Origin of the sequence: Kitasatospora indigofera, from assembly GCF_014655955.1 — a bacterium.
GTDB lineage: Bacteria > Actinomycetota > Actinomycetes > Streptomycetales > Streptomycetaceae > Kitasatospora > Kitasatospora indigofera.
Genome location: NZ_BNBO01000064.1, coordinates 1 through 50,290, shown reverse-complemented (window position 1 = coordinate 50,290; position 50,290 = coordinate 1). Strand labels below are relative to the sequence as shown.

The following is a 50,290-nucleotide window of genomic DNA, read 5'->3' as shown; positions in this document are numbered from 1 at the left end:
GCCGCACCCAACGCGACACCCGCACCCGCCCAACCGATCACCGCACGACGGCTGACGGAGGCCTGGCCGCCCGGTTCGGCGCCGGTCATGGGCGTCGTCCCGTCCTGCTGCTGGTTCTCGGCGTCCTCGGGGGCGTCGGCGGACGGGCGGCGGGACGGCATCGGGGCTCCAGGCGACGGAAGGACAGGATCTAGCCACCGCCGGGCAGACCCGTACAGTTAGCTTAGGCGTACCTTAATGAAAGAAGACCCGAACGTCTACAGGGTCGTAGTCGTCACCCCCGGACGACCGGCGCGGGACACGACGGGCCATCACGAACGGAGCGGCGTAGATGTCCGAGGCGAGCGACCCCAGGCGGCCGCACGGCGAACTCGTGGCCGACGTGCTCGCCGTGCTCTGGGCGGCACCGGGACCCCTCACGCCGGGTCAGGTCAGGGACGCCCTCGGCGGGCGGCTCGCCCGGACCACCGTGACGACCATCCTCACCCGGCTGCACGAGAAGGGGACGCTGGCGCGCGAACGCGGCGGACGCGGCTTCGTCTACTCCCCCGTGCACGACGCACCCGGCCTGACCGCCAGCCGGATGCACCGCGAACTGCACCGCGACCCGCACCGGGACCTCGTGCTGGAACGGTTCGTCTCCGCCCTCTCCCCCGACGACGAGGACGTGCTGCGCCGCCTGCTGCGCACCGCCGAGGAGGGCCGGCAGTGAGCGTGCTGGTGGCCGTGCTGCTGGCGCTGGCCCTGGTCTGGCCCTGGGCGGCCGTCCCCGCCGCCCGGCGGCTGGCCGACCTGCTGCCGCCGAAGGCCGCCGCCCTCACCCTGGCCGGCTCGGCCGTGGCACTGGCCGGCAGCACGGTGTGGGCCCTCGGCGGCCTCGTCGCCGGCGGACTGCTCCACCTGATGCTGCTCGCGGAGGACGGCGGCGGCCCCGCCGGTCCGTCCGCCGCCGTCCCGCTCGCCGTGGCCGGCGGGGCCGCGCTGCTGGTCGTCGCCGGCCTGGCCGCGCGCCTGTGGCACCGGCAGCGGCAGCTGCTCGTGCGGACCTGGCGGAGCGTGGCCGGGCACCCGGACAGCGGCGAACTCCTGGTCGTCCCGGACGAGTCCGCGGACGCCTTCGCGCTGCCCGGCCACCGCGGCCGGCCCGGCCGGATCGTGGTGACCGCCGCGATGCTGCGCACCCTGGACCTCGACGGGCGGGACGTGCTGTTCGCCCATGAGCGGGCCCACCTCGCCGGGCGCCACCACCTGCTGGCCCGGACCGTCCAGCTCGCCTCGGCCGCGCACCCGGCCGTCCGCGGGCTGGCCGCGGCGACCTCCTTCCAGCTGGAGCGGTGGGCGGACGAGGAGGCCGCCGCCACGGTCGGGGACCGCCGGCTGGCGGCCGCGGCCGTCGCCCGGGCCGCCCTGGCCTCCGCCGCCTCCGGCCGGCACCCCAGCCTGCTGCCGGCCATCGGCACCGGGCCCGTCCCCCGCCGGGTCGGCGCCCTGCTCGACGCCCCGCCGGCGCCCCCGCGCGGACGGGCCCCGCGGACGGCGGCCGTCGCCCTGCTCGCCGTCGTCGCCCTCTCGCTCACCCTGAGCCTCGGCTCCGCCTTCGGCCTGCACGAGTACATCGAGCTGGTGCAGGAACAGGCGCAGCAGGTCGTCCAGCCGTAGCCGCGGCCGTACCCGCCGCCTCCGGCGCACCCGCCCCGGCCCGCCGGAGCGGGCGGCCCCGGCCACCCCCGGCCGCACGGCGGAACGCGCTCCCCGCCCCCGCACGCCCGGAGTCCGACCGGCCCTGCCCGCCGCCGCCCCGCTCGTCTACACTTCGGTAGACGGTGCGCACAGCTGTGCCCCTGCGCGGCCTCCCGCCCGACGGGCGCACGGCGCACCTCGACCACGGCGGCGGGACGGACGGCACGGCGGTCCGGCCGCACCCTGGCGAGGCGAACCCCGGGGCAGCCCCCGGTGCGGATGGAGCGCAGATGTACGACGGCCGCAAGGGCTCACCGAGCCCGCTCCAGCAGGCCATCCACCTGTTGCCGCTGGCCGGCCGGGCGGCCGAACTGCGCCTGACCCAACGGCTCGCGGAGCGCGGCATGACCCGCGCGCACCTGGCGATGCTGGCCGCGCTCGCCGAGCACGGGCCGCACGCGAAGCCCGATCTGGCCGCCCGGAGCGGCCTGGCCCTCGCCGACGCGCTGCCGATCGTGGCGGACCTGCTGGCCACCCGGCTCGTCGAGGTCTTCCCCGTCCACATCGACCGCCGCCACGAGGTGGTGATGGTGAACGCCGCCGGCCGGGAGCGGCTGGAACTGCTGCACACCGAGGCCGCCGCAGCCCAGGACGACCTGCTGCGCCCGCTCACCAGGGGCGAGCGGGCCCAGCTGAACGCCCTGCTGCGCCGGGTCTGCGCGGCGGCGGAGCGGCCCGGGCCCGGTACGCCCCGGGCCGCCGCCGCGCCGCAGGGCTGACCGGCGGGCGACCGCCTCACCCGGCCCGGCCGGCACATCCGGCGCCGGCGGTCCGGGGTGGGCGAGGACGCCCGGCCGGACCGCCGGCCGGGGCCGGCCCGCTCCCGGCGGCCGGTGCGGTCCGGCCGCCGGTCACGAGCCGGCCCGGCGGTGCGTCAGGAGATGACGGAGACCTGGTCCACCGTCCAGAACGCGCTGTTGGTGCCGGTGTAGCGGAACTGGAGCTGCGCCGTGGTGGCGCCGACCGGGACGCTGACCGTGAGCTTCTCGAAGGAGTTGAGGTCGCTCCGGTAGGACTTCACCAGCTGCGGGGTGCCGGTGCCGAAGACGACGTACAGGTCGCCGGTCTGCGGGCCGTCCACCTTGTAGTTGTTGGCGAAGGAGATGGTGGCCTGGGTGCCGCTGACCGGGAAGGCGGGGCTGACCAGCGTCGAGTCGAACTGGCCGGTGCCGTGCGTCTTGTCGTCCCACTCGTCGGAGTCGGCGACCGCGAAGACGTTGCGGGCGCGGACGTTGGTCTCCCGCGACTGGCCGAGCTGGGCGGCGGTCCAGAACTCGTCGGTGGCGAAGGCCCAGCCGCGCCACTCGGTGACGCCGCCGCTCGGCATCCGGGAGTTGTCGATGCTCCAGCCGGCCGGCGGGGTGTGGGTGAAGCCCTTGGTGGCGGCGGGGATGCCGGTCTCGTCCACCCGGGTCTGCAGGCTCGGGCGGAGCGCGTCGAAGGCGTCGGGGACGATCTCGTCGATCGGCTTCCCGTCGAGCTGCCACGCCGGGTTGACGGTCACGCCCTCGTGCTTGAGCACGGTGGGGGCGATGTCGACCGGCTTGACGTCGTAGCGGACCGAACCGGCCGTGTACCCGGCCCCGTTGACGACCTGGAAGGTCTGCCGCTCCACGGCGCTGTTCCCGCCGTGGCCGCCCGCGTCGGTGTGCCCGTGGTCGGTGGTGACGATGATCAGCCAGTCCTCGGCGGCGTAGGTCGGACGGTTGCGCACCGCCTGGACGACCTGCCCGACCAGCGCGTCCACCGAGTGGATCGCGGCGGCGTACTGGGTGCTGGTGCCGCCGTAGCTGTGGCCCGCCTCGTCGACCTCGTCGAAGTGCAGCATGGTCGTGTCGGGGTTGCCGTTGGTGAGGTAGTCGACGGCGTCCGAGGCGGTCTTGGTGTCGTTCTCGCTCTCGTCGATCCGCAGGTCCGGCGTCCCGTGGAAGACGGTGTCGGCGATCGGGTTCCAGGAGGCGGCGACCAGGGTGGAGGCGCTCGGCGCCGCCGTCTCCAGCCGGGTGGCGAAGTCCGGGTAGAGGGTGAACTGCGAACCGGCGAAGGTGTTGTCCTTCACGCCGTGCTTGTCGGGCCAGACGCCGGTGGCGATGGTCGACCAGCCGGGGCCGGAGAGCGTCGGGGCCAGCGGGTTGGCGTAGAGGTTGCTGGGGGCGGTCAGGCCCGAGGCCATCAGCGCCTTGATGTTCGGCGCGTCGGCGGTCAGCAGCTTGTCGTAGCGGGTGCCGTCGACACCGATCACCAGCGTCTTGGCCGTCTTGGTGCCGTTCGGCAGGCCCTTGTACGGACCGGTGGCGGCCGAGGCCTGGACACCGGTGAGGGGCAGCAGCGCCGCGGTCAGCGTGGCGGTGGCGAGGATGGCCCGAACGGGACGGGACATGCGCACAGGAGCTCCCAGGGGAGACGGAAGGAGGTGCAGGACGGGCGGCCCGGGACGAGGCACGATCCCGTCGGCTGCCGCTGACGAGCTTGGAGCCGCACGGCGCTCCCCCGGTTTCCCTGAAGGCACGGTTGTATGAACAACTCCCGAACTTAGGTTCAGACACGTTACCTGTATGTGATCGTTCGAGGGCCGCTGATCGGCCGCCGACCGACCGCTCGTCGGCTTCCGACCAGCCGCCGATCAGCTGCGGAACATCGCCGGCCACCCCGGGCCGTGGCGCGGCCCCGGAGCCGCTCCCGCCGCCCCGGAAAAGCCGTCCGCCCGCCCGCCGGAACGGCGCGGACAGGCGGACGGGCGGAAGAGGACCGGGCACCGGGACCACGCCCGGGCCGGGCGCGCGAGCCGGGGGCGGGCCCGGCGCAGGCCGGGCGAGGGCCGCGTTCCAGCCGCCCCGGGGCCGGATTCAGGCCGTCTTCAGGCCGACTTCAGGTCCGTCCGGGAGCCGGCCATGACGGCGTCCTGGCGGGCGCCGTCAGCCAGGCCCCCGCTGACCGCGTCGAGGTACTCGGCGACCGAATCCCGGTTCCGGATCAAGCAGTTGATGCGCTCGGTCATCCGGTCGCGTTCGAGCGTGAGGGTGGCGAGCATCTCAGGCGTGGCGTCCGGGAAGTGGATGGTTCGGGGCTTGTCGAGGCAGGGAAGGATCTGTTTGATGATCCTGGTCGGGAGTCCGGCGTCGAGCAGCCCGCGGATCTGCATCACCCGGTCCACGAACCGCTCGTCGTACTCCCGGTAGCCGTTCGGCGAGCGGGTGGAGACGATCAGCTGCTGCTCCTCGTAGTAGCGGAGCAGGCGGCGGGACGTGTCGGTGCGTTCCGACAGCTCTCCGATGCGCATGTGACTCACCTCACACTCGGTCCGGTTGACCCTCACATATATGTGAGGGTTCAAACATAGCCGCCATGAGCACACAGTTGCCAGTGGACATCCAGGCCGAACCCGATGACAACAAGCAAGCGGAGAACGAGAAACTCCCCGTCCTGGCGCTGCTGGCGCTGGCCACGGCCGTCTTCATCACCTGCCTGACCGAGACGCTCCCGGCGGGCGTGCTGCCCGCGATGAGCGCCGACCTCGGCGTCAGCGAGTCGGCCATGGGGCAGTCGGTGACGATCTACGCGATCGGGACCGCGCTCACGGCGATCCCGCTGACCGTGGCCACCGCCGCCTGGCGGCGCAAGCGCCTGCTGCTGACCGCGATGGCGGCCTTCGCCGTCGCCAACACGGTCACGGCGCTGTCGACCAACTACCCGCTGACCATGGCGGGCCGCTTCGTCGCCGGGGTGGCCGCCGGACTGGCCTGGGCGCTGCTGGCCGGGTACGCCCGCCGGCTGGCGCCGGTCCACCTCCAGGGCAAGGCGATCGCCATCGTCATGACCGGCATCCCGGTCGCGCTGTCGCTCGGCGTCCCCGCCGGCACCTACCTGGGCAAGGTGTTCGGCTGGGGGGTCGCGTTCCTGGTGATGTCGGGGCTGGCCCTGGTCGTGATCGGGTGGATCACCGCGACCGTGCCGGACCACCCGGGGCAGCGCCCCGAGGGCCGGACCCGCGTCCTCGGGGCGCTCTCCGTCCCGGGCGTGACGCCGGTGCTGTTCGTGACGCTGGTCTTCGTGCTGGCCCACACCGTCCTGTACGCCTACATCGCGACCTTCCTCGACCACCTCGGCATGGGCCGCTCCACCGACCTGGTGCTGCTGGTCTTCGGCATCGCCTCGATGGTGAGCATCTGGATCGTGGGCGCCCAGATCCAGCACCGGCTGCGGGCCCTGACGATCGGCAGCTCGCTGCTGGTCGCGGTGGCGGCGGCCGGCCTGGGCCTGCTGTCCGACAGCCACGCGCTGGTCTACGTGGCGGCGGCGCTCTGGGGTCTCGGCTGGGGCGGCGTCCCGACCCTGCTGCAGACCGCGGTGGGCGACGCGGGCGGCGAACAGGCCGACGCCGCCCAGGCGATGCTGGTCACCCTCTGGAACGTGGCGATGGCCGCCGGCGGGATCATCGGCGGCGTGCTGCTGAGCGTGCTCGGCGCCGAGTCCTTCCCGTGGAGCGTGCTGGTCCTGATGGCCCCGGTGGTGGCCGTGGTGTTCGCCGCCCGCCGGCACGGGTTCCCCCTCCGGCGCGGGTGAGCGCCGCCCGCTGAACGGACGAGCAGGAACCGGGGCACCGGGCGACTCCCGCGCCCCCGCGGGCCGGTGCCCCGCCCGGTGCGGGGCCCCGGCCGCCGCACCGGGGGCCGACGAACGACACGTCACGAAGGAGGAGGCGGGTGGCCGCCGAGATCGACGCACGTACCGCCAGGGCGCTGGAGTTCCGGACCGCGCACTACGTCACGGCCGTCGCCGAGCAGCTGATGGCCGACGGCGTCCCCGTGACCTCGGTGTACAGCTGCGGCCCCTACTCCGGCCCGGAGGACTCCTTCGAGGACGTCGAGGGCGGCATCGACTTCACCCATCGCTTCGGCCGGCAGATCTCCCCGGACTCCGAAGGGGGCCTGCACTGGACCGGCACCTCGGGCTGGTGCTACCTGCGGAGCACCGGCCCGGTCCGTGACTTCCTGGCCGGCGCCGGGTGGATGGAGGAGGGGCTGCTGCCCGAACCGCACCGGGTGGCGGCCTTCCTGGACACCGTACGGCTGACCCCCGCCGCGGCGGGCAGCCGCGAGCGCCCCCGCTACCGGGCCACCGGCCGCGGGGTCCCCGAGCTGCTCGACCGCCTGGCCGGGTACGTGCCCGGCCCGCCGGCCCAGCACGCGCCGCAGCCGAGGTTCGCCGAACTCCGGGCCCGGGCGTACCACGAGCGGGTCCGGACGGCACTGGCGCCGCAGGGGCCCGATCCCGTACTCGAACTGCCGCTCCGGGCCAGCGAGTTCCAGGCGGTGCTGCACCTGCTCGAATACGCCGAGGTGGCCTCCTCCTCCTTCGGCCCCGGCGTGCTGGCCGGGCGGCTGTCCGAGGCGCTGCAGGCCCGGCGCGGGCCCGCGCCGAAGCCGCCCGCGGCCGGCCCGCCCGCCGCAGCGCCCACCGCCCCCGGCGCCGCCGGCCCACCCGCCGCCGCCAGCGGCCCCCGCACGCCGCCCTCCCGCACCGGCGGGCCGCGCCGGGCGGTGGCGGGCCTGGGCTGTTCCGAGCGGATCGCCGCCGACCTGTACCAGATATTCCGCTGACCCCGCTGTCTCAGGAGACCGTCTGCCGTGCCCGTGAAACAGATCCATCTCGCCGCTCAACTCCCCAGTGTCCAGCACACGGTGATCTGGTCGGACCCGCATGCGGGCAGCCAGATCGCCTTCGACTCGTTCGCCCGGCTCGCCCGGACCGCCGAGCGCGGCAAGTTCGACTTCTTCTTCCTCTCCGAGGGCCTGCGGCTGCGCGAGCACAAGGGACGCGTGCACGACCTCGACGTGGCGGGCCGGCCCGAGGCGCTGACCGTGCTCGGCGCGCTCTCCGCCGTCACCACGCACATCGGGCTGGCCGCGACGGTCAACTCCACCTTCAACGAGCCCTACGACGTCGCCCGGCGGGTGGCCACCCTGGACCACCTGAGCGGGGGCCGGGCCGCCTGGAACGTGGTGACCAGCTACGACGCGTTCACCGGCGAGAACTTCCGGCGGGGCGGCTTCCTCGACGAGGCCGACCGCTACACCCGGGCGGCCGAGTTCCTGCACACCGCCCAGGAACTGTGGGACAGCTGGCGGCCGGGCGACTTCCGGGCGGACGCCGCCTCCGGCGAGTTCATCCGGGCCGGGGCCGGCCGGTTCGCCCACCGGGGACAGCACTTCGACATATCCGGCCGGTTCAGCACGCCGCCCGGCCCGCAGGGGCGCCCGGTGATCATCCAGGCGGGGGACTCCGCCGAGGGCCGCGAGTTCGCGGCCGCGGACGCCGACGTCATCTTCAGCCGGCACAGCGACCTGGCGAGCGGCCGGGCCGCCTACCGGGACGTCAAGGCGCGGCTCGCCAAGTACGGCCGCGCCCCGGAGGACCTGAAGATCATCCCGTCGGTCAGCTACGTCCTGGGCGACACGCCCGCGGAGGCCGCCGAACGCGCGGAGGAGGTCGCCCGCGCCCAGGTCGGCCCGGAGACCGCGCTGATGCTGATGGAGGCGGCCTGGGGCCGCGACCTGTCCGGCTACGACCCGGACGGCCCGCTGCCGGACGTCGACCCGGTCCCGGAGAGCGTCGTCACCAAGGGGCACAACCTGTACCGCAGCCGGGGCCGCGACGAGACCGTCCGGCACTGGCGGAAGATCGCGGAGGAGGGCGGGCTGAGCATCCGGGAGCTGATCACCGAGGTCACCGCGCGGCCCACCTTCGTCGGCACGCCGCGCCAGGTCGCCGACGCCATGAACGAGTTCGTGCAGAGCGACGCCGCCGACGGCTTCGTGTTCTCCCCGAACGTGGTGCCCGGCGGACTGGACGAGCTCGTCGACCGGGTGGTGCCGCTCCTCCAGGAGATGGGCGTCCACCGTGCCGAGTACACCGGCGGCACGCTCCGCGACCACCTCGGGCTGCGCCCGGCCCGGCACCACCACTCCGAGGAGACCCCGTGACCCACCTCCACCTCGCGGTCGCCCTGGACGGCGCCGGCTGGCACCCCGCGGCCTGGCGGGAGCCGGACGCCCGGCCCGCCGAGATCCTGACCGCCCGCTACTGGGCCGACCTGGTCACCGAGGCCGAACGCGGCCTGCTCGACTTCGTCACCTTCGAGGACACCCTCGGCCTGCAGACCTCCGCCTTCCACCTGCCGGACGACCGGACCGACCACGTCAGGGGCCGGCTGGACGCCGTCCTGCTGTCGGCCGCGCTGGCCCCGCTGACCTCGCACATCGGGCTGGTCCCGACCACCAACGTCACCCACACCGAGCCGTTCCACCTCGCCATCGGCATCGCCTCGCTGGACCACGCCAGCCTGGGGCGGGCCGGCTGGCGCCCGCAGATCACCTCCCGGGCCGCCGACGCCGCCCACTTCGGCCGGCGCACCACCCCGCAGCTGACCGACGAGGACGTCCGGGACTCGGAGCTGATCGCCGCCCGGCTGCGCGAACTGTTCGACGAGGCCCACGAGGTGGTGGAGGTCGTCCGCCGGCTCTGGGACAGCTGGGAGGACGACGCGGAGATCCGGGACGCCCAGACCGGGCGCTACCTCGACCGCGACAAGGTGCACCACATCGACTTCGTGGGTGCGCACTTCAGCGTCCGCGGCCCCTCGATCACCCCGCGCCCGCCGCAGGGCCAGCCGGTGGTGGCCGTCCTGGCGCACGCCGGCACGCCGTACGAACTGGCCGCCGCCGGGGCCGACGTGGTGTTCGTCACGCCGCAGTCCCGCGCGGACGCCGTGACCAGGCTCGGCGAGTTCGAGCAGGCGCGGCAGCGGTCCGGCCGGCCCGCCGGCGACCCGATCCGGGCCTTCGCCGACCTGGTGGTCTTCCTGGACGACGAGCCGGGCCGGGCCGCCGGACGCAAGCACCGGCTGGACGAGCTGGACGGCAGCGTGTTCGGTTCGGACGCGGCGGTCTTCACCGGCACCCCGGGCGAGTTGGCCGACCTGCTGCTGGAGTGGCAGGGGACGGGACTGGACGGGTTCCGGCTGCGGCCGGGCACGCTGCCGCACGACCTCGCCGCCATCACCGGGGGCCTGGTGCCCGAGCTCCAGCGGCGCGGGGCGTTCCGCACCGCCTACGGGGCCGACACCCTGCGCGGGCTGCTCGGCCTGCCCCGGCCCGCCAACCGCCATGCGCGGGCCGGTGCCGCGGGAGCCGTACGGTGATCCGCCCGGTCCGCGGGGCGGGCGGGCGGCCCGCGCCGGCGCCGTCCTCGCCCGCCGCCGGGCCGGTCCCGTCGGCGCCGGAGTTTGCGTGGGTGATCCCCGGGGCCTGAAACATTTCTGGCAAGAAAATTTGATGAATGATTCCGGGCGCGGCCCGCCGAACAATGACTGTCCGCGACTTCATTTCGGTCGACCCTGTACGCACCGTGAGGAGTTGCGGCGCGCCGTTGACCGCCGGGATCGTGGCGCGGCCTCCTGACGACCCCGGGTCCCAAACCCTCGGTCTTCGGGGGGCCGCGCCTGCCTCCGTTTCCTCGGTGTGAAATCCAAAGCCGGATGGGCAGGCTGAATCGGTATCAATTCGGACAGATTCCCTGGAGAACCGGCCCGGGAGCGCGGTGCGGCGCCGGGCATTGCTTGCCCTTGTAGGCGCCGGGTGTCAGGATATGGGCGGATCGCACGCGGTTCGAACGAAAATTCCCCGTGCATCCCGGGGCGCCGCACCTCCACCCGGGCCGGGCGCCGAAACCCCTTCGAGTCCCTAGGGAAGCAGGGCCGATGCAGAGCCGCCGTGACCGAGCAGCCATGCTCTTCGCGCGATGTAGCGACGGCCGGTGACCTGACTCCGGGACGGTGCCGGGGCCGGGCGGAGCGCCGTGCCCACCGCCGGAGGGCGGCGTGCCGCCCCGCTCCCCCGGCACCCGTGGCCTGCCCCGCCCCGGCCCGCCCCGCCGTCCACCACCCGGGGGCCGGCCTCCTGTCACCCGCCCGCCGTCACCCACCGGCCGTCCGGTCGTCCCCGCCGGGACGGGCGGGGACCCTCCGCGCCGTTTTCACCTTCAGGCCCGCGTGATCACCGGGACGTTGTAACGCCCCTGTTTATGGAGGAGACGAGGGAACATGGTACGCGTGCTGTTAGTCGGAGAACATTCTGCCGTGGCCGAGTCAATGCTCTACAGCCTTCTGCGACAAGGGTACGAGGCCAAGAGCGCCGACACCGGCAGAGAGGCACTGGAAATGTACCGCGACGTCGACCTGGTACTGCTCGATCTCGACCTTCCCGATATCGACGGACTGGAAGTCTGCCGGACGATGAGAGCCGCCGGCAGCACACCCATCATTTCCTTCGCGGGCCGCGACACCGAGTCGGACCGGGTCCACGCCCTGCAGGCCGGTTCGGACGACTGCGTGGTGAAATCCTGCGGGCCGCGCGAAGTCGTCGCCCGCATAGAAGCGGTGATGCGCCGGACCCAGGCCACCACCCCCTCCTCGAAGGACATCTCGCTCCGCCCGCTGCACATCAACGGCCGGACCCGCGAGGTGCGGCTGGACGGCCGCGTCGTCAACGTCACCGCCAAGGAGTTCGAACTGCTCTACGTCCTGGCCTCCAACCCCGAATCGGTGGTCTCCCGCAAGGAACTCATGGCGAAGGTCTGGGAGTGCGACTGGATGGAGTCCAGCCGCACCCTCGACACGCACGTCAGCAGCCTGCGCAGCAAGCTCGGCGCCAGCAAGTGGATCATCACCGTCCGGGGCGTCGGCTACCGGATCGGGAGCGGCTGAACCCGGTGGCCCCGGACCGGCGCCGGCGGGCCGGGCGGCGTCACCGGGCGATGCTCAGGCCGGGCCGGCCCGCCGCGCCAGCCGTCGCAGCAGCGGGTGCTCGCCGATGCCGCCTCGCCGCGTGCCCGCCGCGCGCAGCGCCCACCAGACGCTGGCGAGGTTCGAGCTCAGCAGCACCCGGTCCGGGTGTCCGCCCAGCTCGGCCAAGGCGTCCAGGGTGAACATCCCGGTGCCGGTGAAGAGCAGCGCCGCGTCCTCGGGCACGTCCTGCTGCCGGAGTTGGGCGAGCAGCCCCTCGGTGGTCACGGCGTACGGATCGAACACGCCGTCGGCCGACACCTGCACCACCCGGTCGACGGTGATCCCGGCCTGCTCCCAGTACGTGCGGGAGAGGTCCGTCAGCCACGGCTCGTAGGGCGAGACCAGGGTGAGCCGGGTCAGCCCGAGGGCCTCGCAGGCGTCCAGGGTGGCCAGCGCCGAGGACCGGACCGGGAAGCCGGTGCGGGCCGAGAGCTCCGCGCAGAACTTCCGGTCGCCGTCGGGCGCGTGCAGGTAGTGCGAGGCGCTGCAGGCCACCACGGCCGCGTCGAGCGGCAGCCGGCCGAAGCCGGCCAGGACGTCCGGCAGGACTTCGTTGTAGGTGTCCAGCATTTCCCGCAGGCCACTGTCCGGGGTGGTCGGGAAGCGGGTCGTGTGGAATGCCGCACCGAGGCCGAGGAGATGGCCGTACTCCGGCTCGGCGGTCGGGTTTTCCGGAGGGACGACCAGCCCTATTCGCGGCACGGAGGGAATTCCCATGGCGGTCTCACCCGTCGGTCGGAGACATTTCCCCCACGCTATCCCCGGCCGAAGTCCGCGACACTACGGGAAACCGTAGTCCCGGCCGTCCCCGAACTTTCCGGCGGCCCGTCCGCCGCGTCCCGGTGCCGGCTCAGTGCCGGGGCCAGCTGGGCCCGTCGCCGGATGGACAGTTTGAGGTAGATGCGGGTGATCTGGAGTTCCACCGCGCGGGTGGAGACCGACAGGGCCTCGGCGATTCCCCGGTTCGTCATGCCGTCCACCGCCATCGCCGCGACGCGCTCCTCGTGCGGGGTCAGTTCGCAGGCGCGGGGGCCGCGGCGCGGGCCGGGCGGGCGGGCGGCCGGGGGTGCGGACCCGGCCGGCGCCGCGAGCCTGCCCACCGGGTCCCAGGCGCGGACCTGGATCCGGGCCACCGCGCGGGAGCGCAGGTAGGGGTCCTGGTCGAGGATGCGCAGCATGGCCGCCCGGTCCGGCGCCCGGCAGAGCAGCAACTCCCCGGAGCCGTCCTGCCAGGGGCCGCTGTCGATCAGCACGCCGTCCCTGGCCCGGCCGTCCCAGTAGGCGCGGTGCTCCCGCAGTCCTTGCAGGTGGCTCCCGGGTTCCGCGCGGAAGGCCAGCTCGACAACGAAGATCATTCGATTCCCCCATTCCTGCGGCCGGGCGACCGGGCCGTCGGACTCCGAGCACCCTAGACCAGAATCCCGGCACCCGCAGTAAGTGTTGTGGACGAATTGACGGACCGCACGGCCGGTCCTGCCCGTCCTTCCCGGTCTGACATTCGCCTGACATCGGCATGATGAAGCTTGACAAAGCTCTGACACGGAAGATCTTGACCCTCGCTCAAGTACGGGTGAGGCTGGTGATCAGCTTCCACCGCACCTCGCCGCCCTGATTCCGTACGATCTGCGACTGTCGGGCTGATCAGTTCCCCAACGGGTTCTGAAATAAGGAGTGAATGCAATGGCAACGCCAGCGAACGGCGAAATTCCCCCCGAAGAACTGCCCCGAATATCCGATGCCACCCTGCGCGACTCCGCGCACATGGCCGGCGTCGAGTTCGACGCCAAGGACGCCGCGGTCATCGCCGAACTGTTGGTGAAGACCGGCGTGGAGCTGGTCGAGGTGGGCATGGTCTCCGGCCCGGACTCGGCCGACGCGGACCTGGTCCTGGCCACGCACGAGGCGGTCGGCCCCGAACGCAGCCTGACCCTGGTGGTCGTGAGGGACCGTCAGCAGGTGGCGAAGGCGCTCGACGAGGCGCTGCGGCTGGGCGTCCGGTCCGTGATGTTCTCGATCCCGACCTCGGAGGAGCACGCCCGGCTGAAGCTGGCCTCGCCGAGCACGAAGTACCTGATCTCGGTGGCGCGCACGGCCATCGAACTGGCCAAGGACCGCGGCTTCCACGTCACCTTCAGCGGTGAGGACGGGGCCCGTACCCCCAGGGAGCGACTGGTCCCCTACGTCACGGCCGGCTTCGAGGCGGGGGCCGACCGGTTCCGGCTGGCGGAGACCGTCGCCTGCCTGTCGCCCTGGCAGATGGAGACGGTGATCGGGGAGATCGCCGCGATCGACGGCGCCGAGATCGAGATCCACTCGCACAACATGCTGGGCATGGCGGTCGCCAACTCGCTGGCCGCCTACCGGGCCGGGGCGCGCTGGATCTCCGCCACCGCCGGCGGCATCGGCGAACGCGGCGGCAACGCGCCGCTCGCCGAACTGCTCACCTCGCTGCGCGTCGTCCACGGCGACACCCGCTTCGACCTCAGTCACCTCACCGAGCTCACCAACACCGCGCTGCGGGGCGCCCGGCTCGGCCACGCCTTCCAGTCCGGCCCGACGGCCCCGCACGCCTTCGCCTACGAGCTGCCCGGCCAGCTGACCCACCCGGAGGCGTACGAGACCCTCCCGCCGGAGGTGGTGGGCAACTCCCGCGAGCTGCGGGTGCGCACCCGGCTGACCACCCCGCTCGTCCGCTGGGCGCTCGGCGAGCTGGCCGACTCGCTCGACGTGGGCGTCTTCACCTCCTGGCTCGCCGAGCGCCAGGCGCACGGCGAGGACCTGCTCGACCGGGACGCGATCCGCGCGGCGGCCGTCCAGTACCGGTCCGCCTGACCCGGCCGGCCCGGCCCACGCACCGCACCCACGCCACACATACCTCCACCCACCTGCACCCACCTGCACCCACCGACCCGATACGACCGCGGAGAAGACCATGTCTGTAGGAACGCTCACCGGACTCTGCCCCGAGTGCGAGACCGACCTCACCACACCACCGCTGGTGCAGGGCGAGACCATCGCCTGCCCCGAGTGCATGCTGACGCTGCGGGTCGAGGACGTCGCGGAGGGCCGTCTGAGCCTCCAGATGGTCGAGGTGCAACTGCGCGATTGGGGCCAGTGAGCCGATGAGCCGTACTGTCGCCATCGTCGCCGACCGGGTCGGCTGGGAAGAGCGCCGGCTGATCGACACCGCCGCGGGCCTCGGCCTGCGCATCGAGTGGGTGAACGACGAGTCGCTCGCCCTGGGTGACCAGGACGCCGCCTCGCTCGGCGGTTACGCCGCCGTCCTCGTCCGCAGCCGCAGCTACACCCGGGGCGGCCTGATCGCCACCCTCGCGGAGGCGGCCCGGATCCCCACCCTGAACACCGCCCCGGCCATCCACGCCTGCGAGAACAAGCTGACGCTCCGCGCCCAGCTCCGGGCGGCCGGGGTGCCGGTGCCCGACTTCCGCCTGGTGCTGTCCCGGCGGGACTTCGAGCGGGCGCTGACCGAACTGCCCCCGCCCGTGGTGCTGAAGCCGGTCTTCGGCGGCATGGGCAAGCGGGTCACCCTGCTGCGCGACGCCGACTCCGCGCAGTCGGTCTACGACTACGTGGAGGACCTCGGCCACGGGTTCGAGCAGGCCTCGCTGGTCGAGCCCTACCTGGCGGGCGGCGCCTCGCTGCGCTGCTTCACGGTCGGCCGCGAACTGGTCGCCGTCGCCGAGTTCCGCAGCGCCGGCACGGACTGGCGCAGCAACGCGGCCCTCGGCAACCGCAACCGGGCAATCGACCTGGACCCCGAGGTGCAGAAGATCGTCGACGGCGTCCTGGACGTGCTCGGCGCCGGCATCTTCGGCATCGACCTCTTCAGCACCCCCGACGGCTACGTCGTCAACGAGGTCAACCACGCCCCCGCCTTCCGGGCCGTGGCCTCGGCGACCGGGGTGGACATCGCCGACGCGATCGCCCGCTACGTACAGGAGGAGACCGGATGATCCGGGTCGGCATTCTCGGGGCCTCCGGGCTCGCCGGCGGCGAACTGATCAGGCTGGTGCTCCAGCACCCCGACCTGGAACTGACCTTCCTCGGGGGCTCCTCCAGCGCCGGCCGGCGCCCGGCCGAGCTCCACCCGGGCCTGCGGCTGGACCTCGGGCTGACCATCGAGACGCTGCCCGACAGCCTGGCCGACCGCTGCGATGTGGTCTTCCTGGCCACGCCCGCACCGGTCTCGGCCGAACTCGCGGCGGAGCTCGCCGACCAGGTCCCCTGCGTCATCGACCTCAGCGGCGCGTTCCGCATCCGCACCCCCGACCTGCACGACCGCTGGTACCCCAAGGTCCGCCGGGCGGAGGGGCTGGCCGACCGCTTCGTCTACGGCGTCCCGGAGCTGATCGGGGACCAGCTGGCCGGGGCCGCGCTGATCTCCCTGCCGGGCTGCTTCGCCACCGCGATCACCATCGGGCTCGCCCCGCTGGTGCTCTCGCTCGGACTCAACCTGCGGACCGTGGTGGTGGACGGCAAGACCGGCTCCAGCGGCGGCGGCCTCGAACTGCGCACCGCCAACCTGCACCCGCTGCGCAACGGCGCCATCGCGCCGTACTCCCCGGCCGGCCACCGGCACGGGGCGGAGGTCAAGGACTTCCTGGACCGCAGCAAGCCGGGCGGCGTCGAGTCGCTCAGCATGTCGGCGTACGGGGTGTCGCACGTCCGCGGGCTGATGGCCAGCAGTTACGTGTTCACCGACGACGAGGTGGACGCGCGCTCCCTGCAGCGGGCCTACCTGCGCTTCTACAAGGAGCACCCGTTCGTACGGGTGCGCCGGCACAACGAGACGCTGATCCCGGTGCCCGACCCGCAGGCCGTGCTGGGCTCCAACTACTGCGACGTGACCGCCCTGCACGACGAGGAGGGCGGGCGGATCGTCGTCCTGGCGGCCCTGGACAACATGGTCAAGGGCGCGGCGGGCCAGGCGCTCCAGGCCCTCAACATCCGCTTCGGCCTCCCCGTGGAGACCGGCCTGACCATGCAGCCGGTGATGCCCGCATGAGCGGTACGACACCTTCGAACACCCCCACCGTGGTCAAGCTCGGCGGCAGCACCGTCGACGACCTGGCCGACTCCTGGTGGGACGACCTGGCCGGGTTCGGGCAGCAGCGGCCGCTGGTCCTGGTGCACGGCTGGTCCAAGCCGCTGAAGAACCTCGGCGCGCGCTACCGCGACCCGTCCGCGATCCTGCGCGACCGGTACGGCAACCAGAGCCGCTGGACCACACCGGAGGTCATCGAGGACATCAAGACCGTCAGTGCCGAGCTGGCCGAGGACGTCATCGCCCGCCTGGCGCGGCGCGGCATCACCTCGGAGCGGCTGCTCGGCAGCGACGGCCTGGTGACCGCCGGCGAGGGCGAGCGGTGGTGGTGGAAGGAGAAGCAGCTGGTCGAGCTGGAGAACCTGGTCGGCCCGATCACCGGCGTGGACCCGGCCCCGCTGAAGAACCTGCAGCCCGGCCACGCCTACCTGGTCACCCCGCTGGCCCGGAACGGGGCCGGCCAGGAGGTCAACACCGACGCCGACCGGGCGGCCGCCGCCGTCGCCGGGGGCATCGGGGCCGAGCAGCTGATCCTCGTCACCGACGTCGCCCACCTGCTGATCGACGACCGGCCGGTCCCCCGGATCACGGCGGAAGCCGCCGCGAAGTTCCGGGACAAGGGCGCCACCGGCGGCATGCGCAAGAAGTTGCGGGCCGCCGGCGAGGCCCTGGACCGGGGCGTGGACCGGGTGGTCATCGGCAGCGCACCCGTCACCGAGCTGGTCGCCGGACGGACCGGAACCGTCATCACCCGAACGTGAGGAGCACAGCACGTGGCGAAATCCCGAGTGCTGGTCGTCAACAACGGAACGCTGTCCCTGAAACAGCTCCGCAGCCGCTTCGAGGAACTCGGCTCGGAGACCGAGGTGACCACCGCCGCGTCCGTACCCGCCCGGCTGGACGGCCGCTACCAGGCAATCGTGCTCAGCGGTACCAAGGTACGGGCCTATGACGGCGAGTTCTACAAGCCGCTGATCGACCTCGTCACGGAGGCCGACGTCCCCGTCTTCGGGATCTGCGGGGGCATGCAGATCATCGCCGTCGCCGCCGGCGGCCGGCTCGCCGAGGGGCCGCAGCGGGTCGGCGGCTACCAGGTGGAGGTCGACAAGGAGGAGCCGCTCTTCACCCATGTGAAGCCGGTGGTGACGGTCTTCCACCGGCACACCCTCTACCTCCAGGAAGCCCCCGGGGGCTTCCGCTCGATCGGCCGCTCCGAGCACGCACCCGTGGAGTTCATCCGCTCCGAGGACGGCCGGATCTTCGGCGCCCAGGCCCACCTGGAGTTCCGCAGCGACGGCCTGGAGATCCTGCGCGGCTTCGCCCAGCTCTACCAGTGACGGCCCGCCACGCGCGGACGGCGGCGCCACCCGGCGCCGCCGTCCGCGGGTGTGGTGCGCCCCCACCCTCCCGAACGACCCATGGACCAGAGGACTCCGCAATGACTTCGAACGAAACTCAGGCGCCCGCCTTCACCACGCACCTCAACGGCAGCGGCGGCGACATCAGGGGCTGGGTGGTGGTCGACTCCCTCGTCGACGGCCTGGCCATGGGCGGCACCCGGATGACCACCGGGGTCACCGAGGAGGAAGTCGCCGGACTGGCCCGCGACATGACCGAGAAGTTCACCCTGGCCGGGCTGCGGATCGGCGGCGCCAAGGCCGGCATCGTCTCCGACGGCGGCAACCGCGAGGAGACCTTCCGCACCTTCGGCCGTACCGTCAAGCCGCTGCTGCACGGCGGCATCCACCTCGGCATCGACATGGGCGTCACCCCGGCCGACCGGGCGGTGTTCTTCGCCGAGGCCGGCTACGACCCGCGCTTCCGGCTCGGCGCCCCGGACATGCCGATCGACTGGCGCACCTACTACGAGCCGCTGATCGACTGCACCGGCCACGGCGTCGGGGTGGCCGCGGTCACCGCCCTGGAGGCGAACGGCCGCACCGGGCCGGCCCGGGTCGTGGTGCAGGGCTTCGGCGCGGTCGGCCGCGCGGTCGCCCGGTTCCTGGAGGACCGCGGGCACCTGGTGGTCGGCGTGGCCGACATCGAGGGCACCATCAGCGCGGACCGGCTTCCGGTGGCCGACCTGGTCGCCATCACCGACGAGTTCGGCCGGATCGACCGCTCCCGGCTGCCGCAGGACGTCACCCTCTCCGGCGAACCGGACGCCTGGCTCGACCTGGACGCCGACCTGCTGATCCTGGCCGCGCAGAAGTACGCGCTCAACGCCGAGAACACCCACCGCCTGCGGGCCCGCCTGGTGGTCGAGGGCGGCAACCTGGCCTCCAGCGCCGAGGCCAAGGAGAAGGCGGCGGCCGCGGGCGCCGTCCTCGTCCCGGGCGTGATCGCCAACATCGGCGGCGCCGCCTCGGCCGCCCTGGCGGTCACCCGGGTGGTCCCGTTCGAGCTGCCGGCCGAGGCCCGCAAGCAGTGGGTGTTCGACTGGGTCGGCGACCGGGTCAGGAAGAACACCCGGGACCTGCTGGAGATCGCCGCCGGGCGCGCCGGCAACCCGCTGCCCGAGCTGCTGGACGTCCGCCGCAAGGAGCGCGGATGACCGGGGCCGGGCCGGCCGGGCGGGAACAGGCCCCGGACCGGACCGCCGAGTACCTGCAGCGGGGCTGGTGGCGCGAGGAGACCTTCCTCGACGACCTGCGCCGGCAGGCCCGGCTGCGGCCGCACAAGCTGGCCGTCGCCGGGCGCCGGATCACCGAGTCCCGCACCGACACCCTCGACTACTCCGAACTCGCCCGGCTGACCGACCGGTTCGCCGTGGCACTGCTCGAACTCGGCGTCCGGCGGGGCGACTTCGTCGCCGTTCAGCTGCCCAACCGCTGGGAGTCGGTGCCGCTGCTGTTCGCCGCCGTCCGGGTCGGCGCGGTGATCTGCCCCATCGACCCGGTCTGCCGGGAGGAGGAGCTGCGCCACCGCCTCGAACTGACCGGGGCCCGGGTCTGCGTCACCGTCCCGGAGTGGGACGGCTACCCGCTGGCCGCGCACCTCACCGCGCTGAAGGCGGAACTGCCGCTGGAGCACGTGGTGGTGGTCGGCGGCCGGAGCGCGGGTGCGCTCTCCTTCGAGGACCACTTCGTCGCCACCCCCTGGGAGGAGGGCCGGACCGGCGAGCTGGACGGCCTCGAACTGACGCCGGACGAGCCGTTCGTGGTGCTGTTCACCTCCGGCACCACCGGCCCGTCCAAGGGCGTCCTGCACAGCCAGAACACCATCCACGCGGCGGTCCGCGGCTACGCCGACACCTTCCTGCTCGACGACAGCCTGGTGGCGGCCGTCACCACCCCGCTGGTGCACTACTCCGGCTTCGGGCAGGGCGTGCTGACCGGCGTCATGCTCGGCGGCACCGTCGTCTTCCAGGACGTCCGGCAGAACGCCGCCCTGCTGGACCTCGTCGAGCGCTACGGCGCCACGCTGGTCTACGGGCCGCCGTCCACGCTCGCCGACATCGCGCGGTCCCAGCGGGCCGACCCGCGCGACGTCAGCACCCTGCGGCACGCGGTCACCGGCTCCGCGCCGGTGCTCCAGGACCTGGTGGACGAGGTCCGCGAGACGCTGGACGCCCGCACCTACTCGGTGTGGGGGATGTCCGAGTTCGGCCCGGTCACCATCACCCGGCTCGACTACGAGGTGAACCGGGCGGCCCGCAGCAACGGCGGGCCGATCGGCTCGATGGAGCTGCGGATCGACGCCCGCGAGGACCCGGGCACCCGGGCCCGGGTCGGCCGGCTGCGGGTCCGGGGGGCGGCCCAGGCCCTCGGCTACTACAAGCGCGAGGACGCCTTCGCCGCCGAACTCGACGCCGAGGGCTGGTTCGACACCGGGGACCTGGCCCGCGACGACGACCGGGGCGGCATCCGGGTGCTCGGCCGGGCCAAGGACGCCCTGCTGCGGGACGGCGCCGTCGTGCCGATGACGGAACTGGAGGCGATCATCTCGCGCCACCCCGCGGTGGCCGAGACCGCCCTGGTCGGGACCACCGGCCGGATCGACGACCCGATCCTGGCGGTGGTCGTGCCCAGCGGCGGCGCCGGACCCGGGCTCGACGGCATCCGCGCCCACCTGCGCGAGGCGGGCCAGGAGGAGCGCTTCCTGCCGGACCGCCTGGTGCTCGTCGACGCCCTGCCCAAGACCCTCACCGGCAAGGTCCGCAAGGCCGAACTGCGGCGCCGCCATGGCGGGGAGTAGCCCCCGACGGGGCGGGCGGCACCCCCGTCCCGCCCCCGCCGGCCCGCACCCCGGCCCGCGAGTCCACCCGTACCCCGGAGCCCGCCCGCACCCCGGCGCCCTACCCCGTCCCGGAGTCCGCCCACGCCCTGGAGCCCACCCATGACCGAGCCCGCGAAGGTGACCCTGTCGGCGACCCTGGCCGCCGACGAGGCCCTGGCCCGCCGGCGCGCCGCCGGCGAGCAGGTCCTGATCATGGCCAGCGGGGAGATCGGCCTGCCGGTCCTCCCCGAACTGCGGGCCCGGCTCGCCGCCGCCGCCGGCGAGAGCTCCTACGGCCCGGTGGCGGGCGGCCCCGCCCTGCGCACCGCGGCCGCCGGCTACTGGCAGCGGCGCGGCCTGGCCGCCGACCCGGAGCTGGTGGTGGCCGGTCCTGGCAGCAAGTCCCTGCTGTTCGCCCTGATCACGGCCGTCGGCGGCGACGTGGTGGTGCCCCGGCCCAGCTGGGTCAGCTACGCGGCCCAGGCCGAGCTGACGGGCGGCCGCGTCCTGCGGGTGCCCGTCCGGCCGGGACAGGGCGGCGTGCCGGACCCGGACGGGCTGCGGGAGGCGGTCCTCGCCGCCCGCGCCGCCGGACAGGACCCGCGCTCGGTCGTGGTCACCCTGCCGGACAACCCCACCGGCAACGTCGCGCCGCCCGGCACCGTGCGGCGGCTGGCCGAGGCCGCCCGCGAGCTGGACCTCGTCATCATCTCCGACGAGATCTACACCGACCTGGTCCTCGACCCGGACACCCCGGCCGTCTCCCCCGCCGTGTTCGCCCCCGAACGCACCGTGGTGACCACCGGGCTGACCAAGAACCTGGCGGTCGGCGGCTGGCGGACCGGGGTCGCCCTGCTGCCCTCCGGAGCGGCCGGACGCCGGCTGCACACCCGGCTGGTCGCGATTGCCAGCCAGATCTGGTCCAGTCCCCCGGCCCCCGTCCAGGTGGCGGCCGCCTACGCCTTCGGCGAGCCGCCGGAGGTCCTCGCGCGGGTGGCCGCCGCGCGCCGGCTGCACGGGACCGTCGCCCGCGCGGTCGCCGAGCGGTTCACGGCCGCCGGGGCCCTGCTGGACCCGGTACGCGCCACCTGCTACCTCTACCCGGACTTCGAGCCGCTGCGCGACACGCTCGCCGCCGGCCACGGCGTGCACACCGGCACCGCGCTGACCCGGCTGCTCGGCGACCGCTACGGCCTGGGGGTGCTGGCCGCCGAGGCCTTCGGGGAGGACCCGGGCCCGCTGCGGCTGCGCGCCGCCACCAGCAGGCTCTACGGCGACACCGCGCAGCGCCAGGACGCCGCGCTGACCGCCGCCGACCCGCTCGGCCTGCCCTGGATCCAGGAGTCCGTCGACCGGATCGAGGAGGTCCTGGCCGACCTCACCGCCCCCCGCGCCGGACGCCCCTCCGGCCACCCCGCCGAACGGGCTACCACCGCACGGCCTACCACCGTCCCCGGCACCCGGCCCACGCCGGTCCGACCGCACCAACGAGCCCAGGAGGACCCAGAGATGTCCGTACTCTTCGAATGCGAATACCAGGGCGAGCGGTACGTGGGCTTCGAGAAGCCCGTACCCGGCGCCCCGCTGACCCTCTACCGGGTGAACGACGGCCGGCTGCAGGCCGAGTTCATCGCCGCCGAGTCCCCCGCGGAGGTCATCGCCGCGATCAGGGCCGAGGCCGAACCGGTCGTCGTCGAGGGCGGCGAGGAGCAGATCCGCTACCTGCCGCCGCTGCTGCCCGAGGCCACCGGCAACGCCCTGCTGAGCGGCTTCATGCGCACCCACAAGTCCAAGTTCGAGGGCGAGCCGAGCGAGGACGAGGAGTTCGTGGCGCCGAACTGGTTCTTCAAGGGCTTCGGCTCCTGGCTCCGGCTGCCCGGCGACACCCTGGTGGCGCCGAAGCAGTCCGTCGCGCTGATCGAGGAGCCGGAGGTGGCCCTGGTCTACGTCAACGACGACGCCGGCAACCCCCGTTACGCCGGATACACCTTCGGCAACGACCTCTGCGACATCGGCCTGCACATCCGCAACCCCGGCTGGAACCCGTACTGCAAGCTGGTCGACACCTCCATCGCCCCCTGGCTCTTCCTCGGCGAGCCGCCGGCCACGGTGACCGGCCGGGTCACCATCGAGCGGGACGGCGCCCCGGCCTGGGAGGGCCCGTTCGACTGCGGCGAGGACGCGCTGTACTTCCGCGTCCGGGCCATGGTGGACAACCTCTTCGAGTACCCGGCCCTGCGCCGCCCCGGGCTGGTCAACTACATCCTGCTCGGCGCGGACCGCGCGAGCTACCACGACGGGTTCCGGATCGCCGACGGTGACCGCATCACCATCGACGTGCAGAGCCACGACGTGGTGCTGTCCAACCAGGTGGTGTTCGGCCTGCCGGACGCCGCCTCCTGACCCCGGCCGCCTGACCCCGGCCCCCTGACGCCGGCCGCCTGACACCTGACCCCCATGCACCGCTCGCTCGCACCTGCCGCCCCCACCTCCGGCAGCTCCGGCCCGGCCCGCGGACCTCGCGGACCGGGCCGTTCGTCGTCCGTCCGCCCGCCCGGCCGTGGGCGGGCCGGCGACGGTGGACCACCGCGGCGGACGGCCTCAGCGGACGGCCTCAGCGGGCCGCGAGACGGGTGAGCAGGGAGGCCCGGTGCGCCGGGGCGAGGGCCAGGTCGAGGGTGGTCCAGGCCATCGCGAGGCCGCCGTCGAGGACCGCCCGGTCGGCCTGCGGGCTGGTGCCGAACCGGGTGAACGCCGGGTTGTGCATGATGGTGTCCCCGCAGTCGTAGCCGATCATCGGGTGGATCGTGGGAACCAGGTGGGAGACGTTGCCCATGTCGGTGGAGCCGCCGAGGACCGACGGGTCCGACTGCGGCACGACCCGGCCGAGGGCCTCGGCCGCCGCCTGGTAGCTGCGGCCGATCGCGAGGTCCTGGCGCAGGTCCGCGTAGTCGTTGCCGACGGCCTCCATGGCCAGTTCGGCGCCGGTGGCCAGCGCGCCCGCCTCGAAGCAGGCCCGGACCCGGGCCTGCAGTTCGGCGAGTTCCCCGGCGGTGCGCGCCCGGCAGTCGTAGTCGGCGGCGGCGTACGCGGGGATGACGTTGGCCGCGTCGCCCGCGGCGGTGACGATGCCGGAGACCACCGCACCGGGCATCAGCTGCTGCCGGTAGGCGGCGACGGCCACCTGGGCGATCATCATGGCGTCCGCGGCGTTGATCCCGCGGTGCGGCATCGCGGCGGCGTGCGCGGAACGGCCGGTGTACGACACCCGCAGGCTGCTGATCGCGAGGGAGGTCATGCCCACCGAGTCGTTGGGGCCGGCGTGGACCATCATCGCCGCGGCGACGTCGTCGAAGGCGCCGCCGCGCAGCAGGTCCACCTTGCCGCCGCCGGACTCCTCGGCCGGGGTGCCGATCAGCTTGACCGTCAGGCCGAGTTCGTCGGCGACCGGGGCGAGCGCGAGGCCCGCCGCGACGGCCGCGGCGCCGTTGACGTTGTGACCGCAGGCGTGGCCGATGCCGGGCAGCGCGTCGTACTCCACGCAGATGCCGACGACCAGTTCGCCGCGGCCGGCGGTGGCGGTGAAGGCGGTGGGCAGCTCGCACACGCCGCGGGTCACCTCGAAGCCGCGGCCTTCGAGCAGATCGGCGATCTTGCGGGCCGACCGGTGCTCCTCGTAGGCCAGTTCGGGCTCGGCGTGCAGGCTGTGGCTGAGCGCGACCACCTCGTCGCGCCGGGCCGTCAGCGCGGCGCGGGTGTGCGCGCGCAGGTCGGCGAGGGTGCTCATCGCTTTCCTCCTCGGTAGAACAGGGACAGGCCGGCGCCGGCCAGCGCGACGGCGGCGCAGGCCAGCCACGAGGTGGTGTAGGCGCCGATCCGGGGCAGGGTCTGACCGGCCGGGGTCTGGGCGGCGAAGACGGTCAGGACGACGGCGGCGCCGATCGAGCCGCCGACGTTGATCAGCAGCTCGTTGATGCCCGAGCCGACCGAGGTCTGGTCGTGCGGCACGGCTTCGACCGCCAGGGTCCGGGTGGAGTGCTGGAGCAGGCCGCTGCCGAGACCGGCGACCGCGGTCGCCGCCAGGAACGGCAGCAGGGCCGACCGGCCCAGGCTCTCCCCCGCGAAACCGGCCGCCATCAGCACGGATCCGGTCACCAGGACCCGGCGGTCGGTGATCGCGGTGGCGAGGGCGGGGGCGACCAGCGCGCCCAGGGTCAGCGCGAGCATGTTGGGCAGCATGGCCAGGGCGATGCCGAGCGGGTCCAGGCCGAGTCCGTACCCGGCCTCCGCCTTCGCGGTGCCGAGGTACACGGGGTTCGCGACCAGCAGGCCGAGCATGCCGAACGTGAAGGTGAGCGCCACCAGCGAGACCACCACCACGTTGCGGTGGCGGAACAGCCGCACGTCGATCATCGGCTCGGCGGTGCGCAGCTCCACCAGCACCCAGAGCCCGGTCACGGCCGCGCCGCCGGCCAGGCAGAGCAGCGTCCGCGCGGAGGTCCACTCCCAGCCCGGCGTACCCCCCTGGCCGAGCCCCAGCATGATCGCGACCAGGCCGATGCTCAGCAGGACGCCCCCGGCCCCGTCGACCCGGCCGCCGGGCCGGTGGCCGGACTCCGGCAGCAGCGGCCAGGTGACGGCCAGGGCCAGGGCGACGGCGACGGTGGGCACCCACAGCGCGGCCGTCGGGCTGGCCGAGGACCGGGCGACCAGCCCGCTCGCCACCAGCCCGAAGGCGACGCCGCCGGTCAGCGCCGCGACCATGAAGCTGATCCCGCGCCTGCTCTCGGCGGCGCCGCTGCGGTTGCGCAGGATGCCGACCAGCAGCGGGAAGAACCCCGCGAAGGCGCCCTGCAGCAGCTGGCCCGCCAGCAGCATCCCGAAGGAGCGGCTCAGGCCGACCAGGACGGAGCCGAGCAGCACGATCAGCAGGTTCCAGCGCAGCACCCGGCGGTGCCCGTACAGGTCGCCCATCCGGGAGAGCACCGGGGTGAACGCGACGCTGGCCAGCAGGTTGGCGATGCTGATCCAGTTCAGGTCGGCCGCCGTCACGTGCAGGGTCCGGGTCAGGCCCTTGAGCAGCGGGGACAGGAATCCCTGGGTGATGCCGGAGGACAGCTCGACCAGGACGACCGAGGCGATCACGGCCGCTGCCGGGGTGGCACGGACGGCTGTTCCGGCAGGATGGAGGGTGCCGGTCTCGGACATGGGCAGCACCTGTTTCGGGATGAGGTGTGGTGGGGGGGAGGGATCCGCCCCGGCCCGGGTGAGGACGGTCACCGGAGGCGGAATCCGCACCACAATGTCGCCTCGCGGCGGTAACCCGGGCAACGGTTTCGGGGACAATCGGCCGATGACGGCAGGAGGAGCCGCCGGTTCGGCGGATTCCGGCAGACGACCAGGAACGGCGGAGGTGCACCCCGGTGACGGCAGCTGTCCTCGACGACCTCGACCACGCGATCCTGCGGGCGCTCCACCGCGACCCGCGGGTCCCCTTCACCGACATCGCCGCCGGGACGGGCGTCCACGAGCGGACCGTCGCCCGCCGCCTCGAACAGATGACCGCAACCGGTGAGGTCCGGTTCACCGCCTTCCTCGTCCCCGAACACCTCGGTGAAGGCGTGACCGCGGAACTGGCCGTCCGCTGCCGGCCCGGCCGGCTGCACGAGACGGCGCTCGCCCTGGCCCGCCGGCCCGACACCCGCTCGGTCGAGGTGGCCACCGGCGCCCTCGACGTGTTCGCCGAGATCAGCGCCCCCACCCACGAACGAGCGCACCGTACGGCAAGGCACCGGCCCGCGGCCCTCAGCATCTACGACAACCCGAGCACGATCCGATGAACTCCCCTCGTGAGCAATCCTCTTGTGGCAATCTGTCCGCACCTTGACTTGCCATACCCAGGGGGCGGAATGAATCAAGCACGAGAATCGGCAGAGATCGGCCTTGTCTTCAGCGATCCGGACGGCGCGGAGACGACCGAACGCGAGATGGAGTCGCTGATCGAGGAACTCGACCAGCTCCCACTGCTCCACATGGAACACAGTCCGGCCCCGCCGGCCCCCCACGGCACCCGGGCCGGTGACGCCACCGTCTACAGTTCCCTGGTCCTGGGCCTGGCCGGAGCACCTGCTGTCCGGTCACTGATCCTGCTGGTCCAGGACTGGCTGGGCCGCCGCACCTCGGGCACGGTCACCCTCCGGATCGGCGACAGCGAACTGGTCCTGGAAGCTGGATCGCCCGCCGAGCGCCGTCGGAACGTCGAAGCCTTCCTGGCGCACCTCGCTTCCACCGGCCGCGAAGAGGACTCCGATGGCTAAGCGGGCCCTGGTGCTGGCCGCCGAGACATATGACGACTCCCGGTTTGCCGCTCTGCCCGGCGCGGCCTACGACGCCGAGCGACTGCGCGATGTCCTCGGCGACCCGGCGATCGGCGGGTTCGAGGTGAACGTACTGTCCGGCGCATCGACGCAGGAATGGAAGATCGCGATCGAGCAGTTTTTCAGCTCCGCCGCCAGCGACGACACCCTGTTGTTGCACCTGTCCTGCCACGGGCGCAAGAACCGCCGCAATCAACTGCACTTCATCACCAAGGACAGCAAGTTCGACGCGCTGGCCGCCACCTCAGTCGAAGCGGACTTCATCGCCGCCCGTATGGAAGAGAGCCGCAGCCGACGCATCATCCTGCTGCTCGACTGCTGCTACAGCGGAGCGTTCAACAGGGGAATGCGTACCCGCGGTGACCAGGAGGAGGTCGAACTCACGGAGACCTTCGAGGGCAGCGGCCGGATCGTCATCACCTCCTCCACTGCCCTCCAGTACAGCTACGAGAGCGCACTCGAGGACGACCTCGCCAGCAGAGAAGAAGGCAAGGCGTCGGTGTTCACCTCCGCAGTCGTGCGCGGTCTGCAGACCGGGGAGGCCGACCTCAACGGGGACGGCTTCATCAGTGCCGACGAGCTGTACCAATTCATCAGCCACTGGGTACCCAAACAGGTGCCGGACCAGACTCCGACGCTGAGCGTCACCTCGGCCGAAGGGGGGAGCCTCGTACTGGCCCGCAACCCGCATGCCGTCGCGTTGGCCCATCAGGCCCTGCGCAGCCCACACGGCGGCGGCACAGAACCGTTCCCCCTGCAATCGTTGGCGGTTTGGGAGGCCGGCCGCCTAGTGCAGCAGTCGGAGAGCAAAGCAGCCGAACTGAGCGAGCAGCTTGAGACGGCGAGAATGGAAGCGGCCCGGAACGCCGGTCCCCGGGCTCGGAACGCCCGGGCACTGGTGCGGATTCTGAGCCTGCTGTTCGGGCTTCTCGGAGGGGCGATCGGCTTGTGGACGGCCTCGTTCTGGGTGGCCGGCTTCACCCTGCCCAACGGCGGCGGGAAGTACCCAGCGCTGGCGATCTGCGTCGCGGTCCTCAACATGACCTTCCTTGTCGTGGCTGCCGCGACGTCCAAGGCCATTGTTTTGGGGCAAGGGGCCCTGCTTGGATTGATCACGGAGGAGATAGCCGGAGAGAAACGGACCAAGCAAAAGGTCCTCTGGGGCCTCCTGTTCGCCGGTGCCCTGGCACTACCGTTCTTCGCCATCGCCGCCGAGCTGATCTGGCTGGCTCCCGCCACTCTCCGTCTCGGAGGATGGATCTCACACCTGGCGGGATTCCCCGTTGGCATCCCGTCCGGCTGGGGCAGCACGCTGATCGTGCTGTTTGAGACCGTCGGGGGGGCCGCCGCCATGGCCGTGATCCGTGAGCGCACGCCCGACGAGGAGGTCATCGAGGAGACGGGCCCCGGCTACGTCAGACGAGTCAGGTACAAGAAGTTCGGTCCGTTCCGCTGGAAGGAGGAGCACAGGCAGGGCGGTGGCTCCGACTTCGACTTCCTCTGACATCTTCGGGCGTCAGTGGCTCGGACAGTGCAGTCTGCAGGCTGGGGTCTGCCGACTGCACTGGACCGTGTTGTTCGTGCCGATGCCTTCCGGTTCCATGGGCCGCAGCGGGCGGCGGCGGGCGGACCAGGCTCCTGACGGTCCCGATCCGCCACCCCGGGGAGCCGACCCCGGCCGCCACACCTGCTCGCCACGATCGACGGCTCGATCGGACGGCTCGACGGCGTGGTGGACATCCACTCCTCGGTCGTCCTACGGCTGCTGCTCACCGCGAGCGACTGGGCCCCCTACGACGACGAGCCCACACCGGTCCGCCGCCGCCTCGCCGAGGGGCAGCCGCCACCGGCCCCGATCACCGTCGACGAGCTGGACCGCCGCCTCGTCCGCTTGCTCCGGGACGACGCCCGGATGTCCACCACCCGGCTCGCGCGGGAGCTCCGCGTCGGCGAGACCACCGCACGACGCCGCCTCACCCGGCTGATGTCCTCCCACGTCCTGCACCTGCGCCTCGCCGCCGAGCCCGGCGTCCTCGGCTACCCGCTGGAGGCCCGCTTCCGCCTCGCCGTCGCCCACCGCCACCTGGACGCGGCGCTGCGCCGCCTCGCCCGCGAACCCGCCATCCGCCTGCTGGTCGTCACCACCGGCGACAGCAACGTCCTCGGGTACTCCAGCCACCGCTCCCTGGCCGATCTCGACGAGTTCACCCACCGCGTCCTCGCCGGCCTGGACGGCGCCGGCCGTGCCGAGACGGCGGTACTGCTGCGCACCTACAAGCGGGCCTGGGTCCCCACGCCGGGCGCCCGCTGAACCCCGGCCCGGCCGTCCCGCCGCCGTCACCGTCCCTTCGCCGTCACCGTGACCGTCGCCTTCGCCGTCCCCTCGCCGTCACCGTGACCGTCGCCGTCCCCTCGCCCTCGCCCTCGCCCTCGCCCTCGCCGTCACCGTCTCCCTTCACCCGAACGGGACCAGCGGGCCTGTCATCGCTGACAGGCCCGCTGGTCACCCACGCCGGGACGGCAGGATCCGGCCCCGCGAACCCTCGCCTCCCGGCCGCCGGCCCGGATGCTCCGGACCGCCGTCGCTCAGTTCGCCCCGTCGTAGTGGCGGTGCATGGTCACGCTCGGGCCGGACTTCGCCGCCAGGCCCGGCGCCCCGCCCCGGGGGGCGGACGAGGCCTCGCGGTCGAGGATCGCCTTGACCTGGGCGGCCAGGTCGTCCGCGCGCTGCTTGACGACGGGGACCGGGTCGTTCGAGGTGTCCAGCGCGTCCAGCCGGCGGTGGACGGCGGCCAGTTGGGACTTGGCCGCCGGGCTGAGCGCGAACGGCTGCGCGGTGGAGACGACGAACTGGTAGGCGCCGGCCAGGGTCTGGCAGCCGGGGCACTGCTCGTTGACCGCCCGGCCGAGATTGGTGGCGTTGAGCCGGACGTCGTCCCCGGCCATGGTGACGATCTGGAACGACAGCGCGATCGACCGGCACGGGTGCTGGGACGAACAGCCGGTCGAGACGGCGGTGGCCCGGTTGTTCGCGGCGACGCTGAACACGGTGCCGAGTTCGTGGACGGTGAACGAGTCCTCGTACTGGTCCGGGTGGACGCGGTTGGCGTGGGTGGTCGCACGGTCCGCGAACGCCGCGACGCCGCGGCCGGGGTGGGACGAGAACGGGACGGCGTCGGCGGGGGCGGCGACGGCGAGTGCGGCGAGGCAGGCGCCGCCCAGCACGCCGAGGCGTCCGGCCGTCCGGCCGATGATCGAACTCCGTTGCGAAGTGCGGTGTTTCACGAAGACCTCCTGAGGGTGCGCACGGGATCGGGCCGTTGCTCGGCCGGGGCGTGCGGGGCGGTTGGCTTGGGGCGGTGCGACGCCGCGTGCGCCCGCCGCCGCGGGGCCGGGCGGGCGAGGATCCGGCGGAGCAGCCGGGCGACGGTCCGAGCCGCCAGGTAGGCGCCGCCGACCAGCGGGCACAGCAGGGTGAAGGCCCCGATGACGCCGACCGCCCCGGCCGCGAACTCCCCGTCCGAGAAGGCGGTGAGGGTGTCGCCGGCCTGCGCGGAGAGCGAGCGCACGGCCGTGCTGAGGATCCTCGGCAGGTGCCACAGGACGTAGCCGAGTTCGGCGGCGAGCAGCGGGACCATGGTCAGCACCCACCCGGTGACCACCGCGCGGGCGGACCTCTTGAGGTCGGCGACCTCGGGCCGGACGGGGCGTCCGGGCAGCATGCTCAGCAGCGTCGGCCGGATCTTGCCGAACAGGTCGGGGACGCCGGCGAGGTCGCCGAGGATGAAGTACCCGTCCAGGCGGACGACCGGCATCAGCTGTTCGACGATCTCGACGTGCGCGACGAGCACCGCGGCGAGGAAGAGCGGCCGGCCGGTGAGGGCGTAACCCCCGGCCAGGCCCAGTATGAAGACGACGTTGAAGTAGACGCCGCCGAGGTCGGTGCGCAGCCGGCCGGCCCGGCCGATCCGGTACACGTCGGTGACGTCGGTGTAGAGCGAGGGCCACAGCACGTACAGGCCGCAGCCGATCGGGCCCGGCCGCGCTCCGCCGTAGTGGCAGGCCGAGGCGTGTCCGAACTCGTGGAACAGCAGCGAGACGACCGTGAGGCCGAACACGGCGAGCAGCAGCACGGGCCGGTCCAGCACCTGCAGCACGGGGCCCATCGCCCCGTGGAGGGCGAACAGCCAGACGTCCAGGGCGACGGCGGCGGTCAGGACGACGGCCACCACCCACGGGTGGTGCAGCCAGGCCAGCGACCGTGCGACCCGGGCGACCTGGCGCTCGCGCAGCAGGACGCGGCGGCCGGCGAGGGCCAGCAGCAGGTCCGAGCGAGGGGCGTCGACCGGGTGGCCGTCGCCGTCCGGCGGTGCGGTGATCCCCATCGGCCGGAGCTTGCGCTCGATGAGGTGGTCGACGTTGTCGGCGCTGACCTCGCGTCCGTAGCGGTCGCTGACCCGGTGCGCGATGTCCCCGGTGTCCCGGACGCCGTCGATCGACTCCGCCACCAGGTGCAGCAGCAGGGTCAGTTGCACCACCTGCCCGTCCCCGCGGCGGGCGAGGTAGCGGGGCCGGGTGAACCCGCCGCCCTGGTACTCGCCGTGCAGCAGCAGTCCGGTGGTCAGCCGTGGCACCGGGAGCGGCGCCGCCGGCCGGCGGCCGCCGGGCGCCGTCGGTAGGTCTCCAGCCACGCTGGGCCCGTCCTTCCTCGCGGGCGGACCGCGCCACCGGGCGCGGTCCGCTCACGTGCGGGGGTGTTACCGCTGGTAGACGTTGATCGACTGCGCCGCCTCGGACTGCGCCACCGCGAGCGGCGAGTAGTCGTTCACGGCCCACGACTCGTTGTGCGCGTGGACGAAGGCGACGTTGGCGTGGACCTTCACGAACTTCAGCCGTCCCAGCGCCTCGCGGCTCGGCAGCAGCTCCACGGTCTCGGCGTCGAGCTCGGTGACGTTCATGCTCATGGCAGTACCTCTCTGTCGGGGCCGGGGAGGCTCCCCGGCTCCTGTCCATTCAGATCGGACGTTCTGTCCGACGAGATTGGACGCTAGTCGCTCCCCGGGGGGAACTGCAAGTACAGACACGAACACGGCGCGTCACCACCGCTCGAATGAGGGAAATCGGCAGGTGGGATGCGTGATCGCATGGACGACGCGCCGTGCGGCCGTAGAATCGGGGCCACCCGGACACGTTCCGCCGGCTCCGACAGCAGGGAGCACACCACCCCGTGGACAACGCACTGCAGCGCATGATGAGGCGGCAACTGGACGCGCAGGGCTGGTCCTACGGCGACGTCGCCCGCCGCGGCGGCCTCCCCCGTTCCACCGTCCACCACCTCGCCACCGCCGAGCGCCTGGTGCGGATGCCGCAGCCCGCGACGCTCGAACGCCTCGCCGCCGGGCTGGAGTTGCCACTGGAGACGGTGCGCCGCGCGGCCGCCGAGACCTGCGGGATCTACCTGTACGCGGAGGGCGAGCCCGGAGCGTCCACCGATCCCGAGGTGGCCACCCTGATCGCCAGCCTCCAGCAACTGTCCGCCGCCGACCGGCAGCACGTGGCCGCCCTCGTCGACTCCCTGCTGCGGCGCGGCCCGCGGCCGGAGTAACACCGGCGGGCCACCTCGACGGTGCGGGCGCCCCACGAGGTGACATGGACCCGTCCGGCCGTGAACTCGGGCAAGACATACCGCTGTTAGAGGGTCGAAAAGGATAAAAATCGGGAGATCGGGGCTATCGTCTTCTCCTACCCGAGGCTGTGAGCCGCACGAGCCTCCGGCACGTGCTGCGTGCTCGTCGGACACGGAGGCGATGTTGCTTGTCGTCCACGGAGGCTCGAACACCGCGATCGTCCGCGACCGCACGGGCCGGCCCGTCGTCCTGCTGTCAGGCCCGCGCCCCGAGGCCCTCACCTCGGCCATACTGACCGGCCTGCGCGACCTGGCTGCCGCCGTCCTCACCACGGGAGAGACCGAGCGACTCGAACACTGCCTCGCCGCCCTGCGCCGCGGCGACCTGATCAAGCAGAGCCACCTGGAGATCGAGGGCGTGGTCCTCACCCTCTACGGCGAGGTCTGAGCGCCTGGAGGGCGGGGGCGGCCTGTTCGAGTGGCGCCTTGGTCCGCTCACCCCCGTGAGGCCGATGTGGCGCTGCCCTCCCAGGACGTGGTGCCGACCGTCGCAGCCTTCCGGTTCGTCGCCCAGCGTGCGAGGGGGCCCCGCGCAAACCGCAAGCCGGGGTCCCGGGGTCCGGGGTCCGGGGTGCGGGGTCCGGGGTCCGGAACGGGCCGGGGCGTTGCGCTGTCAGCAGTCCCGCTACGGGAGCACACGCAGGGCGAGGACCGATCCGTCCGGATGGATGGAGACAGGGCCGTCCCACTTGTCGTCCCAAGTGCTGGTCGGCCACGAGGAACGGCGGGCATGGGCCTCGTCGCGACAATGGGTGAGGCGGCCCTCCACGAGGTGTTCGAAGTGGTCCTCCGCCACGCCCGAGAAGGCCTCCACCCGGGTGCGGTGCCGCACCAAGCCGCACGTTCGGGACGCGTGGCAGGGGCGTACGCGAGCCCTGCTGATTCGCCGGCGTCGGGTTCGGGCTGCCACTGATGTGCGTCGGCAGGTGTGGTCGGGGTTCTCCCGCCTCCCATCGAGCCGGCGCAGAGCCGACCAGGCCTCCGACCGCAGTGTCCTACCGGATGAGCGGGGCTCCTTGGGGCGCCCCGTTCGGGTCGGGAGGATCCGGCCGGGCATCGACGCCCGCGGAGCCGGCCACGGGCGTGCTGCTACTTGTTGTGCGTGGGGTAGACCTTGACGTCGGTGTAGAAGCCCTTGATGTTGCCCGCGCCGGCGGGCCACTTCACGTTCACGTGGCTGGTCTGGTTCGGGGGCGTCACCTGGATCTCGGTCGGGCGGGTGAGGCTGTTGGCGCTGTTGTCGATCTCGTACGAGAGATTGAAGATTGCGGCTTCGCCGGGCTTCAGGTCGGTGATGCGGGGTTCGGCCTTGCCCCGCTCGATGGGGTTCGTGGTGGTGTCCTGGTCGGTGATGCCGATACCGGCGAAGCCCGTTGCCGAGCAGGTGGTGGTGCCCCGGTTGGTCATGGTGATGTCGATGGTGCCGGTGCTCGCGTCGGGCGAGGCGTTCTTGGCTTCGACGGTCAGGTTCTGGGTCTTGCAGGGCTGGACGTTCTGACCACCCTGGGGTGCACTGTCCCCGCTGCCGCCGGACGCCGTGCTGCCGGAACTCGGCTTCGCGGTCTGAGATTTGCCCTTGTCCGCAGTGCCGCCGCTCGGGGACGGGCTGGCCTTCGCGGGATCCGAGGGCTGGGAGGAGGCGGCGGGCGGGACGCTTCCCTTGCCCGCGGTGTCCTTGCCCGAGTCGTCACCGGCACAGGCAGTGAGCGAGAGGACGGCAGCGACGCCGAGGGCCGCGATCGCGCTGGTGCGGCGGATGTGGTTCTTCATGGCGTTTCCCCGTAACTGGTGTGGTGCGTAAGGTGATTGAGTCCGAAACATTCGTTCCTGTGGTCGAAACGAGTTTTTCACGGTGGGTGTGACAACCAGCTGCGGATGAGGTCCGGATCCTGTCACGAGACTGTTGTCCGGGCGATGCCCTTCCCGGTGCTCAGGACGGACTTCCGGACGTGCCGGCCGCCGGGTGCCACGTACGCCCAGGCAGGCGCCGCCGGCCTCGAAGTCGCCATCCCGTGCACCGCCGCCCCCAATGACGGGACCCAGTCCTCGAAGGTCTGCGTGCACCTGGCCGACGTCACGGGTTCGGCGCTCGGCCAGTCCGGCAAGGCCGTCCAGCTCTCCGGCGTCGCCGGTGGCCGCCTGTCCCTGACGGGCACCAAGGAGATCGACATCCCTGCGATGTGGCCGGCCAACTGCCCCTTCCGCATCCCCGCGGACACCAGCAAGCCCGCCGTGGCCATCGGCTTCCTCGACGAGCAGATCACCACCGACAGCCAGGGACAGCCCCTGCGGGACAAGAACGGCTCCCCCTCCTACCACCCGAGCGCCACCAGCGGCTTCACCAACGCCGTGCGTCCGGTCGTCTTCGGCGACGAGACGACCGAGGTGACCATCGGCCACGCCGCGGTCATCCGCGCCCAGTAGACATCCCCTCCCCGGCTCGGCCGGCCTGGACCACCGCCGGTCAAGGGGCGCCCCGAACGACGGCCGGGGCGGGCGCCCGCTCCGTCCCACCAGGCCCTTACCCAAAGTGACCCCATCCCGCCACCGGCGGCGGCCCCGGTGCCAGGTCTGGCACCGGGGCTCCGGGCATGACGGCCGGCTGCGTCCGGACGGGGGCATCGACGGCGCCGGCGAAGAGGCCTGCCTCCGTGGTGGCGGCAGCGCAAGGCTCGCTGCTGCACGCTTAGGACCGGCTCCCGAGGAAGGTCCTCCCTTGACCGCTGGCCACGGTAGACCTGCAGGTCGACCCGACCTCGCCGAACTCATGATCGGCACCGGCATCCGCAAGGGCGAGGCACTGGCCTGCACTGGGACGACGTCCACCTGCCCGAACGTGTCTTCTTCGTCCGCGCCACACTCTCCGTGATCGACAACAACCAGCTCCCGCTCGCCGCCCCAAGACCAGGGACAGCAAGGCGTGGGTCGCCCTGTCCGACCGCGTGTCGACACCCTCGAAGACCGGGCGGGTTCACGAGCCTTCGGCGAGATCACCCCCGCCGGCGGCTATGTCTTCCACCGCCACGGCTGCCCACTCCACCCCAAGAACCTCCTCGACCGCTTCCACCTGCTCTGCGACAAGGCCGGCGTCCCCCGCATCGCCCTCCACGACCTACGCCACCTCACCGCCGGCTTCGCCACAGCCGCAGGCGTCCCCCTGCCTGTCATCTCCAAGACCCTGCGCCACCGCACCCTGTCCACCAGCGCGAACATCTACACGGACCTGACATTCCGCGCAGCCCGCGCAACCGTCGACGCCGTCGCCTGGATCCTCGACAACGCCGACCGCGCCGTGCTCGGCCGACCCGCCTGTCGGGCCCGGCAACCCTGGCACCAGAATCCACGCCCGCACCAGCAACTGCCCGCATACCAGCGGACACGAACAGCCGAACCCTCAGCGCCCTGGCCGAAGTGGCCCGGCGATCACCGTGCGACCACCAACTGACGCCACAACAAGAAGAGCCGGCACTCGGTTTCCCAAGTACCGGCTCTCATAACCGACATCACTGTCGGGACGACAGGATTTGAACCTGCGACCCCTTGACCCCAGTCGTCCTCCGGTGTGCATTGCTCCACGTCGGACGGTGGACAGCACGCACCGTCCGTGCGCGCGAGTGGGGCCTGTGGATAGCCGTACGCGGCGGGTGGTCCCCAGAGAGTCCCCGGTTCTCCCCGATCCACGCCCATGTCCCGAAACCGAGCTGGCCCGCTGTCGGAGAGCTGCGGCCACCTTCAGGACGCCTCACTGCATTGCGAGTCCTCACCCCGCGTCGAACGCCACTACCGATCCTCAACAAGCGGTCAGCGCGGACTCGTTCGTTCAGTAGGCAGGTAGCCCTGCGCGACCGAGAGAGCCTGGCACGTGGCAGGGCCAGCAGAGAGGTGTGGGTGTGCAGACTCTTCACGTAGCCGACTTCGAGGTGCGCTCCGCTGCAGGAGCTCTCGTAGACCCGTACGACGTCGTGCTTGGTCATTGCTCGGCCTGGGTTCGCAACCCCGGCGCTGGCCCCGGCCTGCCAGTCGAACAGCTACGGTCTCCTGGAACGATGCGGGTGCCGTCCCGGGGGCCTGGCGGCAGGCAGCGCACGATCACCTGGGAGGTCGAGGGCGACGCGACGACCGAGGCCGTTCGCCTTCAGGTGGCGGAGCCACTGCGGAACCAGGCGGCCGCGCGCTTTGTCACTCAGGTGACGATCTTCCGCGGCCTGCAGTGTGTTGGCCTCCGCGTCGCGATGGGCCGTGAGGTGCTGGACGGCTGGCTCGGACAAGCGGAGGTGGACGGCATATTCCGCCCCGGCCTCATCCGCAACGTCGTCAACAATCCCACCCTGGATCTGAGTGTGCTCGGCCAGAAGACGGAGGGCCGGTTCGAGCGAATCCGGGACGTCCCTGCCACGCGTGTACTCGCGGAGGCGTTGGCCAAACGCGCCCGCCTGCCAATCGCAATTCTCCAACCCCGTTCCCAGGAGGGCTGGAAGGCAGCAGCTCGCCTGTCGGAGCACCTCGTCGGACTCGCCCAGGTCGTCACTCTCAACTACGTCACAGCAAGTACCCTCCGCTGGCTGCTTCCGACTGTCGTCGTGCCAGACGGCGGCGCCCTGCTGGTATGGCCGGGGATGGCCGCCGATCACCTGCCGAGCTCGCGGCAAGACCTCGAGGAGGCAAGCGGCGAGAGCAGTGGATCGAACTGCTCGGGGAAGCGTCAGTGACGGCACGGGGCATCGACACCGCCTGGGCGCGAGCGCGCCGGGCGGCCCAACGCGCCTCGGCCCGTAAGGTCGAGGAGGACCTGGTCCAGGCCCGCGCGAGCGGCGACAGAACGCGGGAGGCCCGGGCTCTCAAGGCAACAATCGAGCAACTGAAGCAGGAAGTCGCCCTCTGGGTCGCCGAAGCGGAGTAGCTGGCAGGCGAACGGGATAAGTACCAGGAGGAGGCCGAGGGCGCCGGCAAGTTCCGGCACGAGGCCAACTACTGGCGCTCGCAGTACGAACAGGCAGTGGGTCAGCGGCGCCAGCAGTCGACCTGTGGGCGTTGGTCCCTGAGCTAGCGCCGCGTGACGGCGCGCCAACGTTTCGAGCGATCGAGACCGCGTCCGAGGGACGGATCGCATTCACATCGGGCGCGCAGCGGACGTGGAAGACGTCCCGCTATCCCCACCGTGCCGAGATGACCGACCATCTGGTACGACTGGCCCGCGCTGCCGTTCACCTGTAGGGCTCGGTCACTGCAGACGGCGAGATCCTGCCCCAGCTCGACGACTGGTTCAAGGAAGTCCATGAACTCACTGTCGCCCTGAGCGATCAGCGTCTCAAGACCAAGCGTGAGCTTCGGGAATTCACCTTCGAAGACAGGCCGTACAACGGCACTCCGCACGTCAAGGTCCGCGATGCCACCGCGCCTAGCGAGGTCGGTCGCATCTACTTCGCCCTTGCCCCCGACGCAGGCCGCATCGTGGTAGACCACGTCGGGCTGAAGAAGTACTGACAATCCTGCAGTTCCCGCCTTCCAAGCGCGCCGGCCCGACACGCAACGGCTCGGGCCTTCGGCTGACGGTATCTCTGGAGACAGCGGGTGCACCCACCCCGGCCTGCAGCGCAGAAGCCAGCGGTCGATCACGCCACGCGTGTGCGGAACCTGCAGGCGAGATCCTGACGGAGATCGTCGGGATCTCGCCGAGCTTGGCCGCGTTGTAGCTCACGGTTTTCTCTGCAGCCTAGGTATCGGCTGGCCGCCAGCACGGTCGTGGTCAACTGCGCCCGCGGGGTTGGCAGGACAGGAGAGGTACAAGTCGTCGTCATGCCCGAACCCTGGCCAGGCCGCAGAGCCTGCGTCCGACCGTCCATCTCGCTGCCGCAGTCCGGGACCGTCCCTTGCAGGGCCTTGCCGTACAGCTAGACCAGGTTCGTACCAGCTCAACGGCCATGCGTGCCGCAGATGACGCACTTGCGGTGGTTCGGCCGAGAGTGCTGGTTAACCAGCACTGCGAGCCCCCCGCCCACCCTCAAGTGTCTCGACCAGTGATCGTAACTGGGCGTCTCGGCAACGGATGTCACTCGATTCCTCTACGCTGCGCATGCAGACTGCTCGATCAGACGGTGGGGTGTTGTGGCACAGCAGGCAGTGGGAGTCCGGCTTCCCCCGCAGGCGCACGCGCTGGTGGAGAGTCTGCGGTCGTTCGGCTACGACATGGCTACCGCGCTCGCCGACCTCGTGGACAACAGCATCGCGGCCAAGGCACGTCACGTCCGGGTGGAGTTCTCGACGACCAACGGCCAGTCCTGGGTGGCTGTCATCGACGACGGCACAGGAATGGGTGAGGCTGCGCTCCATGAGGCTCTAAGGTTCGGGGGCGAGGGGCCGGGTGCCCTCCGTGAGTCGTCGGACCTCGGGCGGTTCGGTCTCGGCCTGAAGACCGCTTCGTTGTCCCAGTGCCGGCTGCTCACAGTTCTGTCCCGGACCGGCGAGGACCTCGCCTGCCGGTCATGGGACCTAGACCACGTGGCAAGGGTCAACGACTGGGAGGTCCTCACGGCGGCCGACGGCGAGGCACTACGTATCGCCGAGGAGGTGTCGTTCAGTGGTACCGGCACGATGGTGCTCTGGCGGCGGTTGGACAACGCCGGCGAGGGCAGGGTCTTGGCCCAACGCCTCGGTCAGGCCCGCGTCCGCCTGGCGATGTGGTTCCACAGGTACCTCACCTTCGGGCGGCTCGACCTCCAGATCGGCCAGCGCAGTATTACCCCGTGGGATCCGTTCTGGCGGAGGTGGATGGCCACACAGGACCTGGGAACCGAGTTCCTCGGTCGGCACAGCGAGGTGAAGGTGACGCCGTTCGTACTGCCTCACCCGTCCAGACTGAGCAACAAGGAGCTGGAGCTCGGAGCCGGGCCGCGCGGGTGGGCCGCCCAGCAGGGCTTCTATGTCTACCGACGGGACCGCCTGGTCTCCGCCGGCGGCTGGCTTGGGCTCCCAGAGCTCACACAGATCTCGCAGGCACGACTGGCACGAATCGAGGTCGACGTCGACCAAGCGGCGGACACTGCGTGGCGAATCGACGTCCGCAAGGCTCGCATCCATCCGCCGTCCGAGCTCGAGGCAGACCTCACGCGCCTTGCGGGAGCCGCGCGCGACGCATCTGTTCGCGCCTTCCGCCAGAGGTCCGTCACGCTGGGGCGGCACCGTGGCGGAGAGATCACGTTCGGGTGGCTCCCCCGGCAGAGGGACGGCGGAACCGACTACGTCGTAAACCGCCAGCACCCGGTTGTACAGGCGGCCCTGGACACACCCGGCAGGACGACCGTCGAAGCGCTGCTGCGCCTAGTCGAACGCACCGTACCCGTCGGGCTCATCGCCATCGAGGCGGAGCGGGACGAGACCCGCACCCCGCAGGCGGCGCTCGAGGGCGCGAACGAGAACGAGATCAGGGAAGAACTGGCGGCGATGCTCGCCGGGCTGCCCAAGGATCCTGCGGCACGGAGCCGCGCGGTGCGGGTCCTTGCCTCGGTGGAGCCCTTCAACCGCTTCCCCGCCCTCGTAGCCGAACTGACCGCACGACTGAGCACGGACGGAGACGGAGCATGAAGAATGACGGCCTCAAACTCGCCGTCAGATTCGCCGAGGCAGCGGTTCTGGAACTCGACCGTTCCGCAAGGACCCGCGAGGCCCTCGTCGAGATCGCCGAGGAAGCACAGGAGATGGTCCGCCGGCGGCACCCCAGCGTGACCGTCGACGAGATCGCCCGGGCTCTCGAGGAGCGTTTCAACGTCTGGTCTCCACGGGAGGTGTGGGTCCTCGATCCGGACAAGCACAACGAGTGGCTCGACAAACGGCAGAAGCAGATCGACTGGCGGTACTGGGAGCGTTACAGCAACTGGTTGTCGCACAGGAAGAACTGGAAGCCAGCAACAGTCGAAGCACTGAGCGACTCGACCAACACGGTCCTCTCTCTCCTGGAGGATCCCCAGCGTCCGGGAGACTGGCTCACCAAGGGGCTGACCTACGGCCAGGTCCAGTCCGGGAAGACCGCGAACTACACCGGACTGGTATGCAAGGCGGTTGACGCCGGGTACCACGTCGTGATCGTCCTGACCGGCGCGCACGAGAGCCTACGGCACCAGACCCAGGCCCGTCTGGACCTCGAGTTCCTCGGGTTCGACACCCGCTTCATGCGCGAGCGTACGGCGGGGTCCAACTACATCGGGGTCGGCAACCTCGACATGACGGAACCGCTGCTGTGCATGTCGATGACCACCCAAAACAGGGACTTCAACGCCAACACGCTCGAGTCGACACCGGTCGATCCGCGCCGGGTCCGCCTCCTTGCCGTCGTGAAGAAGAACGCCCGGATCCTCGAGAACCTCCGCGACTGGCTCAAAAGCCACGCAACGGAGCAGCCTGACGGCGGCAAGGTGATCACGGACCTCCCGCTCCTTGTCATCGACGACGAGGCCGACTACGCGTCGGTGGACACCAAGAAGCCGCGCCGAGGGCGGACTGCAAGTGACCCAGAGCACGACCCGACCGCGATCAACCGGTGCATCCGGGAGATCCTCGGCACCTTCGAGAAGCGTGCCTACGTGGCCTACACGGCCACTCCCTTCGCGAACATCTTCATCTCGAACGAGATAGACCACCCAAAGCACAAGGACGATCTCTTCCCGAGCAACTTCATCGTGGCCCTGAACCCGCCTTCCAACTACTGCGGACCGGAGGTCGTGTTCGGACTGGAGGATCCCGCGGCCGACGAGGTCCGCGAGCCTCTGCCCGTGATCCGGATGGTGGGGGACGAGGCCGCATGGATGCCCGACTCCCACACGAAGGAGCACGAGCCAGCAGTTGGCCTTCCCTCCTCCCTGGTCGAGGCCATCGACTCCTTCCTTCTCTCGACTGCGGTACGGAAGGCGAGGACGGCTGAGTACGGAGACGAGCCCGGGCACAACACGATGCTCGTCCACGTCACCCGTTTCAGGACGACGCAGGTGGCAGTCGCCAGGCAGATCACGACCCACCTCCGCGAGATGGACAACCTCTGGGGAGACCATGGGACGGCCGGGCAGGGCCTACGATCCCGGCTATGTGAGCTCTGGGAGCGCGACTACCTGCGCACCTACGGCCAGCTCCGGGAACGATCGGACCTGAACGGCCTTGTGGGCGACCCCGTCGACCTCGACCAGGTCCTCCACCACGTCCCGGACGTGCTCGCGGAGTGCGTGAAGGGAGTGAAGGCCATCAACGGCTTGGCGAGTGACGTCCTCGAGTACGAGTCGGCCACACCCGCCACGGTTATCGCGGTCGGTGGTGACAAACTCTCACGAGGCCTGACCCTGGAGGGCCTCACCGTGTCCTACTACCTTCGTGCGTCGAGGACCTACGACACGCTCATGCAGATGGGCAGGTGGTTCGGCTACAGGAACGGCTACCTGGACGTGACCCGGCTCTACACGACCAAGGACCTGGTTGACTCCTTCGTGCACGTCACCCGCGCGAACCGGGAGCTGATGGACCTTGTCGCCTTCCTGAAGGAGACGAACAAGCGGCCTTCCGACGTCGGGCTGCGGGTCCGAGACGGCTTCGAGAAGCTCCAGGTGACCGCGGCAGCAAAGATGCGCAACTCCGCGGTCATCTCCCTCTCGTCCGCTGGCCAGCGGCCAGAGACGCTCTTCATGCGGACTGGCCGACAGGACGTCATCGAGAACTTCGCACGGCTGGAGCGGCTCGTCGAGGACATCGGCAGCTACGACGAACTCGAGTCGGAGCGACGATACGGCAGCAAGGGCATCTTCCGTAAGGGAGTCCCCGCCCGGGTCGTGACGGAGTTCCTCGACGGCTTCGTGGCCTCGGGACGGAACCTCCAGGCGGCGCCCATCCTCCTAAAGCAATTCATCGACAACCAGGTCGCACACGGCGAGCTCACCTCATGGACGGTCGCGATTACCGGAGGCGCCTCCACACAGCGGCTCACCATCGGCGAACACACTTTCAGGCAGGTCAAGCGTACGGCCGTGGTGACGAGCGCGGACCAGCGGGTCGCGAACGGCACCGACCTCCAGGTGGGCGTGCTGGTCAGCCCGGACCACGAGGCGATCGGGCTTCCCCGGGAGGTCTACCAGCGAGCCTGGGACGCAACCACGCAGGACTACGTCGGCGCTGGACGTCCGGCGGCCGCGCGGCCGAGCGGCCGGCAGCTTCGACTCCACCGCGACGCTGCTGAGGGGCTGCTCCTCGTCTACCCAGTGGACGCAGCCGAGGTCGCCTACCCCGAGGGCAGCACGGACATCGAGCGTGTGGGCGCCGACGGCTCGACGCAGCGACTCCCGCTGGTGGGCTACGCCCTCTCCCTCCCGCACTCCGAGACAGCCAAGTCGATCAGTTACCGCGTGAACGAGATCTACCTCAAGGAACTCCAGGGGTTGGTCGAGGACACGACCGAAGAGCCGGAGGAAGCGTGACGAGCCTCGCTGCAGTCCAGATATCGGCGTTGTTCGGGGAGTTGGAGTCCGAGGTTCCGAGCGGCCCCGGCACGGTACGCCGCCGCCTGCCCTCGATCGCGGCTCTGGACGTCTTCGCGGAGGTCAGGTTCCCCGAGGAGGAGTGGGCGCTCGTCATCGCCAGCACGGAGAGTCTTCGGGACCGCGACCTAGTCCTCGCGAACGGGCTCACGTGCTCGGTCCAGCACGGGAACGTGGAGGTCGTCGCGCAGCCGAGCACGGACCGCGGCGTATTCTCCGCACTGCTGGCCGACCTGCTCGGCCACCTGACCAACACGTCGGCGGCACCAGCGGCCGGCGTGACGCGTCGGATCACCACCTGGCAGCGCATGCTGGGGAGAGGCCTGGGGCAGGTGCTCGCGCCGGAGGAGCGGGCGGGGCTGTTCGGCGAGCTCCTTGTACTGAGAGACCTCGTGGTCGCGGCCGCACCGGGCAAGGCCGTGGCCGCGTGGAGCGGGCCGCGCGGCGACGCGAAGGACTTCCTGTTGGGAGACTGGGGGCTGGAGGCCAAGACGACCGTCAGCCGCCAGCGGTACCCAAGGTGCCGGATCCACGGCGAGGACCAGTTGGCCACCGATTCGCTGGAGACGCTCCTGCTCGCGCACCAGACCCTGCGAAGCGACTCCACCGGAACGAGCTTGCCCGACCTGGTCGACGAGCTACGGGGGCACCGTGGTCTGGCCGACCAGCTCACGGAGCTGGAGGAAGCCCTGCTGGAGGCTGGCTGGGTCGAGGCCCACCGTCGCCACTACGAACACGAGCGCTGGGTGCTCGACGGACGCAGGTTCTACCGCGTCGTCGAGGGCTTTCCTCGGATCGTGGACACGATGCTGCCGTCGGGGGTCTCGGGAGTCTCTTACAATCTGGACCTGCGGCTCTGTGGCGAGTACCAGGTGGGCGAGGCCACGGTCCGGGAGCTGCTGGGGGATGCCACGAGCCGGCTGGGGGATGGGAAGCTTGTCCGAGAGTGACCTGACGGCCTTTGCCGAGGACCTCCACGAGATGGCCCGGGCGAGCTTCGGCGAGTCGACCGGTTCGCCCTACTACAACGACTCGTTCACCGAGGTCGTGGGCGGGTTCCTGACCGAGGACGGCGCCCTCGAGGGAATCGAACCCTGCTACATCCGGAAACTGACCGACACTGGCCGCGGAGCCATGGAGGTCTTCGGGTACTTCGTCAGCCGCGGCGGAACCGTTCTGGACGTCGTGGCCGGCGCACCTAACCGGAAAGCCGAGGTCGTCCGCAAGGCCGACGTCCAGCGGATTCTGCGTCGCGCCCGCAACTTCGTGGAGCGATGCCGACAGGGCATCCACTTGGAGCTAGCCGAGACTGACCGCGCCCATCCCATGGCGCTTGCGATTCACAACGCGTGGCCCGACCTGACCAGGGTGCGGATTTTCCTCGTCACCGACGGCCGCGTGACTGTCGACACCTGGGAGCAGGACGAGGTCGCGGGCCTCAGGTGCACGTACGAACTCTGGGACATAGCCCGGCTCCACCGGCTGGCCTCGTCCGGGCGACCGGAGGAGGACACGGTGATCAACCTGGATCCGCCCCTGGCCTGCCTCCCGGTCCCGGGAGACGAGGACTACTCCTGTCTGCTCGCTGCAATACCCGGTGCTGTTCTCGCGGAGCTGTACGACCAGCACGGAGCCAAGTTGCTCCAGCGGAACGTACGTGCCTACCTGCAGGCTCGGACCAAGGTCAACAAGGGCATCGGCGAGACCGTCCGGAACACGCCCGGCCGCTTCCTCGCCTACAACAACGGAGTGTCCGCGACCGCCAGTCAGGTGGTCACGGAGCCCGGGGTCGGCGGAGTGCAACAGATCACCCGGCTGGTGAACCTGCAGATTGTCAACGGCGGTCAGACCACGGCCTCGTTGCACCACATGTGGAACCGGGACCCCCAAAGCCTGGACCGCGTGTCGGTGCCCGCGAAGATCACCGTGGTGGGAGCCGAGGCGCTTGACACGCTCGTCTCCGAGATCTCCCGGTGCGCGAACTCCCAGAACGCGATCAAGGAGGCGGACTTCCAGGCCAACGGGGCGTTCCACGTTGCCCTCGAACGGCTCTCCCGCTCCGAGTGGATCCCGGCGCGTGAGGGGAGCACCTTCCAGTCACGCTGGTACTACGAGCGCGTGCGTGGGCAGTACCAGGTCGACCTCTCGAGGCGGGAACGAGGCTCCCAGCAGCGGGACTTCCGGACACAGAACCCGATCGCCCAGAGGTTCGGCAAGACTGACATCGCCAAGTACGAGCTGACGTACCTTGGGCGCCCCCACGACGTGAGCCTCGGTGCAGAGAAGTGCTTCCAGACATGGACCACCGAGGTCCTGGGGCCACCGGCGGACCAGACGGTCCCGGACCGCCCGTACTACCAGCAGCTCGTGGCCAAGGCGATACTCTTCGGCCACACTAGGAAGATCATCCAGTCCCTCAAACTCGGAGGCTACCTCGGTCCGACGGCCACGTACGTGACGTCGCTGCTCGTGGACCGGTGCGCCGACCGGATCGACCTGGACGAGATCTGGCGGGCGCAGAATCTTCCTGCCTGGATACGGAACGCCGTCCCGGCTCTTGCGGTCGAGGTCGTCCGGCCACTTCTCGTGGACGCACCGGAGGCTGCCAACGTGACCGAGTGGTGCAAGAGGCACGCCTGCTGGGACCGGGTGAGGTCCTCCTGGTGGGCCCCGTAACGTTCACACCTGCCAGCTCGTTAGGATGTGCGACCAGGGGTCCAATTTCCTGCACGCCCCGAGCGCCGTCGGCCGTTTCGCAAGGATCTGTCCGGGGCGGAGCAAAGCAGAGGAGCACGGCACGGACCATCGCGCCGAGTGGGCGCCGAACCGCCGAGGACGTCGGGGTGGTTCGGCGCATTCTGCTTGATTGCGGCTGGAAGTCTGTGGTGTCGTTGGTCCCTGTCAGCGGGGTTGAGCGGAGGGTGAGAGTGGCGGGCCGGACTCGTGCGCCAGGTACCTACGAGGTCGCACTGGTGCGCAGCAAGTACCTCCCCCTGGAGGCCCATCCCGACGCGTGCACACCCGACACCTTCAGGGAGTGGCTCAAGCAACGCCGGCCGGAGGAGCGCTTGGCCGTTGACCTCTTCTCGGGGGCGGGAGGCCTCAGTCTCGGGCTCAAGCGTGCGGGATGGACCGTCGCCGCAGCCGTGGACAACAACGACCGCGCGCTGGAGACACACCGGCACAACTTCCCGGGCATGAGTCTGAAGCTCGACCTAGGCAGCCTAGAGGGGCGCAACGAGCTGCTGTCGCTGTTCGAGGGCGTCGAGGTAGACCTCGTTGCGGGCGGACCACCTTGCCAGCCGTTCAGCCGGGCGGGCAGCGCCAAGATCCGCGATCTCGTGGCCAAGGGCATTCGCGACGAGCACGACGTCCGCAAGGAGCTCTGGCGCGCCTACATCGACATCGTGCTCGCGCTCAGGCCTCGGGCAGTGCTCATGGAGAACGTTCCGGACATGGGTCTGGCTGACGACTTCCGGGTCGTGCGCATCATCGAGCAGAAGCTCGAGGACGCCAAGTACGTGACCCAGGTCCACCTCGTCGACACGTGGAAGTTCGGGGTACCCCAGCACCGGCGGCGCCTGATCCTCCAGGCACGCAGGGACTCCACGGAGTTCCGTTGGCCGAAGCAGCACGCAAATATCGTCACTCTCCGTGACGCCATCTCCGACCTGCCGCCGGTCCCGGTGAACGAGACCGGGAGCCGTGAGACCCCGTACGCCAGGAACGGGAAGCTCTCGCGGTTCGCCGCGGACATGCGGAAGGGCGCTCCCAGGGGGCTCGTGCACGACCACATGACCCGACCCGTCCGGAAGGACGACGCGGAGCTCTTCGACCTCATGGACTCGAAGAGCCTCTACTCGGACCTCTACCAGAAGTTCAAGGACGACCCCGAGAAGAGCAGGCTCTTCCGCTACGACACCGAGAACTTCACGGACAAGTACAACCGCCTCGGCTGGGACGAGCTGAGCCGTACCATCACGGCGCACATCGCCAAGGACGGCTACTGGTACATCCACCCCGACCAGCCCCGTACGCTGACCGTACGGGAAGCCGCGCGGATCCAGACGTTCCCCGACAACTTCCGGTTCGCCGGCATGCGCAGTGACGCCTTCCGGCAGATCGGGAACGCCGTCCCGCCGTACCTGGGCGAGGCAGCCGCCCGCGCCCTTTGGCCCCACCCCGAGGATGCGGCCTCCGGCCCTCTCCAGCCCTTCTGGGGCGTCGTTCGCCGGGTGCTGACGGACTGGGCGACGGAACAGCGGGCGAAGTCCGACTGGATCTCCCTTCCGGGGCCCCGGATGGGCGTTCCCCAGGCCGCCGTCGCCGCCTTGGTCGGCACCGGCAAGGCGAACGTGGACGGCCTGACCGAGGCCATGACGCACGTCGACGGCCTCCCGCACCTGACCCGTGCCGCGTACACGAAAGTGGTCCAGTCGGCTCAGCGCCCCTCTGCACGCAGGGCGCTGGAACGTCTCGAGAAGCTGGCAGGCAAGCGGAAGGTCTGGGAGGACCGGGATGGGGTTGCCGACCAGCTCGGCCTCAAGCCGAACGAGAAGGCCGTCTTCCGACTCCTCCTCGACAACGACCTGCTTATGGCCACGCAGGGACCCATCCGCGTCGCGGAACGTGTGGCCGGGATAGGCCTTGCTACCGACGACACCTCTGCGAACGCGCTCAACGACGGACGGATCAACCTTGCGAAACTGGTGGGTGCTGGCGACGACGCACCGCTCCGGATGGCCGCAGTTCGGCTGCTGAGCCTGACGTACTGCCGCGCAGGCGGCCCGGCATGCGGCGGCTGCCCCCTTCGGGAGATGTGCGCAACCCAGGGTGCCGCCAGGGCCGGTCAGAGCCCGGCCACGCCGTTTTCGTCCAGAGAGGCGAGCGAGGGAGCGCTGTTCTAGGAAGGTCAGTCCTTCCCCGTGCCGGTGGCGGACCGAACGCGTAGCGCTGCTGCGGAGGCATCACGTCGGATCTCGCACTCCCAGAGTCGGACGACCGTACGTCCGGCTGCCTCGGCGGCAGCGGTGTTCCGTTCGTCCCGCTGCCTGTTGGTAGTGATCTTCTCCCATCACCGGTCGGCGTTCGGAGCGCGGAATTCGCGGGGCCCGTGCTCCGGACAGCCGTGCCAGAAGCAGCCGTCGACGAACACGGCGACCCGGTGCCTGGGCAGCACGAAGTCCGGGGTGCACCTGGACGCCAAGGGAACATGCAGCCGAAAGCGCAGACCAAAAGCATGGACCCGTTGGCGCAGCACGACCTCGGGTCTGGTGTTACGGGTGACGCGGCCACGCAGGTGCGGCCCCGCCTCGGTTCTGACCCATGCTCTCGCCACTTCGGCCCGGCCCTCCTACCGCTTGTCGTGCATCCGGTGCCGTCTGGTCCGCCGAGTGCGGGCCAGACGGCACGCCGTCCGGAACTCACAGTGCCGGGTCCCAGTACCCGATCCCTTCCCCGTCAGGGTCACCGAAAAGGTGCCACCGGGAAAGGTTGCGGTTCCAGCGCTGGCACGCGGTCTCGGCGCATGAACGTGGTCGGCAACGGCCCAATGGCCCGCCTCTTCACCGGCCCGAGCGGCGGCCGGGTCACCACAGCCATCCGCAGCAAGGCAACCCACTGGGACGAAGTCGTCAGCCTCGGCTACGAATACCTGCGCCGGCACGACCTCCGACACACCGGCCTCACCTGGTTCGCCGACGCTGGCGTCCCCATCCACGTCCTCCAGAAGATCGCAGGCCACGGCCACATCACCACGACCCAGCGCTACCTGCACCCGGACAAGAGCTCCATCGAGAAGGCTGGCCGGACTCTCAGCAGGCACCTGTCGGCGGACCGGAGCACTCCGCAGGCGACATCCGCCAGCTCGGCTCCGGCGGAGGCCGGAGTGCGTCACCTGCGTCTCGTCTAGTGAGTGCTCGACCGTGCGGCCCACCTGCACGGTTCCAGGAGTGCCCGCAGGTAGCAGCGGTCCCGCCAGTCGATGTCTCCGGTCCCCGGCTGGTCCCTGACAAGATCGCAAGCAGGCGCCGCTCCGGCCGGTGATCACCTGTCGGACCATCAGCAAAAAGGCCGCTGGCCTAGGATTTCTCCCGGCCAGCGGCCTTCCGACATTCTGTCGGGACGACAGGATTTGAACCTGCGACCCCTTGACCCCCAGGTCGCAATGCAGGGCATTTCCGCAGGTCACGGGGCATCGGCCGCACACCTTTGCGTGCGACCGAGCTGGTGTGGTTCGGCTCCGCTCAGGCCGTGTGGTCCCGCACTGGTCCCGCAAGTACTTGAGGCTCAGAAGCAGGAATCCTCCTGGGCCCCACGGTCTCGAAGCTGACCTGCCATCCGCAGAGTTCAGGAGCCGCCAGGCCGCCCAGTCCACAGAGCGATCTGGGCTCACTTTCCGACCTACCCGCAACGATCTGGTGCGTGATTGCGGTGGCGATGTGATGGCCCGAGGTGCTGCTGTTGGTCAGGTGGTGGCGGTGCGGTCGGAGACGAGGCCGGCGATGGCGAGGTAGGTGTCGGGAAGGGTATCTCGGCGGTGGGTCCAGCGAGCCAGGCCCTTCCAGCGCTTGTGGTCGGCGAGGGCGTGCTCGACGGGGATGCGCTGGGAGGAGTGTTCGTGGCGTGCCCGCTCGCGGGCTGCGTGGACTTCTGGTGCGGCGATCTTGTTGGGCTTCCTTGGTGGCGTGACGGCTTTGCCAGGATGGTCGCGTCGCAGGCCCAGGTAGCCGTCATCGAGCAGTACTTGGACTTTTGGGAACTGCCGGAACAGGTCGTCGATGCCCTCGCCCCGTATAGCGGTGGTGTCGTGCATGCGTCCTGGGCGGAGGTTGCCGGCCCACAGGGTGCGGC

Annotated in this window: 46 protein-coding genes; 32 read left to right on the top strand and 14 right to left on the bottom strand. The window is 71.2% G+C overall.

Annotated features, from left to right (window positions below; all coding sequences use genetic code 11):
- Positions 1-331 precede the first annotated feature (331 nt).
- The 3 genes from IE329_RS34495 to IE329_RS34485 all read left to right on the top strand — a co-directional run bounded on the left by IE329_RS34495 (position 332) and on the right by IE329_RS34485 (position 2,459).
- The gene (locus tag IE329_RS34495) at positions 332-712 is read left to right on the top strand and encodes a BlaI/MecI/CopY family transcriptional regulator (protein ID WP_190214977.1); all 381 of its coding nucleotides are present in this window, start codon (positions 332-334) and stop codon (positions 710-712) included.
- A complete protein-coding gene (locus IE329_RS34490; RefSeq protein WP_229927994.1) occupies positions 709-1,659 on the top strand; it encodes a M48 family metalloprotease in 951 nt (316 codons plus the stop codon). Before IE329_RS34495 ends, IE329_RS34490 begins: the two co-directional genes overlap by 4 nt.
- A gap of 164 nt (positions 1,660-1,823) precedes the next feature.
- The gene (locus IE329_RS34485; RefSeq protein WP_190214976.1) at positions 1,824-2,459 is read left to right on the top strand and encodes a MarR family winged helix-turn-helix transcriptional regulator; all 636 of its coding nucleotides are present in this window, start codon (positions 1,824-1,826) and stop codon (positions 2,457-2,459) included.
- Between the two features lie 155 nt (positions 2,460-2,614).
- On the opposite strand, the gene IE329_RS34480 is transcribed toward IE329_RS34485, so the two are convergent.
- Together IE329_RS34480 and IE329_RS34475 are read right to left on the bottom strand one after the other, a co-directional pair.
- Positions 2,615-4,120, bottom strand: coding sequence for an alkaline phosphatase family protein (locus tag IE329_RS34480; RefSeq protein WP_190214975.1), 1,506 nt, complete (start codon positions 4,118-4,120; stop codon positions 2,615-2,617).
- A gap of 477 nt (positions 4,121-4,597) precedes the next feature.
- Positions 4,598-5,020 carry a MerR family transcriptional regulator gene (locus IE329_RS34475; RefSeq protein WP_190214974.1) on the bottom strand — a complete coding sequence of 141 codons (423 nt, stop codon included), beginning with the start codon at positions 5,018-5,020 and terminating at the stop codon, positions 4,598-4,600.
- 65 nt (positions 5,021-5,085) lie between these two features.
- Between IE329_RS34475 and IE329_RS34470 the strand changes: the two genes are divergently transcribed.
- The 5 genes from IE329_RS34470 to IE329_RS34450 all read left to right on the top strand — a co-directional run bounded on the left by IE329_RS34470 (position 5,086) and on the right by IE329_RS34450 (position 11,503).
- Positions 5,086-6,303 carry an MFS transporter gene (locus IE329_RS34470; RefSeq protein WP_190214973.1) on the top strand — a complete coding sequence of 406 codons (1,218 nt, stop codon included), beginning with the start codon at positions 5,086-5,088 and terminating at the stop codon, positions 6,301-6,303.
- A gap of 140 nt (positions 6,304-6,443) precedes the next feature.
- Positions 6,444-7,340, top strand: coding sequence for a DUF6292 family protein (locus IE329_RS34465; RefSeq protein WP_190214972.1), 897 nt, complete (start codon positions 6,444-6,446; stop codon positions 7,338-7,340).
- 33 nt (positions 7,341-7,373) lie between these two features.
- Complete coding sequence (locus tag IE329_RS34460; RefSeq protein ID WP_229927996.1) at positions 7,374-8,723, top strand: NtaA/DmoA family FMN-dependent monooxygenase; 1,350 nt, start codon at positions 7,374-7,376, stop codon at positions 8,721-8,723.
- On the top strand, positions 8,720-9,940 hold the full coding sequence (locus tag IE329_RS34455) for an LLM class flavin-dependent oxidoreductase (RefSeq protein ID WP_190214970.1): 1,221 nt from the start codon (positions 8,720-8,722) through the stop codon (positions 9,938-9,940). The genes IE329_RS34460 and IE329_RS34455 overlap by 4 nt, the downstream gene beginning before the upstream one ends.
- A gap of 900 nt (positions 9,941-10,840) precedes the next feature.
- Positions 10,841-11,503: a response regulator transcription factor gene (locus IE329_RS34450; protein WP_190214969.1), complete on the top strand. Its 663-nt coding sequence runs from the start codon at positions 10,841-10,843 to the stop codon at positions 11,501-11,503.
- Positions 11,504-11,557: 54 nt separating this feature from the next.
- Here IE329_RS34450 and IE329_RS34445 read toward each other — a convergent pair whose 3' ends face one another.
- On the bottom strand, positions 11,558-12,301 hold the full coding sequence (locus tag IE329_RS34445) for a maleate cis-trans isomerase family protein (RefSeq protein ID WP_190214968.1): 744 nt from the start codon (positions 12,299-12,301) through the stop codon (positions 11,558-11,560).
- Between the two features lie 38 nt (positions 12,302-12,339).
- Positions 12,340-12,939 (bottom strand): LuxR C-terminal-related transcriptional regulator, encoded by a 600-nt coding sequence (locus tag IE329_RS34440; protein ID WP_190214967.1) that lies wholly within the window; start codon positions 12,937-12,939, stop codon positions 12,340-12,342.
- 325 nt (positions 12,940-13,264) lie between these two features.
- Between IE329_RS34440 and IE329_RS34435 the strand changes: the two genes are divergently transcribed.
- The 9 genes from IE329_RS34435 (at position 13,265) to IE329_RS41920 (ending at position 23,270) form a co-directional block, all read left to right on the top strand.
- A complete protein-coding gene (locus IE329_RS34435) occupies positions 13,265-14,416 on the top strand; it encodes a LeuA family protein (protein WP_190214966.1) in 1,152 nt (383 codons plus the stop codon).
- Between the two features lie 100 nt (positions 14,417-14,516).
- A complete protein-coding gene (locus tag IE329_RS34430) occupies positions 14,517-14,702 on the top strand; it encodes a lysine biosynthesis protein LysW (RefSeq protein WP_190214965.1) in 186 nt (61 codons plus the stop codon).
- A gap of 4 nt (positions 14,703-14,706) precedes the next feature.
- Positions 14,707-15,558: an ATP-grasp domain-containing protein gene (locus tag IE329_RS34425; protein WP_190214964.1), complete on the top strand. Its 852-nt coding sequence runs from the start codon at positions 14,707-14,709 to the stop codon at positions 15,556-15,558.
- Entirely contained in the window at positions 15,555-16,610 is a 1,056-nt protein-coding gene (gene argC / locus IE329_RS34420) for an N-acetyl-gamma-glutamyl-phosphate reductase (RefSeq protein WP_190214963.1), read from the top strand. The genes IE329_RS34425 and argC overlap by 4 nt, the downstream gene beginning before the upstream one ends.
- The gene (locus IE329_RS34415; RefSeq protein WP_190214962.1) at positions 16,607-17,410 is read left to right on the top strand and encodes an amino acid kinase family protein; all 804 of its coding nucleotides are present in this window, start codon (positions 16,607-16,609) and stop codon (positions 17,408-17,410) included. Before argC ends, IE329_RS34415 begins: the two co-directional genes overlap by 4 nt.
- A 12-nt stretch (positions 17,411-17,422) precedes the next feature.
- The gene (locus tag IE329_RS34410) at positions 17,423-17,986 is read left to right on the top strand and encodes a type 1 glutamine amidotransferase (RefSeq protein WP_190214961.1); all 564 of its coding nucleotides are present in this window, start codon (positions 17,423-17,425) and stop codon (positions 17,984-17,986) included.
- Positions 17,987-18,087: 101 nt separating this feature from the next.
- Entirely contained in the window at positions 18,088-19,203 is a 1,116-nt protein-coding gene (locus tag IE329_RS34405) for a Glu/Leu/Phe/Val dehydrogenase (RefSeq protein ID WP_190214960.1), read from the top strand.
- Positions 19,200-20,846 (top strand): AMP-binding protein, encoded by a 1,647-nt coding sequence (locus tag IE329_RS34400; RefSeq protein ID WP_190214959.1) that lies wholly within the window; start codon positions 19,200-19,202, stop codon positions 20,844-20,846. Before IE329_RS34405 ends, IE329_RS34400 begins: the two co-directional genes overlap by 4 nt.
- A 141-nt stretch (positions 20,847-20,987) precedes the next feature.
- Positions 20,988-23,270, top strand: coding sequence for an aminotransferase class I/II-fold pyridoxal phosphate-dependent enzyme (locus IE329_RS41920; protein ID WP_308438426.1), 2,283 nt, complete (start codon positions 20,988-20,990; stop codon positions 23,268-23,270).
- A gap of 211 nt (positions 23,271-23,481) precedes the next feature.
- Here IE329_RS41920 and IE329_RS34385 read toward each other — a convergent pair whose 3' ends face one another.
- Both IE329_RS34385 and IE329_RS34380 read right to left on the bottom strand, forming a co-directional pair.
- Entirely contained in the window at positions 23,482-24,654 is a 1,173-nt protein-coding gene (locus IE329_RS34385) for a M20 family metallopeptidase (RefSeq protein WP_190214958.1), read from the bottom strand.
- Positions 24,651-26,075, bottom strand: a complete 1,425-nt coding sequence (locus IE329_RS34380) for an MFS transporter (protein WP_190214957.1) — start codon at positions 26,073-26,075, stop codon at positions 24,651-24,653. The genes IE329_RS34385 and IE329_RS34380 overlap by 4 nt, the downstream gene beginning before the upstream one ends.
- 215 nt (positions 26,076-26,290) lie before the next feature.
- Here IE329_RS34380 and IE329_RS34375 point away from each other — a divergent pair, with 215 nt between their 5' ends.
- The 4 genes from IE329_RS34375 to IE329_RS34360 all read left to right on the top strand — a co-directional run bounded on the left by IE329_RS34375 (position 26,291) and on the right by IE329_RS34360 (position 29,555).
- Positions 26,291-26,707, top strand: a complete 417-nt coding sequence (locus IE329_RS34375) for an Lrp/AsnC family transcriptional regulator (RefSeq protein WP_190214956.1) — start codon at positions 26,291-26,293, stop codon at positions 26,705-26,707.
- A 69-nt stretch (positions 26,708-26,776) separates the two neighbouring features.
- Complete coding sequence (locus IE329_RS34370) at positions 26,777-27,184, top strand: effector-associated constant component EACC1 (protein ID WP_190214955.1); 408 nt, start codon at positions 26,777-26,779, stop codon at positions 27,182-27,184.
- A complete protein-coding gene (locus IE329_RS34365) occupies positions 27,177-28,748 on the top strand; it encodes a caspase family protein (RefSeq protein WP_190214954.1) in 1,572 nt (523 codons plus the stop codon). Before IE329_RS34370 ends, IE329_RS34365 begins: the two co-directional genes overlap by 8 nt.
- A 225-nt stretch (positions 28,749-28,973) precedes the next feature.
- Positions 28,974-29,555, top strand: a complete 582-nt coding sequence (locus IE329_RS34360) for an Lrp/AsnC family transcriptional regulator (RefSeq protein WP_229927993.1) — start codon at positions 28,974-28,976, stop codon at positions 29,553-29,555.
- A 275-nt stretch (positions 29,556-29,830) separates the two neighbouring features.
- Here the strand turns inward: IE329_RS34360 and IE329_RS34355 are convergent, their stop codons facing one another.
- The 3 genes from IE329_RS34355 to IE329_RS34345 all read right to left on the bottom strand — a co-directional run bounded on the left by IE329_RS34355 (position 29,831) and on the right by IE329_RS34345 (position 32,202).
- Entirely contained in the window at positions 29,831-30,529 is a 699-nt protein-coding gene (locus IE329_RS34355) for a hypothetical protein (protein ID WP_190214953.1), read from the bottom strand.
- Positions 30,526-31,935 carry a hypothetical protein gene (locus tag IE329_RS34350; RefSeq protein WP_190214952.1) on the bottom strand — a complete coding sequence of 470 codons (1,410 nt, stop codon included), beginning with the start codon at positions 31,933-31,935 and terminating at the stop codon, positions 30,526-30,528. Before IE329_RS34350 ends, IE329_RS34355 begins: the two co-directional genes overlap by 4 nt.
- 66 nt (positions 31,936-32,001) lie before the next feature.
- Positions 32,002-32,202: a hypothetical protein gene (locus IE329_RS34345; protein WP_073923695.1), complete on the bottom strand. Its 201-nt coding sequence runs from the start codon at positions 32,200-32,202 to the stop codon at positions 32,002-32,004.
- Positions 32,203-32,471: 269 nt separating this feature from the next.
- Between IE329_RS34345 and IE329_RS34340 the strand changes: the two genes are divergently transcribed.
- Both IE329_RS34340 and IE329_RS34335 read left to right on the top strand, forming a co-directional pair.
- Entirely contained in the window at positions 32,472-32,849 is a 378-nt protein-coding gene (locus tag IE329_RS34340) for a helix-turn-helix domain-containing protein (RefSeq protein ID WP_190214951.1), read from the top strand.
- Positions 32,850-33,051: 202 nt separating this feature from the next.
- On the top strand, positions 33,052-33,318 hold the full coding sequence (locus IE329_RS34335) for a hypothetical protein (RefSeq protein WP_190214950.1): 267 nt from the start codon (positions 33,052-33,054) through the stop codon (positions 33,316-33,318).
- A gap of 237 nt (positions 33,319-33,555) precedes the next feature.
- Here the strand turns inward: IE329_RS34335 and IE329_RS34330 are convergent, their stop codons facing one another.
- Complete coding sequence (locus IE329_RS34330) at positions 33,556-33,762, bottom strand: hypothetical protein (protein WP_190214949.1); 207 nt, start codon at positions 33,760-33,762, stop codon at positions 33,556-33,558.
- Positions 33,763-34,019: 257 nt separating this feature from the next.
- The gene (locus IE329_RS34325; protein WP_190214948.1) at positions 34,020-34,700 is read right to left on the bottom strand and encodes a DUF4232 domain-containing protein; all 681 of its coding nucleotides are present in this window, start codon (positions 34,698-34,700) and stop codon (positions 34,020-34,022) included.
- 144 nt (positions 34,701-34,844) lie between these two features.
- On the opposite strand from IE329_RS34325, the gene IE329_RS34320 reads away from it, so the two are divergent.
- From IE329_RS34320 to IE329_RS34310, 3 genes are all read left to right on the top strand, one after another.
- Positions 34,845-35,354, top strand: a complete 510-nt coding sequence (locus IE329_RS34320) for a hypothetical protein (RefSeq protein WP_190214947.1) — start codon at positions 34,845-34,847, stop codon at positions 35,352-35,354.
- Between the two features lie 496 nt (positions 35,355-35,850).
- The gene (locus IE329_RS34315) at positions 35,851-36,375 is read left to right on the top strand and encodes a tyrosine-type recombinase/integrase (protein ID WP_190214946.1); all 525 of its coding nucleotides are present in this window, start codon (positions 35,851-35,853) and stop codon (positions 36,373-36,375) included.
- A gap of 601 nt (positions 36,376-36,976) precedes the next feature.
- Positions 36,977-37,639, top strand: coding sequence for a hypothetical protein (locus IE329_RS34310; protein ID WP_190214945.1), 663 nt, complete (start codon positions 36,977-36,979; stop codon positions 37,637-37,639).
- A gap of 334 nt (positions 37,640-37,973) precedes the next feature.
- Here IE329_RS34310 and IE329_RS34305 read toward each other — a convergent pair whose 3' ends face one another.
- The gene (locus tag IE329_RS34305; protein WP_190214944.1) at positions 37,974-38,393 is read right to left on the bottom strand and encodes a hypothetical protein; all 420 of its coding nucleotides are present in this window, start codon (positions 38,391-38,393) and stop codon (positions 37,974-37,976) included.
- A 642-nt stretch (positions 38,394-39,035) separates the two neighbouring features.
- Between IE329_RS34305 and IE329_RS34300 the strand changes: the two genes are divergently transcribed.
- The 5 genes from IE329_RS34300 (at position 39,036) to IE329_RS34280 (ending at position 48,345) form a co-directional block, all read left to right on the top strand.
- Positions 39,036-40,511, top strand: coding sequence for an ATP-binding protein (locus tag IE329_RS34300; RefSeq protein WP_190214943.1), 1,476 nt, complete (start codon positions 39,036-39,038; stop codon positions 40,509-40,511).
- Positions 40,508-43,378 carry a Z1 domain-containing protein gene (locus tag IE329_RS34295; RefSeq protein WP_190214942.1) on the top strand — a complete coding sequence of 957 codons (2,871 nt, stop codon included), beginning with the start codon at positions 40,508-40,510 and terminating at the stop codon, positions 43,376-43,378. The genes IE329_RS34300 and IE329_RS34295 overlap by 4 nt, the downstream gene beginning before the upstream one ends.
- Entirely contained in the window at positions 43,375-44,388 is a 1,014-nt protein-coding gene (locus IE329_RS34290; RefSeq protein WP_190214941.1) for a PD-(D/E)XK motif protein, read from the top strand. The genes IE329_RS34295 and IE329_RS34290 overlap by 4 nt, the downstream gene beginning before the upstream one ends.
- Entirely contained in the window at positions 44,375-46,114 is a 1,740-nt protein-coding gene (locus IE329_RS34285; RefSeq protein ID WP_190214940.1) for an AIPR family protein, read from the top strand. The genes IE329_RS34290 and IE329_RS34285 overlap by 14 nt, the downstream gene beginning before the upstream one ends.
- Positions 46,115-46,410: 296 nt before the next feature.
- Entirely contained in the window at positions 46,411-48,345 is a 1,935-nt protein-coding gene (locus IE329_RS34280; RefSeq protein WP_229927992.1) for a DNA cytosine methyltransferase, read from the top strand.
- A 167-nt stretch (positions 48,346-48,512) separates the two neighbouring features.
- Here IE329_RS34280 and IE329_RS41130 read toward each other — a convergent pair whose 3' ends face one another.
- Positions 48,513-48,776: a PDDEXK family nuclease gene (locus IE329_RS41130; RefSeq protein WP_268257368.1), complete on the bottom strand. Its 264-nt coding sequence runs from the start codon at positions 48,774-48,776 to the stop codon at positions 48,513-48,515.
- 189 nt (positions 48,777-48,965) lie between these two features.
- On the opposite strand from IE329_RS41130, the gene IE329_RS41125 reads away from it, so the two are divergent.
- A complete protein-coding gene (locus IE329_RS41125) occupies positions 48,966-49,349 on the top strand; it encodes a tyrosine-type recombinase/integrase (RefSeq protein WP_229927991.1) in 384 nt (127 codons plus the stop codon).
- Positions 49,350-49,904: 555 nt separating this feature from the next.
- Here IE329_RS41125 and IE329_RS34265 read toward each other — a convergent pair.
- Positions 49,905-50,290: transposase family protein (locus IE329_RS34265; RefSeq protein ID WP_190214938.1), on the bottom strand; the 386-nt coding region annotated here is incomplete at its 5' end.

Bases quoted from the DNA above. Each gene is read 5' to 3' on its own strand.
- IE329_RS34495 (WP_190214977.1), top strand. From the start codon at position 332: ATGTCCGAGGCGAGCGACCCCAGGCGGCCGCACGGCGAACTCGTGGCC.
- IE329_RS41125 (WP_229927991.1), top strand. From the start codon at position 48,966: ATGAACGTGGTCGGCAACGGCCCAATGGCCCGCCTCTTCACCGGCCCG.
- IE329_RS34405 (WP_190214960.1), top strand. From the start codon at position 18,088: ATGACTTCGAACGAAACTCAGGCGCCCGCCTTCACCACGCACCTCAAC.
- IE329_RS34435 (WP_190214966.1), top strand. From the start codon at position 13,265: ATGGCAACGCCAGCGAACGGCGAAATTCCCCCCGAAGAACTGCCCCGA.
- IE329_RS34475 (WP_190214974.1), bottom strand. From the start codon at position 5,020: ATGCGCATCGGAGAGCTGTCGGAACGCACCGACACGTCCCGCCGCCTG.
- IE329_RS34425 (WP_190214964.1), top strand. From the start codon at position 14,707: ATGAGCCGTACTGTCGCCATCGTCGCCGACCGGGTCGGCTGGGAAGAG.
- IE329_RS34415 (WP_190214962.1), top strand. From the start codon at position 16,607: ATGAGCGGTACGACACCTTCGAACACCCCCACCGTGGTCAAGCTCGGC.
- IE329_RS34400 (WP_190214959.1), top strand. From the start codon at position 19,200: ATGACCGGGGCCGGGCCGGCCGGGCGGGAACAGGCCCCGGACCGGACC.
- IE329_RS34480 (WP_190214975.1), bottom strand. From the start codon at position 4,120: ATGTCCCGTCCCGTTCGGGCCATCCTCGCCACCGCCACGCTGACCGCG.
- IE329_RS34385 (WP_190214958.1), bottom strand. From the start codon at position 24,654: ATGAGCACCCTCGCCGACCTGCGCGCGCACACCCGCGCCGCGCTGACG.
- IE329_RS34295 (WP_190214942.1), top strand. From the start codon at position 40,508: ATGAAGAATGACGGCCTCAAACTCGCCGTCAGATTCGCCGAGGCAGCG.
- IE329_RS34310 (WP_190214945.1), top strand. From the start codon at position 36,977: ATGCGGGTGCCGTCCCGGGGGCCTGGCGGCAGGCAGCGCACGATCACC.
- IE329_RS41920 (WP_308438426.1), top strand. From the start codon at position 20,988: ATGACCGAGCCCGCGAAGGTGACCCTGTCGGCGACCCTGGCCGCCGAC.
- IE329_RS34335 (WP_190214950.1), top strand. From the start codon at position 33,052: ATGTTGCTTGTCGTCCACGGAGGCTCGAACACCGCGATCGTCCGCGAC.
- IE329_RS34345 (WP_073923695.1), bottom strand. From the start codon at position 32,202: ATGAACGTCACCGAGCTCGACGCCGAGACCGTGGAGCTGCTGCCGAGC.
- IE329_RS34325 (WP_190214948.1), bottom strand. From the start codon at position 34,700: ATGAAGAACCACATCCGCCGCACCAGCGCGATCGCGGCCCTCGGCGTC.
- IE329_RS34380 (WP_190214957.1), bottom strand. From the start codon at position 26,075: ATGTCCGAGACCGGCACCCTCCATCCTGCCGGAACAGCCGTCCGTGCC.
- IE329_RS34450 (WP_190214969.1), top strand. From the start codon at position 10,841: ATGGTACGCGTGCTGTTAGTCGGAGAACATTCTGCCGTGGCCGAGTCA.
- IE329_RS34365 (WP_190214954.1), top strand. From the start codon at position 27,177: ATGGCTAAGCGGGCCCTGGTGCTGGCCGCCGAGACATATGACGACTCC.
- IE329_RS34440 (WP_190214967.1), bottom strand. From the start codon at position 12,939: ATGATCTTCGTTGTCGAGCTGGCCTTCCGCGCGGAACCCGGGAGCCAC.
- IE329_RS34320 (WP_190214947.1), top strand. From the start codon at position 34,845: ATGCCCTTCCCGGTGCTCAGGACGGACTTCCGGACGTGCCGGCCGCCG.
- IE329_RS34370 (WP_190214955.1), top strand. From the start codon at position 26,777: ATGAATCAAGCACGAGAATCGGCAGAGATCGGCCTTGTCTTCAGCGAT.
- IE329_RS34445 (WP_190214968.1), bottom strand. From the start codon at position 12,301: ATGGGAATTCCCTCCGTGCCGCGAATAGGGCTGGTCGTCCCTCCGGAA.
- IE329_RS34470 (WP_190214973.1), top strand. From the start codon at position 5,086: ATGAGCACACAGTTGCCAGTGGACATCCAGGCCGAACCCGATGACAAC.
- IE329_RS34430 (WP_190214965.1), top strand. From the start codon at position 14,517: ATGTCTGTAGGAACGCTCACCGGACTCTGCCCCGAGTGCGAGACCGAC.
- argC (WP_190214963.1), top strand. From the start codon at position 15,555: ATGATCCGGGTCGGCATTCTCGGGGCCTCCGGGCTCGCCGGCGGCGAA.